This window comes from Streptomyces sp. NPDC021012 (genome assembly GCF_044333355.1).
Taxonomy (GTDB): domain Bacteria; phylum Actinomycetota; class Actinomycetes; order Streptomycetales; family Streptomycetaceae; genus Streptomyces.
Window position 1 is genome coordinate 1 of the sequence record NZ_JBIRQU010000010.1, and the last position, 57671, is coordinate 57671.

46 protein-coding genes (1 of these 46 running past the window's edge) are annotated in these 57671 nt (G+C 74.3%); 30 read left to right on the forward strand and 16 right to left on the reverse strand.

Annotation, left to right across the window (positions count from 1 at the left end):
* From ACH4TP_RS28680 to ACH4TP_RS28700, 5 genes are all read left to right on the forward strand, one after another.
* On the forward strand, positions 1-726 hold a 726-nt coding region (locus ACH4TP_RS28680; protein WP_398439494.1), incomplete at its 5' end, for a phosphopantetheine-binding protein.
* 88 nt (positions 727-814) lie between these two features.
* Complete coding sequence (locus ACH4TP_RS28685; RefSeq protein ID WP_398439495.1) at positions 815-1600, forward strand: thioesterase II family protein; 786 nt, start codon at positions 815-817, stop codon at positions 1598-1600.
* Positions 1601-1665: 65 nt separating this feature from the next.
* Positions 1666-2700 carry a TauD/TfdA family dioxygenase gene (locus ACH4TP_RS28690; protein WP_389235937.1) on the forward strand — a complete coding sequence of 345 codons (1035 nt, stop codon included), beginning with the start codon at positions 1666-1668 and terminating at the stop codon, positions 2698-2700.
* 8 nt (positions 2701-2708) lie between these two features.
* Positions 2709-4583 carry an amino acid adenylation domain-containing protein gene (locus ACH4TP_RS28695; RefSeq protein ID WP_398439496.1) on the forward strand — a complete coding sequence of 625 codons (1875 nt, stop codon included), beginning with the start codon at positions 2709-2711 and terminating at the stop codon, positions 4581-4583.
* A 59-nt stretch (positions 4584-4642) separates the two neighbouring features.
* Positions 4643-10123 (forward strand): condensation domain-containing protein, encoded by a 5481-nt coding sequence (locus ACH4TP_RS28700; RefSeq protein ID WP_398439497.1) that lies wholly within the window; start codon positions 4643-4645, stop codon positions 10121-10123.
* Positions 10124-10237: 114 nt separating this feature from the next.
* Here the strand turns inward: ACH4TP_RS28700 and ACH4TP_RS28705 are convergent, their stop codons facing one another.
* On the reverse strand, positions 10238-10531 hold the full coding sequence (locus ACH4TP_RS28705) for a hypothetical protein (protein ID WP_398439685.1): 294 nt from the start codon (positions 10529-10531) through the stop codon (positions 10238-10240).
* On the opposite strand from ACH4TP_RS28705, the gene ACH4TP_RS28710 reads away from it, so the two are divergent.
* The 11 genes from ACH4TP_RS28710 to ACH4TP_RS28760 all read left to right on the forward strand — a co-directional run bounded on the left by ACH4TP_RS28710 (position 10431) and on the right by ACH4TP_RS28760 (position 26729).
* Positions 10431-11501 (forward strand): MFS transporter, encoded by a 1071-nt coding sequence (locus ACH4TP_RS28710; protein WP_398439672.1) that lies wholly within the window; start codon positions 10431-10433, stop codon positions 11499-11501. The two genes, ACH4TP_RS28705 and ACH4TP_RS28710, sit on opposite strands and share 101 nt — an antisense overlap.
* 173 nt (positions 11502-11674) lie before the next feature.
* Positions 11675-18931 carry an amino acid adenylation domain-containing protein gene (locus ACH4TP_RS28715; RefSeq protein WP_398439498.1) on the forward strand — a complete coding sequence of 2419 codons (7257 nt, stop codon included), beginning with the start codon at positions 11675-11677 and terminating at the stop codon, positions 18929-18931.
* Positions 18928-19143 carry an MbtH family protein gene (locus ACH4TP_RS28720; RefSeq protein WP_398183518.1) on the forward strand — a complete coding sequence of 72 codons (216 nt, stop codon included), beginning with the start codon at positions 18928-18930 and terminating at the stop codon, positions 19141-19143. Before ACH4TP_RS28715 ends, ACH4TP_RS28720 begins: the two co-directional genes overlap by 4 nt.
* A 143-nt stretch (positions 19144-19286) precedes the next feature.
* Entirely contained in the window at positions 19287-19697 is a 411-nt protein-coding gene (locus tag ACH4TP_RS28725; RefSeq protein ID WP_389235016.1) for a cobalamin B12-binding domain-containing protein, read from the forward strand.
* A complete protein-coding gene (locus tag ACH4TP_RS28730) occupies positions 19694-21007 on the forward strand; it encodes a methylaspartate mutase (protein ID WP_398439499.1) in 1314 nt (437 codons plus the stop codon). The genes ACH4TP_RS28725 and ACH4TP_RS28730 overlap by 4 nt, the downstream gene beginning before the upstream one ends.
* A gap of 55 nt (positions 21008-21062) precedes the next feature.
* Positions 21063-22067: an asparagine synthetase A gene (locus ACH4TP_RS28735; RefSeq protein ID WP_389235022.1), complete on the forward strand. Its 1005-nt coding sequence runs from the start codon at positions 21063-21065 to the stop codon at positions 22065-22067.
* Positions 22064-23344 (forward strand): glutamate synthase-related protein, encoded by a 1281-nt coding sequence (locus ACH4TP_RS28740; RefSeq protein ID WP_398439500.1) that lies wholly within the window; start codon positions 22064-22066, stop codon positions 23342-23344. Before ACH4TP_RS28735 ends, ACH4TP_RS28740 begins: the two co-directional genes overlap by 4 nt.
* On the forward strand, positions 23341-23694 hold the full coding sequence (locus ACH4TP_RS28745) for a hypothetical protein (protein ID WP_389235028.1): 354 nt from the start codon (positions 23341-23343) through the stop codon (positions 23692-23694). Before ACH4TP_RS28740 ends, ACH4TP_RS28745 begins: the two co-directional genes overlap by 4 nt.
* Before the next feature lie 49 nt (positions 23695-23743).
* Positions 23744-25036 carry an MFS transporter gene (locus tag ACH4TP_RS28750; protein WP_398439501.1) on the forward strand — a complete coding sequence of 431 codons (1293 nt, stop codon included), beginning with the start codon at positions 23744-23746 and terminating at the stop codon, positions 25034-25036.
* 7 nt (positions 25037-25043) lie between these two features.
* Positions 25044-25787, forward strand: coding sequence for a 4'-phosphopantetheinyl transferase family protein (locus tag ACH4TP_RS28755; RefSeq protein WP_398439502.1), 744 nt, complete (start codon positions 25044-25046; stop codon positions 25785-25787).
* A gap of 150 nt (positions 25788-25937) precedes the next feature.
* Positions 25938-26729, forward strand: coding sequence for a DUF4239 domain-containing protein (locus ACH4TP_RS28760; RefSeq protein WP_389235037.1), 792 nt, complete (start codon positions 25938-25940; stop codon positions 26727-26729).
* Between the two features lie 11 nt (positions 26730-26740).
* Here the strand turns inward: ACH4TP_RS28760 and ACH4TP_RS28765 are convergent, their stop codons facing one another.
* Together ACH4TP_RS28765 and ACH4TP_RS28770 are read right to left on the reverse strand one after the other, a co-directional pair.
* Positions 26741-27751, reverse strand: a complete 1011-nt coding sequence (locus ACH4TP_RS28765; protein ID WP_398183505.1) for an NAD(P)-dependent alcohol dehydrogenase — start codon at positions 27749-27751, stop codon at positions 26741-26743.
* Between the two features lie 50 nt (positions 27752-27801).
* Positions 27802-28197, reverse strand: coding sequence for a nuclear transport factor 2 family protein (locus ACH4TP_RS28770; RefSeq protein ID WP_398439503.1), 396 nt, complete (start codon positions 28195-28197; stop codon positions 27802-27804).
* Positions 28198-28289: 92 nt separating this feature from the next.
* Here ACH4TP_RS28770 and ACH4TP_RS28775 point away from each other — a divergent pair, with 92 nt between their 5' ends.
* Positions 28290-28862, forward strand: a complete 573-nt coding sequence (locus ACH4TP_RS28775) for a TetR/AcrR family transcriptional regulator (RefSeq protein WP_398439504.1) — start codon at positions 28290-28292, stop codon at positions 28860-28862.
* A gap of 81 nt (positions 28863-28943) precedes the next feature.
* Positions 28944-29597 (forward strand): LysE family translocator, encoded by a 654-nt coding sequence (locus tag ACH4TP_RS28780; protein ID WP_398183496.1) that lies wholly within the window; start codon positions 28944-28946, stop codon positions 29595-29597.
* Positions 29598-29683: 86 nt separating this feature from the next.
* Here ACH4TP_RS28780 and ACH4TP_RS28785 read toward each other — a convergent pair whose 3' ends face one another.
* Positions 29684-30637 (reverse strand): terpene cyclase, encoded by a 954-nt coding sequence (locus ACH4TP_RS28785; RefSeq protein WP_389235052.1) that lies wholly within the window; start codon positions 30635-30637, stop codon positions 29684-29686.
* Positions 30638-31056: 419 nt separating this feature from the next.
* Between ACH4TP_RS28785 and ACH4TP_RS28790 the strand changes: the two genes are divergently transcribed.
* The 5 genes from ACH4TP_RS28790 (at position 31057) to ACH4TP_RS28810 (ending at position 37155) form a co-directional block, all read left to right on the forward strand.
* Entirely contained in the window at positions 31057-33012 is a 1956-nt protein-coding gene (locus tag ACH4TP_RS28790; protein WP_398439673.1) for an ATP-binding protein, read from the forward strand.
* Positions 33013-33143: 131 nt separating this feature from the next.
* Positions 33144-33551: a YciI family protein gene (locus ACH4TP_RS28795; protein ID WP_389235480.1), complete on the forward strand. Its 408-nt coding sequence runs from the start codon at positions 33144-33146 to the stop codon at positions 33549-33551.
* Between the two features lie 8 nt (positions 33552-33559).
* The gene (locus ACH4TP_RS28800; protein WP_398183574.1) at positions 33560-34744 is read left to right on the forward strand and encodes an RNA polymerase sigma factor; all 1185 of its coding nucleotides are present in this window, start codon (positions 33560-33562) and stop codon (positions 34742-34744) included.
* 156 nt (positions 34745-34900) lie between these two features.
* Positions 34901-36553, forward strand: a complete 1653-nt coding sequence (locus ACH4TP_RS28805; protein ID WP_398439505.1) for a serine/threonine-protein kinase — start codon at positions 34901-34903, stop codon at positions 36551-36553.
* On the forward strand, positions 36550-37155 hold the full coding sequence (locus tag ACH4TP_RS28810; protein ID WP_389235058.1) for a hypothetical protein: 606 nt from the start codon (positions 36550-36552) through the stop codon (positions 37153-37155). The genes ACH4TP_RS28805 and ACH4TP_RS28810 overlap by 4 nt, the downstream gene beginning before the upstream one ends.
* Before the next feature lie 80 nt (positions 37156-37235).
* On the opposite strand, the gene ACH4TP_RS28815 is transcribed toward ACH4TP_RS28810, so the two are convergent.
* From ACH4TP_RS28815 to ACH4TP_RS28830, 4 genes are all read right to left on the reverse strand, one after another.
* Positions 37236-37817, reverse strand: a complete 582-nt coding sequence (locus tag ACH4TP_RS28815) for a L,D-transpeptidase family protein (RefSeq protein WP_398439506.1) — start codon at positions 37815-37817, stop codon at positions 37236-37238.
* Positions 37818-38113: 296 nt separating this feature from the next.
* Entirely contained in the window at positions 38114-38800 is a 687-nt protein-coding gene (locus ACH4TP_RS28820; protein WP_398439507.1) for a hypothetical protein, read from the reverse strand.
* A 247-nt stretch (positions 38801-39047) separates the two neighbouring features.
* Complete coding sequence (locus tag ACH4TP_RS28825) at positions 39048-40523, reverse strand: hypothetical protein (protein ID WP_398439508.1); 1476 nt, start codon at positions 40521-40523, stop codon at positions 39048-39050.
* A 56-nt stretch (positions 40524-40579) separates the two neighbouring features.
* Complete coding sequence (locus ACH4TP_RS28830) at positions 40580-41848, reverse strand: MFS transporter (RefSeq protein ID WP_398183479.1); 1269 nt, start codon at positions 41846-41848, stop codon at positions 40580-40582.
* A 39-nt stretch (positions 41849-41887) separates the two neighbouring features.
* On the opposite strand from ACH4TP_RS28830, the gene ACH4TP_RS28835 reads away from it, so the two are divergent.
* A complete protein-coding gene (locus ACH4TP_RS28835; RefSeq protein ID WP_398439509.1) occupies positions 41888-42385 on the forward strand; it encodes a MarR family winged helix-turn-helix transcriptional regulator in 498 nt (165 codons plus the stop codon).
* On the opposite strand, the gene ACH4TP_RS28840 is transcribed toward ACH4TP_RS28835, so the two are convergent.
* On the reverse strand, positions 42382-43509 hold the full coding sequence (locus tag ACH4TP_RS28840) for an Lrp/AsnC family transcriptional regulator (protein WP_398439510.1): 1128 nt from the start codon (positions 43507-43509) through the stop codon (positions 42382-42384). The genes ACH4TP_RS28835 and ACH4TP_RS28840 overlap by 4 nt on opposite strands.
* 59 nt (positions 43510-43568) lie before the next feature.
* On the opposite strand from ACH4TP_RS28840, the gene ACH4TP_RS28845 reads away from it, so the two are divergent.
* Positions 43569-44822, forward strand: coding sequence for a M20 family metallopeptidase (locus ACH4TP_RS28845; RefSeq protein ID WP_398439511.1), 1254 nt, complete (start codon positions 43569-43571; stop codon positions 44820-44822).
* 2 nt (positions 44823-44824) lie between these two features.
* Positions 44825-46273 carry an MFS transporter gene (locus tag ACH4TP_RS28850; protein WP_398439512.1) on the forward strand — a complete coding sequence of 483 codons (1449 nt, stop codon included), beginning with the start codon at positions 44825-44827 and terminating at the stop codon, positions 46271-46273.
* Positions 46274-46313: 40 nt separating this feature from the next.
* Here the strand turns inward: ACH4TP_RS28850 and ACH4TP_RS28855 are convergent, their stop codons facing one another.
* Both ACH4TP_RS28855 and ACH4TP_RS28860 read right to left on the reverse strand, forming a co-directional pair.
* Positions 46314-46985 (reverse strand): response regulator transcription factor, encoded by a 672-nt coding sequence (locus ACH4TP_RS28855; protein ID WP_398439513.1) that lies wholly within the window; start codon positions 46983-46985, stop codon positions 46314-46316.
* Positions 46982-48172, reverse strand: a complete 1191-nt coding sequence (locus ACH4TP_RS28860; protein WP_398439514.1) for a sensor histidine kinase — start codon at positions 48170-48172, stop codon at positions 46982-46984. The genes ACH4TP_RS28855 and ACH4TP_RS28860 overlap by 4 nt, the downstream gene beginning before the upstream one ends.
* 112 nt (positions 48173-48284) lie before the next feature.
* Here ACH4TP_RS28860 and ACH4TP_RS28865 point away from each other — a divergent pair, with 112 nt between their 5' ends.
* Both ACH4TP_RS28865 and ACH4TP_RS28870 read left to right on the forward strand, forming a co-directional pair.
* Positions 48285-49829 carry a hypothetical protein gene (locus ACH4TP_RS28865; RefSeq protein ID WP_398439515.1) on the forward strand — a complete coding sequence of 515 codons (1545 nt, stop codon included), beginning with the start codon at positions 48285-48287 and terminating at the stop codon, positions 49827-49829.
* Between the two features lie 234 nt (positions 49830-50063).
* Entirely contained in the window at positions 50064-51674 is a 1611-nt protein-coding gene (locus ACH4TP_RS28870; RefSeq protein ID WP_398439516.1) for a TROVE domain-containing protein, read from the forward strand.
* A 2-nt stretch (positions 51675-51676) separates the two neighbouring features.
* Here the strand turns inward: ACH4TP_RS28870 and ACH4TP_RS28875 are convergent, their stop codons facing one another.
* Complete coding sequence (locus tag ACH4TP_RS28875) at positions 51677-53251, reverse strand: serine hydrolase (protein WP_398183458.1); 1575 nt, start codon at positions 53249-53251, stop codon at positions 51677-51679.
* Between the two features lie 116 nt (positions 53252-53367).
* Here ACH4TP_RS28875 and ACH4TP_RS28880 point away from each other — a divergent pair, with 116 nt between their 5' ends.
* Together ACH4TP_RS28880 and ACH4TP_RS28885 are read left to right on the forward strand one after the other, a co-directional pair.
* Positions 53368-54165 (forward strand): thymidylate synthase, encoded by a 798-nt coding sequence (locus ACH4TP_RS28880; RefSeq protein ID WP_389235099.1) that lies wholly within the window; start codon positions 53368-53370, stop codon positions 54163-54165.
* Between the two features lie 8 nt (positions 54166-54173).
* On the forward strand, positions 54174-54659 hold the full coding sequence (locus ACH4TP_RS28885) for a dihydrofolate reductase (protein WP_398439674.1): 486 nt from the start codon (positions 54174-54176) through the stop codon (positions 54657-54659).
* A gap of 237 nt (positions 54660-54896) precedes the next feature.
* Here the strand turns inward: ACH4TP_RS28885 and ACH4TP_RS28890 are convergent, their stop codons facing one another.
* The 4 genes from ACH4TP_RS28890 to ACH4TP_RS28905 form a co-directional block, all read right to left on the reverse strand.
* Positions 54897-55901 carry a HEAT repeat domain-containing protein gene (locus tag ACH4TP_RS28890; RefSeq protein ID WP_398439518.1) on the reverse strand — a complete coding sequence of 335 codons (1005 nt, stop codon included), beginning with the start codon at positions 55899-55901 and terminating at the stop codon, positions 54897-54899.
* Positions 55902-55907: 6 nt separating this feature from the next.
* Positions 55908-56576: a HEAT repeat domain-containing protein gene (locus tag ACH4TP_RS28895; RefSeq protein WP_398439519.1), complete on the reverse strand. Its 669-nt coding sequence runs from the start codon at positions 56574-56576 to the stop codon at positions 55908-55910.
* A gap of 76 nt (positions 56577-56652) precedes the next feature.
* Positions 56653-57180 (reverse strand): NUDIX hydrolase family protein, encoded by a 528-nt coding sequence (locus ACH4TP_RS28900; RefSeq protein ID WP_398183571.1) that lies wholly within the window; start codon positions 57178-57180, stop codon positions 56653-56655.
* Positions 57181-57317: 137 nt separating this feature from the next.
* Positions 57318-57671, reverse strand: partial view of a VOC family protein gene (locus ACH4TP_RS28905; protein WP_398183451.1) — the 3' portion only. Its footprint extends 30 nt past the window's final position; only the last 354 of its 384 coding nucleotides appear in the window; its start codon lies beyond the right edge, outside the window; the stop codon is at positions 57318-57320.

Sequence of the window (57671 nt, forward strand, 5' to 3'; positions counted from 1 at the left end):
CACGGCTATCTCGGCCGGTCGGACCTGACCTCCACCCGGTTCGTACCGAACCCCTTCGGTCCGGCGGTTGGTGGTCGGTTGTATCGGACGGGAGACCTGGCGCACTTCGACCGGAACGGTCGGCTGCACTACGACGGCCGGGCGGACGACCAGATCAAGATCCGTGGTTTCCGTGTCGAGCCCGGCGAGACCGAGGCCGCGCTGCTGACCCACCCCGCCGTCACCCAGGCCGTCGTCACCGTCCACCACGAGCAGCTCGCCGCGTACGTCGTCGCCGACGGGGACACGGACTCCGACGAGATCCGCCGGCACGTGGTCGACCGGCTCCCCGAGCACCTCGTCCCCACCCACCTCGTGGTCCTGGACCGGCTGCCGCTGACCCCCAACGGGAAGGTCGACAAGCGCGCCCTGCCCGAACCGGCGCCCGTCGCCTCCCTCGGTCGCGCCCCGCGCACGCCGCTGGAGGAGACCCTCGTCGGCCTGTTCGCCCGGACCCTGGACACCACCGCCGACCTCACCATCGACGACGACTTCTTCCACCACGGCGGCCACTCCCTCCTGGGAGCGCGTCTCACCAACCACATCGCCGCCGCTCTCGACGTCCGGCTCACCATCCGCGACGTCTTCCAGCACCCCACTCCCGCCCGGCTCGCCGAGCACATCGAGTCCCTGAAGGCCGCGCCGACGAGGAAGGCCCGTCCCGCCCTCCGCCGCCGCACCAGCTAGCCCACGAACACGAACACGAACACGAACACGCACACGACGCCACCGTCTCCATCGTCTCCACCACGACCGCGACAGAACGGATCAGCTCATGAACGCCTCTTCGACCCCCGCCCCCGAGGACGTCGTCTGGGACCTGCCCGGCGACCTGCCGCACCGCCTGTCGCTGCTCGTGCTGCCGCACGCCGGGGGCAACGCGCATGCGTACAGCGGCTGGCGCGAGCACCTGCCGGCCGATGTGCGGCTGCTCATCGGCCAGTACCCGGGTCGGGGTGCCCGCTTCAGCGAGGACCTGCCGGAGTCCGTCGACGATCTGGCGCTGCCCGTGGTGGACGCCCTTCCGGCGGACACCGGTGCCCTGGTGGTGCTCGGGCACAGCATGGGCTCCCTGGTGGCCTTCGAGGTGACCCGGGCCCTCCAGGCCGTCGGCCGCACGCCGCAGGGCCTGATCGCCTCCGCCTGCCGGGCGCCGGTGCTGCCCAACCAGTGCCCGGTGCACCCGGAGCGGCTGGACGACGACGAGCTGGTCGCGGCGATCAAGGAGCGCGGCGGCACGGACGACGGCATCCTCGACGACGAGGAGCTCCGCGAGATCGTGCTGCCGTCCATCCGCGCCGACTTCGCCATCGACGACGCCTACCGGTGCACCGCCCCGGCCGTACGGCTCGACTGCCCGGTCGCGGTGTTCGGCGGGGACGTCGACCCGATCGTCCCGGTCGACATGCTCGACGGCTGGTCCCTGGTGGCCGGGCACGAGGTCGTGCCCCAGGTGCTGACCGGTGACCACTTCTACTTCCAGCAGGACCTGCCCGGCTTCTTCGCCCGCCTGAACCCGGTCCTGGAGACCTTGTACGCCTCCGCCCCCAGCAACGCCTGAACAAAACCCCTGCCCCTGTCCCTGCCCCTTGCCCCCTGTCACCTGATCCGAGGAGAGCACCCGTCATGACCACGTACGCCCAGAGCCCGGTCGCCGCCGGCATCGACGTCGTCCGGGAGCCCGGCAAGCCGGCCCTCGTCCGGACGCCCGCCTTCGACACGATGGCGGAGGCCACCGCCTGGCTTTCCGCGCAGCTCCCCGCCATCCAGGCCGAACTGCACCGCTCCGGCGCCGTCATGCTCCGCGGTCTCCCGGTGACGGACACGGAGACGTTCGCCGAGGCGCGGGACGCGCTGATCGCCCAGCGCGCCGGGTACAAGGAGAAGGCCACCCCCCGCAGCGACTTCGGTGAAGGGGTCTTCTCCTCCACCGACCTCCCGGCCGCCCAGGCGATCCGCCTGCACAACGAGAACAGCTACACCCTCGACTTCCCCGGCGTGCTGCTCTTCGGCTGCCTCATCGCCCCCGAGACCGGCGGCGCGACCACCGTCGGCGACATGCGCAAGGCCCTCGCGATGCTCCCGCAGGACCTGGTCGACCGGTTCGCCGAGGCCGGCTGGCTCCTCGTGCGCAACTACTCCGACCTGGCGGGCATGCCCTGGCGCAAGGCCTTCTCGTCGGAGGAGCCCGCGGGCGCCGAGGAGTACTGCGACGCCCACGCGATCGGCTACGAGTGGCTCGACGAGGACACGCTGCGCACCCGCCAGCGCCGCTCCGCGATCATCACGCACCCGGTGACCGGCGAACGGTCCTGGTTCAACCACTTCGCGTTCTGGAACGCCCGCAGCCTCGACGAGGACGTCCGCGAGGTCCTCACCGAGACGTTCGGCGAGGACGGCCTGCCCTTCGACACCCGCGTGGGCGACGGCACCGCCCTCACCGACGCCGAGGTGGACGCCATCAACGAGGTCTACCAGGCGGTCACCCTGCGGGAGAGCTGGCGTACCGGCGACCTGATGCTCGTCGACAACATCCTCTGCGCGCACGGCCGGGAGTCGTACACCGGCGACCGGAAGATCGTCGTCGCCATGGGCGAGCCGGTACGGCTGTCCGACTGCTCCCCGACCACCGCCCCCTCCACCACCCTGTACGGAAGGTGAGCCCCGCCATGACCGCCGTCCTCCCCGAGCGCTCCACCACCGCCCCGGCCCCGGCCGCCTCCGCCACCGAGACCCACGCCGCCGCCGGTACCGGCGCGGCAGACCTCCTCGCCCGGCTCGCGACCGCCCCCGGCGGCCGCATCGCCGTCGTCGCGGGCGACGACCTCCTCACCTTCGACGAGCTGCGGGCCGGGGCCGGTGCGTTCGCCGCCCGGCTCGGCGCCCTCGGCGTCGGCCCGGAGAGCGTCGTGGCGCTCTGCCTGCCCCGGGGCGCCGCCCTGGTCACCGCGATCATCGGCACCCTCACCGCCGGCGCCGCCTACCTGCCGGTCGACCCGGCGCTGCCCGCCGACCGCCGCCGCTACCTCGTCGAGGACTCCGGAGCCGACCTGGTGGTCGTGGACGGCGCGGACGGTACGGAGGGCTCCCCGGCCCCCGGCGCCCACGCCGTGACCGTGACCGTCGCCGAGCTGACGGTCGCCCCGGGCGGCGACCCGGCCCCGGCCGCGTACACGCCGGTCCCGGTCACCGGGGACACGCTCGCGTACGTCATCTACACCTCCGGTTCCACCGGCCGGCCCAAGGGCGTGGAGATCGGCCGCGCCGCCGCCTCCCTGCTGCTGAAGGAGCTGGAGGAGGCGGGCGCCGCCACCGGCGAGGGCCGCCGGGTCGGCTGGAACGCCTCGCCGTCGTTCGACGCCTCCGTACAGCAGTGGACCCGGCTCTGCCGGGGCGACACCCTCGTCATGATCGACGAGGAGACCCGCCGCGACCCGTCGCTGCTCGCCGCCTTCGTCGACGAGCACGCCCTCACCGACCTGGACATCACCCCCTCGCACGCCGATCCGCTCCTCGACCTGCTCACCGAGGACGGCGGCCCGCGCCCGCTGACCCTCCTCGTCGGCGGCGAGGCGATCAGCCCGGCGCTGTGGGACCGGTTCGCGGCCGCCCGCCGGAGCGGCCTGCTGCGCGCGTTCAACGTGTACGGTCCGACCGAGTGCACCGTCGACGCCACCGCCGGCCGGATCGACGCGCCGGGGGAGCCGCACATCGGCGCCGTGCTGCCGGGGCTGCGGATGCGCCTGCTCGACGAGAAGCTCGCGCCGGTCGGGCCGGGCGAGTCCGGCGAGCTGTACCTCGCGGGCCCGCGCGTGGGCCGCGGCTACCGCCGCCGCCCCGGACTGACGGCGGAACGCTTCGTCGCCGACATCGCCGAGGACGACGGCGCCTCCGGCGGGCGCATGTACCGCACCGGCGACCGCTGCCGCCTCCTGCCCGACGGCCGGCTCGTCTACCTCGGCCGCGCCGACGGCCAGGTCAAGCTGCGCGGCCACCGCATCGAACTCCCGGAGGTCGAGGCCGCCCTCACCCGGGTGGACGGCGTCGCCGAGGCCGCCGTGGTCCTCGGCGAGGACGCGGGCGGCACCGCCTGCCTGATCGCCTACCACCGCGGCGGGGACGCCACCGCCCTGCGCGCCGCGCTGTCGGAGAGCCTGCCCGCCTACATGGTGCCGAGCGCGTACGTGGCGGTGGACCGGTTCGCCACGACGCCCAGCGGCAAGCTCGACCGGTCCGCGCTGCCCACCCGGCTCGAAACCCCGGCGGCGGACGCGGAGTCCCCGGAAGCCGGCACCGAGGGGCTGAACGGCCGCGCGGAGGAACTGATCGCCCGCGTGTGGACCCAGGTCCTCGGCGCCGCGTCGATCGGCCCGGACGACAACTTCTTCAAGCTCGGCGGCCACTCCCTGCTCGCCATCAAGCTCGTCTCCCGCGTGCGGGCCGAGCTGTCCGTGGCCCTCCCGGTCAAGGCCGTGTACGCCCACCCGCGCCTGCGCGACCTCGCCGCCCACATCGAGGAGCTGCTGGCCGCACGGGATGCCTGACCACGGTCCCCGTCGCCGCCCCACCCGCCCGCCCCCGCCACTCCCGAGGAGCAGCAACCGTGATCCCCCTGTCCTACGCCCAGCGCCGCCTGTGGTTCCTGAACCGGCTCGAGGGTCCCTCCTCGGCCTACAACGCGCCCGTGGTGCTCCGGCTGGGATCGATGCCCGACCCGGTGGCGCTGGAAGCGGCGGTACGGGACGTGGTGGAGCGCCACGAGGTGCTCCGTACCGTGTACCCGGCCCGGGACGAGGAGCCGTACCAGCGGATCCTCGACGACGCCGACGTGCGCTTCGAGGTGGAGGAGTGCGCGACGGGCGGGGACGTGGAGGCCCGGACGACGGACTTCGCCCGGCTCCCCGTGGACATCACGCGCGAACTCCCCCTCCAGGTCCGGTTGTTCGAGGTGGCGGACGGGACGGCCGTCCTGGTGCTCCTCGTGCACCACATCGCCACGGACGGCTGGTCGGTGGGCTGCCTGCTCGCCGACCTCGACACCGCCTACCGGGCCCGCGCCGAGGGCCGCGCCCCCGGCTGGGAGCCGCTTCCCGTCCAGTACGCGGACTACGCGCTGTGGCAGCGGGACATGCTCGGCGACCCCGAGGACCCCGACAGCACCGCGCACGAGCAGCTCGCCCACTGGCGCAAGGCCCTGGACGGGATCCCCGCCGAGACGCGGCTGCCCGCCGACCGGCCCCGGCCCACCGAGCCCGGCCACCGGGGCGCGGTGGTCACGGCGGAGCTCGACGCCGGAACCCACCGGGCCCTCGCCGCCGTCGCGCGCGCCCGGCGCGGCACGTTCTTCATGGTGGCCCGCGCCGCCCTGGCACTCGCCCTGCGGGCGGCCGGCGCGGGCGAGGACATCGTGATCGGCACACCGGTGGCGGGCCGGCCCGAGGAGGACCTGCACGACCTCGTCGGGTTCTTCGTGAACACCCTGGCCCTGCGCACCGACCTCGGCGGGGACCCCGGCCTCGGCGCGCTCGTGGACCGCGTCCGGGAGACGGACCTGGCCGCGTTCGCCCACGAGGACCTGCCCTTCGACCTCCTGGTCGAGGACCTCAACCCCGAACGCTCCCTCGGCCGCCACCCGTTCTTCCAGGTCATGCTGAGCGCGCAGACCCGGCAGCAGGACGAGACCGTCCGTCTCGGGACCCTCCCCGCCGTCCTCGACGAAGCCGACCTCGCCGCCGCCAAGTTCGACCTGAGCTTCCACTGCGCCGAGACCCACGACACCGGCGGCGAGCCCGGCGGGGTGCTCCTCGGGCTGCAGTACGCGACCGACCTGTACGACGAGGACACCGCACGGCTCCTCCTCGCCCTGTTCCGGCGGGCCCTGACCGCCCTCGCCGAACAACCGGACAGCACCCCTCTCAGCCGGATCCCGCTCCTCGCGGACGACGAGCGCGACGGCCTCGACCGCCGCCACCGGGCCCTCGCCGAGGCGGCCCGGACCCGCACCGCGCACCGGCGGGAGCGGACGCGGGAGCGGGCCGGTTCCCGCTCCGCCGTGGACCCCCGCGAGGAGATCCTGAGCGGCCTGTTCGCGGAGATCCTGGACCGGGACGGCGTACGCTCCGGCGACAACTTCTTCAAGCTCGGCGGGCACTCCCTGCTCGCCGGCAAGCTCACCAACCGCATCCGGGGCGCCCTCGGCCTCCAGGCCGCGATCCGCGACGTCTTCCTCGCCCCGACCCCCCGGCAGCTCCTCCGCCGCCTCGGCGGGCGGGGCGACGGCCCCCGCCGCCCGGCCCTCCGCCCGGTGCCGGACGAGCACCGCCCCGACCCCGTACCCCTCTCGTACGCCCAGCGCCGACTGTGGTTCCTGAACCGGCTCGAGGGCTCCTCCTCGGCCTACAACGCGCCCATGGTGCTCCAGCTCGACGCACGGCCCGACACGGCCCTCCTGGAGTCGGCCGTACGGGATGTGACGCTCCGTCACGAGGTGCTGCGGACGATGTATCCGGTACGGGACGGGGAGCCGTACCAGCGGGTCCTGGAGGCTCCGGAGCCGCGGGTCGAGGTCGAGGAGTGCGCCACGCGCGAGGAAGCGCGGGCACGGGCGACCGAGTTCGCCGGGATCCCGCTGGATGTGACGCGCGAACTACCCGTACGGGTAAGGCTGTTCACGGTCCCCGACGACGGTGCGGCGGTTCTCGTCCTGTCGGTGCACCACATCGCCACGGACGGCTGGTCGGTGGGCTCCCTGCTCGCCGACCTGGACACCGCCTACCGGGCCCGCGCCGAGGGCCGGGCGCCCGACTGGGAGCCGCTGCCCGTCCAGTACGCCGACTACGCCCTCTGGCAGCGCGAGCTTCTCGACGGCGAACACGGCATCCGCGAGGACCAGTTGGTCTACTGGCGCAAGGCCCTGGACGGCATCCCCGCCGAGACGCGGCTGCCCGCCGACCGGCCCCGGCCCACCGAGCCCAGACACCGGGGCGCGGTGGTCACGGCCGAGCTGGACGCCCTGGCCCACAAGGCACTCGCCGGCGTCGCCCGCCGCGGCCGGGCCACGTTCTTCATGGTCGTCCGGGCCGCGCTCTCCCTCGCCCTGCGGGCGGCGGGCGCGGGCGAGGACGTCGTCGTGGGCACGGCGGTCGCGGGCCGGCCCGAGGAGGACCTGCACGACCTCGCCGGGTTCTTCGTGAACACCCTGGCCCTGCGCACCGACCTGTCGGGCGACCCCACCCTCGCCGAACTGGTGCGGCGCGTACGGGACGGGGACCTGGCGGCCTTCGCCCACGAGGACCTGCCCTTCGACCTCCTGGTCGAGGACCTCAACCCCGAACGCTCCCTCGGCCGTCACCCCTTCTTCCAGGTGATGGTCAGCGCGCAGACCGCGCGGGACACGTCCGTCAGCCTCGGCGGCATCACCGGCACGGCGGACGGAGCCGACCTCGCCGGAGCCAAGTTCGACCTCGCCTTCCACTGCGCCGAGACCCACGACACCGGCGGCGAGCCCGGGGGAGTGCTGCTCGGGCTGCACTACGCGACCGACCTGTACGACGAGGACACCGCGCGGATCCTGCTCGCCCTGTTCCAGCGCGCCCTGACGGTCCTCGCCGAGCGGTCCGGCGACACGCCGCTGAGCGAGGTCGACCTGCTCACCGTCGAGGAGCGCCGGGGGCTCGACCGCCGGCACGACGCCCTCGCACGCGCCCTGGCCCAGGAGAAGCAGGCCACGTCCCGCGACGGCCGGGGGACGGGGACGTCCTCCGCGGCGGACCCCCGCGAGGAGATCCTGAACGGCCTGTTCGCGGAGATCCTGGACCGGGACGGCGTACGCTCCGGCGACAACTTCTTCAAGCTCGGCGGGCACTCCCTGCTCGCCGGCAAGCTCACCAACCGCATCCGGGGCGCCCTCGGCCTCCAGGCCGCGATCCGCGACGTCTTCCTCGCCCCGACCCCCCGGCAGCTCCTCCGCCGCCTCGACGAGCGGGGCGACGGCCCGGCCCGCCCCCCGCTGCGGCCCGTCCCCGACGCGCTGCGGCCCGCACGCGTCCCGCTGTCGGCCGCTCAGCTCCGCCTCTGGTTCCTGGGCCGGCTCGAAGGCCCCAGCGCCACCTACAACATTCCCGTGGTGACCCGGCTGCACCGCCCCGTCGACCCGGCCACGCTCGCCGCCGCCCTCGCGGACGTCGCCGACCGGCACGAGGTGCTGCGCACCGTCTACCGGACGGCGGACGGCGAGCCGTACCAGCAGGTGCTCGCCGACGAGACGCCCGTGCTCCAGGAGATCGGGGCCGACGGCCCGGACGCACTGCGCGCGGCCGTCGACGCGGCCGCCGGACACGTCTTCGACCTGGCCGCCGAGATCCCCTTCCGGGCCTCGCTCGTGACGGACGGCGACGGCGGCCAGATCCTGGTGCTCCTCGTCCACCACATCGCGGGCGACGGCTGGTCGACGAACTGCCTGCTCGCCGACCTGGACACCGCCTACCGGGCCCGCGCGGAGGGCCGGGCGCCCGACTGGGAGCCGCTTCCCGTCCAGTACACCGACTACACCCTCTGGCAGCACGAGCTCCTCGACGGCGAACACGGCGTCGCGGGCGAGCAGCTGGCCCACTGGCGCGAGGCCCTCGACGGGCTGCCGCCGCTCCTTGCCCTGCCCACCGACAGGCCGCGCCCCGCCGAGACCGACGGCGCCGGCGCCCTCACCGCCTTCGAGGTGAGCGCCGCCACCCACCGGGCCCTGCTGCGCGTCGCCCGGAGCAACGGCGCCACCCTCTTCATGGTCGTGCAGGCCGCCCTCGCGGCCCTCCTCACCCGGCACGGCGCGGGCACCGACCTCGCGATCGGCACCACCGTCGCCGGCCGCGCGGACGACGCCCTCCACTCGCTCGTCGGCTTCTTCGTCAACACGCTGGTCCTGCGCACCGACACCTCCGGCGACCCCGACTTCACCGAACTGGTGCGCCGGGTCCGCGAGTCCGGCCTCGCCGCCTACAGTTACCAGGACCTCCCCTTCGACCGGCTCGTCGAACACCTCAGCCCGCACCGCTCCGCCGCCCACGCCCCGCTCGTCCAGGTGATGCTCCAGGTCCACGCGGCGACCACCGGCACCGGGACCCCGTCCGTCCTCGACGGCGAACCGGTCGCCTTCAGCGCGGTCGGCGCCAAGTCCGACCTCACCTTCGCCCTCACCGAACTCGTCGACGCGGACGGCGGTCCGGCCGGCCTGCGCGGCGCCCTGGAGTACGCGACCGCGCTCTACGACGCGGAGACCGCCGCGCTCCTGGCCCGGCGCCTGACCGAGACGCTGGACGCCCTGGCCGCCGACCCCGGCACCGCGCTCTCCGCGACGCCGTACGGCCCGGCGGCCCCCGCCGGCCCGGACGCCGTCCTGGACGAGCGGGGACGCCCCGCCCCGGTACGGGTGCCCGGCGAGGTCCACGAACGGACCCCGGGCGGCGGCCTGCGCTCCACCGGCCGGCGGGCGTTCGCCGACGCCGACGGACGGCTGCGGCCGGTGGCCACGCTCACCGTGGCCGGCTACCCGGTGGAGCCCGGTCACATCGAGGACGTGCTCACCCGTCACCCGGCCGTGACGGGAGCGGCCGTGGCCGTCCGCGACGACCGGCTGTACGCGTACGTCACCGGCGACACCGACGAGCCGACCCTCCGCGGCTGGGCCGCCGAACGACTCCCCGAGTACCTGACCCCCGCCCGCGTCGTCATCGTGCCCGCACTCCCCGCCCCCGGCACCCGCGCCGACGCCGCCCCCGAGCGGAAGACCCCGCCCCCGGACGCCCGAGAGGCCCGGCTCCTCGCCGTCTTCCGGGACGTCCTCGGCGGCCGCCCCATCAGCCGCGACGACAACTTCTTCAAGTCCGGCGGCCATTCCCTCCTCGCGGTCAGGCTACTCAACCGCATCCGCACCGAGTTCGGCCAGGACCTCACGCTGCGGGACGTCTTCCGCAACCCGACGGCGGCGGCCCTCGCCCGCCGCCTGTCCGAGGCGGGTGCGCCCGCGCCCGCGTCGGCCGCGACTCCGACCCTGCGCCGCCGCACGGCAGCGGGAGCCCGCCGCCCCCGCTGAGGCCCGGGGGACACCGGCCGGCGCGGCTCCGCAGCCCGCGGTCACCCGCGCCGGTCGGGGAGCCGGTCGTCGGTGTCGGGAACCTGCCAGACGACGGAGTCCGTCCCTGCTGGACTAGAGGCCCCACTCCGCATGTGACGGCCGATTCAGGACGGGACTCATGTCCACAGCAACCACCACTTCCGTCCGAGCTTCCGCACCGCCGGATCGCCCGGCCTTCGTCTCCTGGTCGGCCGTGATCTCGGTGATGCTGGGGATCTTCTCGATCGTCACGACCGAGATTCTTCCGATCGGCCTGCTGACATCGATCGGATCGAGTTTCACCGTCTCGGACGGAATGGCCGGTCTCATGATGACCATGCCCGGATTCCTGGCCGCCGTTTCGGCACCCTTGGTCACGGTGGCCACGGGACGTATCGACCGGCGGGTCATGCTGGGCGTGTTCATCCTCCTGCTGGCGCTGGCCAATTTCCTGGCGGCCGTCTCGCCGAGCTATTGGCTGGTCCTGGTCTCCCGCGTCATGGTGGGGGTCACCATCGGCGGCTTCTGGTCCATCGGAGCCGGGCTCGCCGGCCGGCTGGTGCCCGCGAGATCCGTGGGCCGGGCGACCTCGGTGATCTTCTCGGCGGTGCCGCTCGGCTCCGTACTCGGGGTACCGCTGGGCACGTTCATCGGCGACATCGCCGGCTGGCGGACGGCGTTCCTGGTCATGGGCGGCTTCACGCTGGCCGTCCTCGCCCTGCTGGTCCTGGTCGTCCCGCCGCTCCCCTCCGACCGGGCGACGCGCCTCGACGTCCTCGGCGGCATGCTCCGGAGCGCCAATACCCGCTTCGCCCTGGCGGTGACCTTCCTCGTCGTGCTCGCTCACTTCGGTACGTACACGTACGTCACCCCCTTCCTGGAGCAGGTGACCCATGCGGGTCCGGGGCTCGTCACGGTCTGTCTGCTGGTCTACGGAGCAGCCGGAATCGCCGGCAACTTTCTCGGTGGATCAGCTGTGGGGCGCTATCCGCGGGCCACTTTCGCCGCGGCCGCCGCGATGATCGGCGGCGCGACCCTGCTCCTTCCGGTCCTCGGGCGGTGGAACCCGGGGGCAATGGCACTGCTGATCGTCTGGGGCGTCGCCTACGGAGCCGTGCCGGCCTGTTCGCAGACCTGGTTCGCCAAGGCCTCGCCCGACGCCCCCGAGGCGTCCTCCGTCCTCTTCACCGCCTCCTTCCAGGCCACCATCTCCCTCGGGGCCCTGGTCGGAGGGGCCGTCCTCGACCACTCCTCTCCCTCGACGGTCATGGTGCTGGGCGGCGTGGCGGCCGTCCTGACGGTGCCGGTCGTCCGGGCCCACCGGGCGGGAAGGTTCCGGTGGCCCCAGGCCTCGTAGCCGACCGGGGGAAACCGGCCCGCCACCGGCAGCTCCGGGCAGGCGGCTTCTGCCGATCCGAGCTGCCGGGCCGACTGCCCAGCGGGCGGCCGTCGCGCGCCTAGCGTGAAGGGCACGGAGGCGAGAGGAACCGTTCGCCCCGGTCTCTCGGCCCTTTACCGGAGGAACTCAGGATGCCCCCCAGCAGAACGGAAGACCTGCTCGACGGCGGACCCTCTCCCGCCCCCGCGCCGCCCGTGCTCGACCTGATCGCCCATCAGACGCGTACCCGCCCCGACGCCCCGGCCCTGGTCCACGCGGACGCCCGCCTGACCTACGCGGAGCTCGCCGCCGCCGTACGGGACCGGGCCCGGGAGCTGACCGCCCAGGGCGCGGGCCCCGGCCGGCTCGTCGCGCTCCACCGGCCCCGCGGCATCGACGCCATCGTCGGCCTGCTCGCCGTCCTCACCACCGGCGCCGCCTACCTGCCCCTCGACGTCCAGGCCCCCGACGCCCGCAACGAGGCGATCCTGAAGGACGCCTGCGGAGACCTGGCGCCGACCCCCGCCGAGGTCGCCCGGCACGGCGAGCTCGTGCTCGGCGGTCCCGGCGCCGGAGAGGACGCGGCCTACGTCATCTACACCTCCGGCTCCACCGGCACCCCCAACGGCGTGGTCGTCGCCCACGACTCCCTGGCCCACTTCATCGCCGGTGCGACCCCGGCCTACGGCATCGGGCCCGACGACGCCGTCCTCCAGTTCAGCCCGCTGCACTTCGACGCCAGCATCCAGGAGATCTTCACGACCCTGGGCGCCGGCGGCACCCTCGTCCTGCGCACCGACGACATGCTCGACGTGTCCGAACTGCTCGCGGGCTGTGCCCGGCACGGCGTCACCTACCTCGACCTGCCCGCCGCCTACTGGCACGAGCTCGTCTACGTCCTCACCACCGGATCCGTGCGCCTCCCCGACGGCCTGCGCACCGTCATGATCTACGGCGAGGCCGCCCTGCCCGAGCGCGTCGCCCAGTGGCGGTCCCTCGTGGGGGACCGGATCCGTCTCCTCAACGGCTACGGGCCGACCGAGACCACCGTCGTCGCCACCATGGCCGACCTCAGCCGCCACGACGCCGGACCCATCCCCATCGGCCGGCCGCTGCCCGGCGTCCGCGCCGCCGTCGTCGACGGCGAACTGTGGCTGCTCGGCGGCGGCCTGACCCGCGGCTACCTCCACCGGCCCGAACTGAACGCCCGCCGCTTCACCGAGCTCGACGGCGAACGCGCCTACCGCACCGGCGACCTCGTCACCATCGGCGAGGACCGGCAGATCCTGTACCACGGCCGCCTCGACGACGAGGTGAAGATCGGCGGCCAGCGCATCGACCCCGCCGCCGTCGACTCCGTCCTCGCCGGCCACCCGAAGGTCCGGGAGGCCGTCGTCGTCGCCCAGCAGGACGGCGACGGAGTCAAGCGCCTCGTCGCCTTCGTGGTCACCGAGGGCGGCACGGGCGCGGAGGAGCTGCGCGACTGGGTACGCGCGCGCATGCCCGCCGCCGCCGTGCCCGCCGTCTCGATCGTCGTCGCCCTGCCCCGCACCAGCTCCGGCAAGATCAACCGCAAGGCGCTGCGCACGGCCGACCCGCTCCTGCCCGTCGTCGACGAGGAGCCCCTGCCCGCCGAGGACCGGGTCCCGCTCTCCCACGCCCAGCGCCGGCTGTGGCTGGTCGGCCAGCTCGACGGACCGTCCGCCGCCTACAACATGCCGATCGTCCTCGACCTGGCGGCGGTCCCCGACCGGGCCGTGCTCGCCGCCGCGGTGGCCGACGTCGCCGAACGGCACGAGGTGCTGCGCACCGTGTTCCTCGCCCCCGAGGACGAGCCGTACCAGCACGTCCTCGCCCCCGGAGCCGTACGGCTGCGCACCGTCGAGTGCCCGGCGGAGGAACGCGCCGAGCGGGTCGCCCGGTTCACCGCCGAGACCTTCGACCTGTCCCGCGAACTGCCGCTGCGCGTCGCCCTGTTCCTGCCGGAGGGCGGATCCGGCGCGCCCGGTGCTGAAGAAGGGTCCGGTGCCGAAGAAGGACCCGGTGCCGTCGACGGCCCCGCCGCCACCCTCGCCGTCCTGCTCCACCACGTCGCGGGTGACGGCTGGTCCCTCGCACCGCTGATGAACGACCTCGCCCACGCCTACGCCTCCCGCGCCGAGGGCCGTGCCCCCGGCTGGGAGCCGCTGCCCGTCCAGTACGCCGACTACACCCTCTGGCAGAACGACCTCCTCGGCGACGCCGACGACCCCGGCTCCGTCACCGCCGAGGGCCTCGCGCACTGGCGCGCCGCCCTGGAGGGACTGCCGGCCGCGACCGACCTGCCCCTCGACCGGCCCCGGCCCGCCGTCCGCGCCCATGACGGCGGCCTGGTGACCGCCGCCGTCGAACCCGCCGTCCACGCACGGCTCGCCCGCCTCGCCGAGGAGCACGACGCCAGCCTGCTCATGGTGGTGCAGGCCGCGCTCGCGCTCGCCCTGCGGGCGGCCGGAGCCGGTGAGCGCACCGTCCTCGGCACCCCCGTCGCCGGACGCGACGACGAGGCCCTCGACGAGCTCGTCGGCTTCTTCGTCAACACCCTGGTGCTGCCCACCGACACCTCGGGCGACCCCGCCTTCACCGACCTGCTGCACCGGGTCCGGGACACCGACCTCGCCGCCTTCGCCCACCAGCGGCTCCCCTTCGACCTCCTCGTGGAGCACCTCAACCCGCCCCGCACGCCCGGTGTCCACCCGCTCTTCCAGGTGATGCTGACCCTGCGGACCACGGGCCCCGACGGCGGCCCCTTCCACCTCGGCGCCATCGAGGGCCGCTTCGCCGGCGAAGGACCGGCCACCACCAAGTTCGACCTCACCGCCGCCTTCGAGGAGCTCCGGGACGGAGCCGACGCACCCGCCGGACTCCGCGTCGGCCTGGAGTACGCGCGCGACGTACTCGACGAGGACACCGCCCGCGTCCTGCTCACCGCCCTGGAGCGCGCCCTGCGCACTGCCGCCGAGCAGCCCGGGGCCCGGATCCGGGACACCGCCCTCGTCGACCCCGCGACCCGCCACGCCCTGGACGAACGACGGACCCGCGCCGCCGCCCGCGCCGCCGAGACGCCCGTGCCTCCCGGCACGGAGCCGCCCGCCCCGCACACCGACACCCTGCGGGAACTGTTCGCCGAGGTCCTCGGCCTCGACCAGGTCGGCCCCCACGAGGGCTTCTTCACCATCGGCGGCCACTCCATGAGCGGGGTGCGCCTCGCCAACCGGATCCGCGCCCGCCTCGGCGTCGACGTCCAGGTCCGCGACCTGCTCCTCGCCCCCACCCCCGACGCCCTCGCCCGCCGCATCGCCGCGCACGCCACCACCCGGGAGACACCGGAGCCGAGCCGCCCCCGCCCCGTCCCGCGCGCTGACCGGGCCGCACGCGTCCCCCTCTCGTACGCCCAGCGCAGGCTGTGGTTCATCGACACCCTCGAAGGCCCCAGCGCCTCCTACAACATCCCCCTCGTCCTGCGCCCGGTGGAGCCCCTCGACGCGGACGCGCTCGCCGAGGCCCTCACCGACCTCTCCGACCGGCACGAGGTGCTCCGCACCCGCTACCGCACCGTCGACGGCGAGCCCCACCAGGACGTCCTGCCCGCCGTCCGGCCCCCGCTCGACGTGCGGTCCGTGCCCGCCGAGCGGCTCCGGGACGCCGTCGCCGAGGCCGCCGGACACGTCTTCGACCTGGCCGAGGAGACGCCCCTGCGGGCCGCCCTCGTCACCCCCGACGACGGCGGCGGACAGGTCCTCGTCCTGCTCGTCCACCACATCGCCGCCGACGGCTGGTCCACCGGACCCCTCCTCGCCGACCTCGGCACCGCCTACGCCTCCCGCGCCGAGGGCCGTGCCCCCGGCTGGGAGCCGCTGCCCGTCCAGTACGCCGACTACACCCTCTGGCAGCGCGACCTGATCGACGGCCCGGCCGCCGAAGCCCACCTGGAGTTCTGGGAGAAGAACCTCGCGGGCGCCCCCGCCGTGCTCGAACTGCCCTCCGCCCGCCCCCGCCCCGCCGAGGCCACCCACCGCGGCGGACGCGCCCCCGTCACCGTCGACGCCGCCACCCACCAGACCCTCGAAACCCTGGCCCGGCGCAGTGGCGCCACCCTGTTCATGGTCCTCCAGGCGGCCCTGGCCGCCGTCCTCACCCGGCACGGCGCGGGCACCGACCTCCCCCTCGCCACCATGACCGCGGGACGCGACGACGAGACGCTCGGCGACCTGGTCGGCTTCTTCGTCAACACCCTGGTGCTGCGCACCGACACCTCCGGCGACCCCACCTTCGCCGAACTCCTCGACCGGGTCCGCCGCACCGACCTCGCCGCGTACGGGCACCAGGAACTCCCCTTCGACCGGGTCGTCGAGCACCTCAACCCCGTCCGCACCACCGCCCACCACCCGCTGGCCCAGATCGTCGTCCAGCTCCACCACGACTACACGGGCGGCGCGCCCGCCGCCGCAGCGAAGAGCCTCTTCCGTGCGGCGGGCGAACCCCTCCTCGACACCGTCTCCACCAAGTTCGACCTGACCTTCGCCCTGGACGAGCGACGGGACGAGGACGGCCGGCCCGCCGGACTGGCCGGCGGCCTGGAGTACGCCACGGACCTGTTCGACGCGCCCACCGCCGCGCTGCTCGCCGCGCACCTGGAGCAGACCCTGCGGGCGGCGGCGGCCGACCCCGGCGTACGGATCGGGGACGTCGACCTGTTCACCGCCGCCGACCGGTTCCGACTGGTCGACGAGTACAACGACACCGCCACCGCGGCCCCCGACGGCCCGGAGACGATCCACGCGCTGATCGCCCGCCGGGCCGCCCTCGCCCCCGGCGCGCCCGCGCTGATCACCGACGAGGAGACCGTCGGATACGGGGCGCTCGACGCCCGCGCCGACGCGCTGGCCGCCCGCCTCCGGGCCGCCGGCGTGCGCCGCGGCGACACCGTCGGCGTCCTCCTCGAACGCGGTGTGCCCCTGGTGGTGACGGCCCTCGCGGTCCTCAAGCGCGGCGCCGCCTACCTGCCGCTGGACCCGCGGCTCCCCGAGGCGAGGATCCGGCTGATGCTGGAGGACGCAGGGGTCCGGCTGGTGGCGACGGACGAGGACCACGCCTCCGCCGCGGCCGCCCCGACGCTCCTGCTCGTGGACGCGTCCGACGCCGGGGAGCCCCTCGCCGAGGACGCGTCCGACGCCGGGGAGCCCCTCGCCGAGGACGCGTCCGACGCCGGGAAGTCCCTCGCCGAGGACGCGTCCGACGCCCGGGATCCCCTCACCGAGGACGCACCCGCCGCCGGGGACGACCTGATGTACGTGATGTTCACCTCCGGGTCGACGGGCCGGCCGAAGGGCGTCGGCGTCACCCACCGCAACGTCGCGGAGCTCGCCGGGGACCGCGACCTCCGCACCGGGGGACCGCGCCGGATGCTGGTCCACTCCGCCACCGGGTTCGACGCCTCCGTCTTCGAGATCTGGGTGCCGCTCCTGAACGGCGGCAGCCTCGTCCTCATGCACGGCGACGGCACGGACCTGGCGGAGACCGCCCGCGCCGTCCGCGAACACGGCGTCACCACCGCCTACTTCACCGTCGGCCTCTTCCACGTCATGGCCGACGAGGGCCTGGACACCCTGCGGTCGCTGCGCGAGGTGTGGACCGGCGGAGACGTCGCCAACCCGGCCGCCGTCCAGCGGGTCCTCAGCCACTGCCCGGACACCGTCCTGGTCCACTCGTACGGCCCCACCGAGACCACCTTCGCCTCCCACAACCAGTGGTTCGGCACCGGCGAACGCACTCTGCGCGGCACCGGACTCCACCTCGGCCGGCCCATGGACAACACCCGCAGCCACGTCCTCGACGACGCCCTGCGGCCCGTCCCGCCGGGCGTCCCCGGCGAGCTGTACATCGCCGGCGCGCACGTGGCCCGCGGCTACGTCGGCCGGGCCGGACTGACCGCCGAGCGCTTCGTCCCCGACCCGTTCGAGGGCGACGGCAGCCGCATGTACCGCACGGGCGACCGCGTGCTGTGGACCCCCGCCGGCGAACTCCGCTTCCTGGGCAGGGCGGACGGCCAGATCAAGCTGCGCGGCGTACGGATCGAACCCGGCGAGGTCGAACGCGCCCTCGCCGCACACCCCTCGGTCGGCCAGGCGCTCGTCGTGGTCCGCGAGGACCGGCCCGGGGAGAAGAGCCTCGTCGGCTACGTCGTCCCCCGCGCGGAGGCGGCGGTCACCGAGGCCGAACTGCTCGCCGGGGCGCGCGCCGCGCTCCCCGAGCACCTCGTGCCCTCCGCCGTCGTCGTCCTCGACGCCCTGCCGCTCACCGTCAACGGCAAACCCGACCGCGCGGCGCTCCCCGCCCCGCACCGTCCCGCTTCCGCCGAGGGCGGGCGGCAGCCCCGCAACGCCCGCGAGGAAGTGCTGTGCGCGCTGTTCGCGGAGATCCTCGACGTGCCCCGGGTCGGCATCGACGACAACTTCTTCGCCCTGGGCGGCCACTCGCTGCTCGGCGTCCGCCTGGTCAACCGCGTCCGCGGCGTCCTCGGCATCGAACGCACCGTCCGCGACCTGTTCCGCCTGCCCACCCCCGCCGGACTGCTCGGCTCGCCGGAGGACGACGGCACGGCCGCCGCCCTGGGCGTCCTGCTCCCGCTCAGCACCCGCGGCACCCGCCGCCCGCTGTTCTGCGTCCACCCCGGCACCGGCGTCGGCTGGTCCTACGCCGGCCTCGCCCGCCACCTGGGCGACGACCAGCCGCTGTACGCGCTCCAGGCCCGCGCGCTGAGCGAACCCGGCCATCGGCCGCGCAGCGTCGAGGCGATGGCCGACGACTACCTGGAGCAGGTCCGGCGGATCCAGCCCTGGGGTCCCTACCGGCTGCTCGGCTGGTCGTACGGCGGCATCGTCGCCCACACCATGGCGGTACGGCTCCGCGAGGCCGGCGAGCGGGTCGAACTGCTCGCGCTGATGGACGTCCACCAGACCGGGCCCGGAAGCGTCTCCGTGCTCCCGCCCGAGGCGAGGGCCGGGAAGGCGCGGGACCTCGCCGCCGCGATGGCGGAGATCCGCCGCGAGGACCCCGTCCTCGCCGGGTTCTCCGACGCGGAGCTCCAGGCCGTGCTCCGCGCCTCCGAGACCCACGCCGCCCTCATGGCGCGGCACGTGCCGGGCGTCGCCGACACCGACACGGTGTTCTTCACCGCCCGCCGGCCGGGGGAGCGGGAAGGTGCTCTCGCCGCCACCTGGATTCCCTTCACCGAAGGTGTCATCGACAATCACACGGTCGAATGCGGCCACCTCCAGATGACCGAACCGGAACCTCTCGAAACAATCGGAAGAATTGTCGCGGAGAAACTCTCCGCGCTCCAGAAGGAAGAAACGAGGAGCCAGTCATGAGCGAGTCCGTCAACCCGTTCGACAACGCCGAGGGCACCTTCCACGTCGTCGTGAACGACGAGGGCCAGCACTCCCTGTGGCCCGCCTTCGCGGACGTCCCGGCCGGCTGGACCAGCGTCTGGGGTGCCGGAAACCGCGAGGAAGCCCTGGAGTACATCACCGCCAACTGGACCGACATCCGCCCGCGCAGCCTCGTCGCCCAGTACGCCTGACCCGCCCGGCCCGCCGGCGCCGTGCCCCGCGTTCCATGCGGGGCACGGCGCTTTTTCGTGTATTGATTCCGGAGCGAAAGTGCCGGTCCTTGCTGCCGGTCGTACTTCCCCTTCCGGAATCCCTGGAAATCTATCCTCGACCCATGAAGATACTTCTGAGCGGAACCGCATCGGATTCCCACACCTGGAATCTCGTGTACCTCCGTCTCTTCCTTGAGGAACAGGGCCACCAGGTCGTCGGGCTCGGGCCCTGCGCCCCCGCCGAGCTGCTGGTCGCCGGCTGTCTGCGGCATGCGCCCGACGCGGTGGTGCTCAGCAGTGTCAACGGGCACGGCTACCGCGACGGACTCGCGGCCGTCCGCCGGCTGCGCGCGGAACCCGACCTGGCCGGCCTCCCCGTGGTGCTCGGAGGCAAGCTCGGCGTCGCCGGGCACCGCCAGGAGGCGGACGTGGCGCGGCTGACCGAGGCCGGCTGCGACGCCGTTCTCGGCGAGGACCTGGACGCCCTGCGCGCGTTCCTCACCGCGCGCGCCCGCAGGGAGGTGCCGGCTTGACCGCCCCGGCCCCCGACTTCGGCGGCTTCGTCGCGGCGTCCACGGCCGCCGGCCGGCTCGTCGTCCAGCCCCGCATGGGCTTCGGCGACCCCGGCCGCATGCGGGACGGCCTCGCCCGCACCAGGGCCGCCACCGCCCACACGGCGGGCACGCTGACCGTCGACAGCTATACCCGCGTCGGCGACCTCGCCGCCGCCCGCGCCGCCGTGGCCGAGGGAAGCCGCCTCAACGGCTACCCGATCGCCGCGCACTCCCGGGCCACCACCCGGGCCGTCCTCGACGGACTGTTCGACGCCGACTTCCCCGTACAGGTCCGGCACGGCTCCGCCCGCCCCCTGCCCATCGTCCGGGCGCTCACCGCGGCCGGCCTCGACGCCACCGAAGGCGGCCCCGTCTCCTACTGCCTGCCCTACGGCCGCACCCCGCTGCGGGAGTCCGTCACCGCCTGGGCCCGCGCCTGCGAACTCCTCGCCACCGGCACGCGCCCCGGAGCCGTACCGCACCTGGAGAGCTTCGGCGGCTGCCTCCTCGGCCAGCTCTGCCCGCCCGGGCTCCTGGTGGCCGTGAGCGTCCTGGAATGCCTCTTCTTCGTCCAGTACGGGCTGCGCAGCGTCTCGCTCAGCTACGCCCAGCAGACCGACCCGGACCAGGACGAGGAGGCCCTGCGCGCCCTGCGCCGCCTCGCCGCCGAGCTCCTGCCCGGGGACGTCGACCACCACGTCGTCCTCTACACCTACATGGGCGTCTACCCGCGCACCGAACAGGGCGCCACCCGCCTCCTGGAGGCCTCCGCCCGGCTCGCCGTGCGCTCCGGCGCCGGCCGCCTCATCGTCAAGACCACGGCGGAGGCCCACCGCATCCCGACCGTCGAGGAGAACGTCCGCGCCCTGGAGACCGCCGCCGCGGCCGCCGCGCTCGCCGGACCCCCGGCCCCGGACCGTACCGCCGAGGAGGGCGGCGAGGTGTACGAGGAGGCCCGCACCCTCGTCGAGACCGTCCTCGGCCTCCACCCCGACCTGTCCCGGGCCCTGCCGGCCGCCTTCGAACGAGGGCTGCTCGACGTGCCCTTCTGCCTCCACCCCGACAACGCCGGCCGCTCCCTCGGCCGCGTCGACCCCGGGGGCCGCCTCCGCTGGGCCCGGACCGGCGCCATGCCGATCCGCCCGGACACGGCGGCGGACGCCGCACCCCTCACCTCGGCCGGCCTGCTCGCCGCCCTCCACCACGTCGCCGACCGCTACGACAGCCCCCGGCACCACGACAGCGGCGACGACCACGACCGGCCGCAGGCCACCCCGGTCACCGTCTGAACCGCCCCACCCCCTCAGCAGAGCACTCCCGACCGTCCCGAACAGGAGTCCCGCCATGGAGAATCCCGACCCCACCGGCACCCCGGCCGGCCCGCCCCCGCTCGGCGAACACCTCCGCTCGCCCCGGCTGCGCGCCGCCATGCTCGTCCAGCAGGAGGCCCTCCACGCCGCCCGCGCGTTCCTGCGCGGCGAGGGCTTCACCGAGCTGCTGCCCCCGCTCGTCGGACCCGTCACCGACCCCGGCGGCCGCGGCGCCAAGGCCCTCGACGTCGACTACTACGGCCACCCGTACAAGCTGATGACCAGCGCCATCCTCTACAAGCAGGCCTCCCTGCGGGGCTTCCCCCGGCTCTTCTACATCGCCCCCAACGTGCGCGTCGAACCCGAGGAGACCGCCGGCACCGGCCGTCACCTCGTCGAGTTCCACCAGATCGACGTGGAGATCGCCGACGGGAGCCGCGAGGACGCCCAGGAGATCGCCGCAGGCCTGCTGACGCACGTCACCGAGCACGTGTGGACCGCCGTCCCCGAGATCCTGACCGGACTCGGCCGCGTCGAAGGCGACTTCGCCGACATCCGCGCCGGCAAGTACGACGTCCGCACCCACGACGACGCCGTCGCCCGGCTCCTCGCCGCCGGCCACCCGCAGAACCCCGACGGCGAGATCGACTGGGCAGGGGAGCGCCTCCTCTCCCTGGAGAGCGACCGCCCCTTCTTCGTCAACGACTACCCCAAGGGCTCCCGCGGCTTCTACGACCGGGAGGACCCCGAACGCCCCGGCGTCCTGCGCAACTTCGACCTGATCGCCCCGCACGGATACGGCGAGCTGGTCTCCGGCAGCGAGCGCGAGGCCGACTACGCCACCATCGTCACCCGCATGCGGGAGAGCGGCGAGAACCCCGCCAAGTACGCCTGGTACCTCCAGGAGGCCCGCGACGGCATGCCGTCCAGCGCCGGATTCGGCATGGGCCTCCAGCGCCTCGTCCGCTTCCTCACCGGCCTCGACGCCCTCTGGCAGGTCAGCGCCTACCCCAAGCTCCCCGGGGTGGTGGCCCCGTGACCGCCCTCGGCGCCCCCGGCTTCCCCGAGCGGGCGATCCGCGCCCGCGCCCGCAACGGCACCGCCGAGGTCTTCCCCGACCCCGCCACGTACGGCACACAGCTGTACGGACCGGGTACGGCGACCCCCGCCGACGAGCTCGACCGGGCCCGCATCGTCCCGCCCGTCTTCATGCCCCAGCGCCTGGAGAAGCTCATCGACCTCGCCCGCGAGCCGGAGTTCACCGACGTCGACCTCTCCACCCGCGTCGGCGGCTTCACCGCCCGGCTGCCCCTCTACCTGTCCGCCTTCGGCTCCACCCGTGCCGGCAGCGGCGACCTCGCCGTCCACGCGAGCCGGCAGGCCGCCCGCCTCGGCATCCCCATGGTCATCGGGGAGAACATGATCCCCGTGCACGGCTACCGCCGCGCCGGTGACGCCACCCGCTCCGCGCTCCTCGCCCGCGTCGAGGCCTACCTCGACGCCGCGCCCGACGGAACCGGCGGCATCGTCGTCCAGCAGTCCACCGAGGACGCCGACTCCGAGGTCTGGAACCTCCTCTACAGCGACCCCGCCTTCCGCCCCCTCCTGGAGACCGGCCGGCTCGCCTTCGAGCTGAAGACCGGTCAGGGCGCGAAACCCGGCCTCGGCGGCATGACGGTCGTCGACCGGGCCGAGGCCGAGCAGCTCGCCCGCCGCTTCACCGTCAGCCCGGTCCTCGGCGCGGACGGCGAGCGCCGACTGCGCTGCGCCACCCCCGGGACCTTCACCGACGAGATCCTCCGCCAGCAGCTGCGCTTCATGCGGAACAACTTCCCCAAGGCCCGCACCTGGGTGAAGTTCCACCCGGGCCGCGACATCGCCCACGCCGCCCGCACCGCCTGGTCCGCCGGAGCGGACGCCGTCACCGTCGACGGCGCCGAAGGCGGCACCGGCTGGGCCCCGGGCGTCTTCCTCGACCACGTCGGCCTGCCGCTCGCCGCCTGCCTGCGCCGCATCGGCCGCCCCGACGGCTGCCTCCTCGCCTCCGGCGGCATGTGGGAGGGCGGCCGCGCCGTACGCGCCCTCGCCCTCGGCGCCACCGCCGTCGGCCTGGGCCGGGCCGCGCTCGTGGCCGTCGACGAGGACCCCGAACACGGCCTGGAGCGCCTCGCCGACGGCATCGCCCTCGAACTGCGGCTGCTGATCAGCGCGCTGGGCAAGTACACCGTCGCCGCCCTGGACCCCGAGGACCTCTGGTGGCCCGAAGGACACGCGCCGCTCCCGGCCGCCACCGACCCGGTGGGGGCGACGCCGTGACCGCGCACCGGCGGCGCGGCCGCGACCGCGCCGTCCACGCCTGCTTCTCCGTCCGGGAGGCCCCGGGCATCACCGTCACGGTCTCCCACGCCGGGACCGGCCTCGCCGCCACCGCCAGGCACACCGCGCAGCGGGCCCTCGCCGAGGCGGGCCGCGGCTACCTCGGCGGCCGCGTCGAACTGCGGGCGCCCCGGCCGCCCGCGCAGGCCGCCACCCGGCCCGGCGACGTCGGCCCGCGCCGGCGACGCGCCGTACGCCGGGCCGCCGACCGCGCCGTGGCCCTGGCCGTCGCCGCCACCCTCAGGGGCGACGCCGCCGGCATCCGGGTCCACGTCCGCCCACCCCTCTGACCACCACCCACCGCCCCCCGCCCTCCCTCGACCACAGAAAGCCGACCTCATGGGAACGACCCCCGCGACCAGCGCACCGGCGGGCGCACAGCCCGCCGTCGACTGGCGCCGCGTCAGCAGCCTCGTCATCGGCCAGGCCGCCGTGCAGGCGGGCAGCTTCGCCCTCCTGATCGCCATGAGCTGGACGGCGGTCCAGCTCGGCGGCCGCGAAGCCGTCACGTACGTCACGCTCTCCGCCACCCTGCCGCGCGCCCTGCTCCTCCTCTTCGGCGGAGCGCTCGCCGACGCCCTCGGCCCCCGCGCCGTCCTGCTCCGCGCGACGAGCGTCCGCGTCCTCGTCCTCGCGGCCGGAGTGGCGGTGACCGCCACCACCGAGTCCCTGTGGCCGCTGATCGCCGTCGCCCTCGTCGACGGCGTCCTGCTCGGCCTCACCGGCCCCGCCTCCGGGGTCCTGCTGCCCCGGCTCGCCCCCCAGGACCAGCTCGGCCGCGCCAACTCCCTGTTCTCCATGGTGCTGCGCCTCGCCCCCATCGCCGGATCCCCCCTCGGCGCCTGGCTGGTCGTCGTCGGAGGCCTGCCCGTGGCCATGACGGCCGCGGCCGTCGGCTGCGCGCTCTGGCTGGCCTGCGCCGCCCACGTCACCCACGGCATGACCCGGCCCGAACGCACCCCGCAGGGACCCTCCCTGCTGCGCCGCTCCGGCGACGGCTTCCGGCTCCTCGCCGCGCACCCGCGCCTGCGGTGGATGTTCGTCGCCTGCTTCTGCATGGACCTGGCGTTCCTGTGGCCGGCCGAGGTCGCCCTGCCCCTGCGGGCCGCCGACCAGGGCTGGGGCGTCGGCGCCGTCGCCATGGTCCTGTCCGTCTTCGGCGCCGGAGCGCTGGCGTCCGCCGCCCTGGGCGCGGCGCTCGCCCACCGCATCCCGGCGCACACGAAACTCGTGGTGACCGGCGTCGGCCTCGCCGCCGGCATGGCCGCCATGGCGCTCGTCCCCTCGGCCGTCGTCCTGGCCGCCACCGCCGGCGCCGTCGGCCTGCTCTCCGGCCTGAACGGGCCCGCCCTGGTCACCGCCTACCAGCAGGCCGTCCCCGAGGGCCGGATGGGGGCCGCGATGTCCACCTTCGCGCTCTCCGGCATCGGCGCGGCACCGCTGTCCCTGGCCGTCTTCAGCCCCGTCTCGCTCTACCTCGGGGTGACCGGGACCTGGCTGCTGTGCGCGGGCCTCGCCCTCCTCTCCCCGGTCGCCGCGGCCGTCGCCCTGCGCGGTGGGGCGGCCACCGTCGCACCGCGCGCCGAGGCCCGTACCCGTACCGCACCGGAGCCCACCGCCACTTCCGTGTGAGGCAGACATGATCCCGCTGGTTTCCCCGCCGTCGCCGGCGGCCCCTCCGGCCGGCCCCCTGATCCCTTCGACGCTCCCGCCCCTGACGACGGCCCTGACCCGGCTGCCCGGACTGCGTCCCGTCCGGCCGCAGCTGTGGCTGGTGGCCACCGAGGCCCATCAGGACGCCGTCACCCGGTACGCGCCCCTCGTCCTGGCCACCGAGGAACTGGCCCGCGCCGAGGAGTTCCGCCGCTCGGGCGACCGCGCCACCTACCTGTGCGCGCACGTCGGGCTGCGCCGCCTGCTCGGCGCCCACCTGGGCGTCGCGCCCCGCACCGTGTCGGTGGCGCGGGCGCCGTGCCCCTGCTGCGGCGAGCCGCACGGACGGCCCGTACTGCCCGACGGGCGGCTGCACTTCTCGCTCTCGCACTGCGAGGGGCTGAGTCTCATCGCCGTCGCCTCCACCCCCGTCGGCGTGGACATCGAGCGGGTGCCGGCGCCCCACACGGTCACGGAGGCCGCGGAGGTCCTCCACCCGGCCGAGGCGGCGGAACTCGCCGCCCTCGCCCCGGCCCTCCGCCCCGCCGCGTTCGCCCGCGCCTGGACGCGAAAGGAGGCCTACCTCAAGGGAATCGGCACAGGCCTGGGCGCCGACCCGTCCGCCGAGTACGTGGGCGCCGGCCCCCTGCCCTCCGCACCGCCCGGCTGGTTCCTGGCGGACGTCACCGTCCCCGACGGCCACCACGCCGCCGTCGCGCTCCGCCGGTGAGCAACACCGGCCCCGGGAAAGGCCCCCGGGGCCGGCGGCCGCACCGCGTGGCGACCGTGTGTTCCATCGCCGACACGAGCGAGTGATCATTCGCCGTGATCGCCGCCGAGGGGCGGGAACGGCCGCACGACGCACCTAGACTCCCCGCACATGTCGCTCTGGCTCCTCAATCACTTCAGCACCTTCACCCTGGCCGTGGTCACCGTCGGCGGGACCGTCCTCCTCGCGGTGGCCGGCAGCGTGCTCCTCCGCCGCAGGTACCCGTCGCTGGCCAGGGGGGAGCACAACGACATGGTCGGGGTGACCCTGGGGATGTTCGGCGCGATCTACGGGATCATCCTCGCCTTCGTCATCGTCACCCTCTGGACCCAGCTGGACAGCACGCAGACGATCGTCGCCAGCGAGGCCACCGACGCCGCGCTCATCGCCCGCGACGCCGCCGCCTTCCCGCCCGCGGTCCACGCCGACCTCGACACGGCGCTCAGCGGCTACGTCCACGCGGTCGTCGAGGACCAGTGGCCCCGCATGCGCGCCGGGCAGCCGAGCTACGGGGCCACGGAGGGGCACCTGCGGGCCGCCTTCACCGTCCTCCAGGCGTACGACCCGAAGTCCTCGCGCGAAGAGGTCTTCTACGAGGAGGCCGTCACCCACCTCAACGACGTCGCCGCCCAGCGCCGTGCCCGCCTGAACATGGCCCAGCAGGAACTCCCGCCGCTCCTCCAGGTCCTGGCGTTCGGCGGCGCCGTCGTCCTCGTGCCCCTCACCTTCCTCTACGGAATGCGCAAGCTCAGGATCCAGCTCCTCTTCGTCGCCTCGGTCGCCGCCCTCATCGGTTTCAGCCTGCTCCTGGTCTTCGTCCTCGACCGCCCCTTCGCCGGCGAACTGAGCGTGAGCCCGGCCCCGTACCGGGAGGGAGCGCTCGCCCAGTACTGGGAGCAGTGAGCGACGCCGGGTCAGGAGTGGTCGACGACCACCTTGCCGAAGGAGGTTCCGCCGGCGTAGTGGCGGTAGGCGTCGACGGCCTCGTCGAAGGGGAAGACGCGGTCGACGACGGGCCGGAGCCCGTGCTTCTCGATGAAGGCGTTCATGGCGGTGAACTGGGCCCGGCTGCCGACCGCCACGCTGCGGACGGTGGCGCCGGAGGCGAAGAGGGCCTGGGGGTCGAGCGGCGGGGCGGTCCTGCCCGTGAAGCCGACGCAGGCGATGGTGCCGGCCAGGGCGACGGCGCGGACGGACTCGTGGAGCAGCCCGGCGACGTCGACGACGCGGTCGGCGCCCCGGCCGCCGGTGAGGGCGCGGACCTCGCCGGCCCAGTCGGGGGTGGCCCTGTAGTCGACGACGGCGTCGGCGCCCAGCTCGCGCAGGCGCGCGGCCTTGGCGGGGCCTCCGGTCGTGGCGATCACGCGCGCGCCGAGCGCCGCGGCGAACTGGAGGGCGAAGAGGGAGACGCCGCCCGAGCCCTGCACGACGACGGTGTCGCCGGGGCGGACCCCGGCCCCGTCGCCGGTCAGCGCGTTCCACGCCGTAACGGCCACACAGGGGAGGGTGGCGGCCTCCGCGTACGTCAGGTGCGCGGGAACGGTCACGAGCGAGTCCGCGTCGACGAGAGCGAACTCGGTGAGCATGCCGTCCAGCGAGCCGCCGCGCTGCGCGAGGTGCTCGACGGCGAACGGGCCGTCCTGCCAGGACGGGAAGAGCGTGGCGGCGACGCGGTCCCCGACCCGTACCGCGTCGACGCCCGGTCCGACCCCGACCACCTCTCCGGCCCCGTCCGAGACGGGGACGACGTCCGGCTTCACCGGGAGGACGTAGGTCCCGTCGAGCACCATGAGCTCACGGAAGCTCAGGGACGTCGCGCGCACGGCCACCAGGGCCTGGCCGGGACCGGGCGTGGGGACGTCGTGCTCGCGGACGGTGAGACCGGACAGTCCGGCCCCGCTGTGCGACAGGTGGTAGCTCCGCATCGGTCGTGCCCTTCGTAAGAGGTGGGTGGGGCGGGTCGTTTCGCCGGGCATCACGCGTCGGCGGACTGGGCGGCCAGCGGGACCTCCCCCGCGGTCTTGCTGAAGCCGAGCGCCTCGACGATCCGGCCGTCCGTCACCCGCATGACGTTGACGCCCTGCACCCACTGGTCGGGGCCGTCCCCGAAGCGGTAGGTCCACACGATCGTCGCGCGGTCGCCCGCCACGATCACCTCCTGCGGGGTGAACCGCGCGGTGCGGTCGTCGACGAGGGCCGACCACCACTCCGTACACGCCTCGCCCCCGAGGACCCGCTCCCCGCGCGGCGCGGGCTGGACGCTCTCCATGACGCAGTCCTCGGCGATCAGGTCGGTCAGGAGGCCGGCCTCGCGGTCGGTGAACGCGCGGTTGAAACGGTCGATGACTTCGGCGGTGGTGCGTACGGACATGGACGCCTCCTCAGAAGAGATAGACCAGTCGGTCTACGAGGTAAAGAGATAGACCGGTTGATCTACCGTGTCAAGTGCTGCAGAATCGAGGCATGAGTACTTCCGTGAAGCCCGGACCCCGCGAGCGACTCCTGCTCGCCGCACAGGAGTTGACCTACAGTCAGGGAGTCGGTATCGGCGTGGACGCCCTGCTGAAGGAGGCCGGCGTCGCCCGCCGCTCGCTGTACGAGCACTTCGGCGGCAAGGACGGGCTCATCGCCGAAGTGCTGCGCCGCAGCACCGCCGAGGACGTGGAGCGGTACCGCTCCACCATGGACGCCGCGGGGGACGACCCCCGGGACCGGATCCTCGCCGTCGTCGATCGGCTCGGCGTCATCGCCGCCGACCCCGGCTTCCACGGGTGCCGGTACCTCGCCGCCGACCTCGCGCTCACGGACCCGGACCATCCCGGCCACGAGGTCACCAGGGAGTACCGGCGCACCCTCCACGGCCTGTTCGCCGAGGAGTTCACCGCCCTCGGGCATGCGCGGCCCGGCTTCGCGGCCGACCAGCTGCTCCTCCTCGTCGACGGCCTCCTCGCCACCGGTGCGACCCGCCCCGGCACCGGGCACGCCGCCGCGGCCCGCGACCTCGCCGAGCACCTCGTCGGCGCCGGCCGCGCGTGACGAGGCGGTATCAGTTCCGCTGATGGGAGGTGAAGCGGACCGCGTTGGACGTGATCGCGGCCGCGGCTCCAGGATGGCCGCATGACCGTCACCTCTGCCATCGCCTCCTTCGCCGTAGTGGCGGGGATGCTGACCATCATGCCGGGCCTCGACACCGCTCTGGTGCTGCGCTCCGCCATCACCCTGGGCCGGAGCCGGGCCTTCGCGACGGCCCTGGGGATCCTCTGCGGTGTGCTCGTGTGGGGTGTGGCCGCCGCGGTCGGCGCCTCGGCGGTGCTCACGGCGTCCCGACTGCTGTACGACGCGCTGCGCCTGGCCGGTGCCGGGTACCTGGCGTGGCTGGGGATCGGCATGATCCGCCGGGTGCTCAAGGAGCGCGGCCGGACCGGGGCGGGGGACGCGGCGGACGGGGCGGAAGCCACGGCCGCGGAGGCGACGTGGGTGCGGTGCTGGGCGCGCGGGGTGGGCACCAGCCTGCTGAACCCGAAGAACGGCGTCTTCTACATGGCGATGCTGCCCCAGTTCATCCCCGCTGACGCCCCGCACCTGCTGATGGGCGTCGTCCTGGCGACCGTGCACGACCTGGAGGGGCTGGTCTGGTTCAGCGCCCTGATCTTCGGCACCCAGCTCGTCCGCCGCTGGCTGAACCGCGCCTCGGTGCGGCGGGGCATCGACGCGATCACCGGCACGGTGCTCGTCGGCTTCGGCATCAAGCTGGCGCTCGGAGACACCTGAGCGCGGCCCGGCCCCGGGGCCCTCTCCGTCGGGGAGGCCCCGGGGCCGGAGCGGCGCGCGTCCATGAGCCCGTCGGGTGTCGCGGCTCAGCGGTCGTAGCGGCCGGTGTCGATCTCCCAGCGGTGGTAGCCGGAGATCCAGGCGGCGAGGCCGTCGACGTACCGGTCGGCGGCCTCGCGGGCGGCCGGGGCGAGGCCGAGGAGCTCGCAGATCTCGGGGACCTCGGACGACAGCTCCACGAAGCGGTCGACCATCGCCTGGGCCTCGCGCATCACCTGGGCCGCCGCGTCCTCGGGGGTGCCGCCGCGCTCCTCGCGGACGATCATCACCAGGTTGGCGACGTCGCCACGGGCGAGCTCCTGGGCGTACGAGTGCACGTCGTTGGTGAACGACGGTATGTCGGCGGCCAGTTGGCGCATCCGGCGGAAGGACGGATGGTGCAGGACCTCCTGCGGGAGCTCGAACCGGTTGAGCCGCTCGACCATGTCGAAGAGGGTCTCCATGGCGGCCGTGCCCCGGCGGAGCGCCAGATAGCCCTCCCGGTCCGGGAGCCGTCCGGAGAGCCGGCCGGCGGCCTCGGCAGGGTGGCATGCGAAGTACCACTCCCAGTTGTAGGCGGACCGGGCCCGCCAGCGGGCCGACATGCCGCGCGCGCTGCGTTCCCAGAGGTCGACGAAGGCCTGCTCGACGGGGGTACGGGCGTCGGGCGCGGGGCCGTCCCCGTACAGAAGGCCCGTCAGGCGGCGGCATATCTCCGCCACTTGCGCGGGCGACCGGCCGAGCTCCGAGTCGAACCCGTCGTCGAAGAGGAAGTAGAAGCCGAGGAGGTCCGCGGCGAGGGCGAGCTCCTCGGCGGGGGAGTCCGGGCTGGTGAACGCGGCGAGCCGGGGCACGTCCCACTTGTCGTACGCGGGCAGGGTGATGGCGGCGGTGAGTCCCTCGTTGCGGAGGAGCCAGTGCCGGTGGAGCTGCGCGACGGCTGCCTGGTTCGGATTGCCGCGAGGCGGAAACGGCAGGTCGAGCATGATCGCGTTGGACATTGGCCCCCCAGGTTCTGAGCCCGGGTGATCCCGTGACGCCCCGGGCGCGATCGAAGAGTACTTGAATTGATCATCAACTGCCGGGTAGGTCAAGAGGATTGCTTTCCAGCCATGGAACAAGTGCATCCGGATCGGCCGGAGTCGGGGAGGCTTCGGGCGGGTTTGGGCGCGACTGTCTGATATCCGCCGGCCGGGTCGACGCGGCCGCTCCCTCGTGTCGGTCACGCGTTCCATCGTTCGTTGCGGAGGGTGGTTCGGCCCCCGTCCGCGCCACCCGTGGACGGGGGAGCGCGTTGGGGTTGCCGTGACGCCTGGTGCAGTGACGGTTCTGCACCCGGGACCTGCGGGTTCTGTACCGACTCGCGATCTTGGCGGGTCGGTGGCGAGAGCGAAGATCTGGAGGATGCCCGGTGCCGGAGATGTGGAATCGGGGCGAGGGGCACGACGCCCGGTTCGTGGACCGCTTCCGGGGCGGTCACGCCCTGGTCGGACGTGACGGGGAGCTCGCCGCGCTCCGGTCCGCCGTCGCCGGGCACCGGCTCGTCACCGTGACCGGGGCGGCCGGGACGGGGAAGAGCCGCCTGGCCCTGGCCGCCGTCACGGCCCCCGCCGACGGCCCCTCGCACACGGTGGTCCGGGTGCGGTGGCACGACGCGATCCCCGTGGGCCGCCGGGCGCTGACGGCACGGGTCGCCCGGGCACTCGACGCCGCCGACCCGCCCCGGGACCCGGCAGGCACGGACCCCACCGGCGAGGTGCTGCTCTTCCTGGACGACGTCGACCCCGTGCACACGGAATGCATCGGCCTGGTCCAGACCCTCCTGATCGCCCGGCCGACCGTACGGGTCCTGGTGACCGCGCGGCGGCCGCTCGGGCTCGGCGACGAGAAGGCGATCCGACTGGGACCCCTGCCCGTGGAGGCGCCACCCGGTCAGACCGGTCCGTCCCCCGCGGCGGAGCTCCTGGTCTCCCGCGCACGGGAACGCGGATGGAGCGAGGAGGCCGACCCGGCGGCCGTGGCCCGGGTGTGCCGGCTCCTGGAAGGCGTACCCCTGGCCCTCGAACTGGCCGCGGGCCGACTGGGGGAGTGGACGATGACGGAGCTGGCCGCCCACCTCGAATCCGGCCAGTGCCGGCTCGCCGACCCGGCCCCGCTCCTGCTGCGGCACCGCACGCTGCGCACCTCCATCGGGGCCGTGCACGCCCTGTGCGAACCGGCGCAGCGCAGGGTCTGGCGCCGGCTCAGCGTCTTCACCGGGCCCTTCACGGAGGCGGCGGCGGTGTTCGTGTGCGCGGGCTCCGACCTCGCGCCCCACGAGGTGCCCCCCGCCCTGGCGACGCTGAGCGCCACGGGCGTGCTCCACGTGTCCGGGGACGCGGGCGCGGTGCGCCCGCCGCGCTACCGCATGGCCCGGGCCGCCCGCGACTTCGGTACGGAACGGCTCGCGGCGGCGGGCGAACTTCCCGTCACGAGGGACCGGCACGCCGCCCACTTCCGCGGCGCGGCGGCCGTCGCCGAGACCCTGTGGAGCAGCGGCCTCCAGCGACAGGCGCTCCAGACCGTCCAGGACGAGCACGACGACCTGATGGCGCTCGTGCACCGCGCCGGGGACGGGACCGGCCATGCCGAGACGGCCCTGGAGACCGTGCTGCACCTCTGGTTCTGGTGGGCGGTGCGCGACCACGCCCGGGAAGGCAGCGACCACCTCCGCGCACTGCTGCCCCGGCTGCCCGCCGACAGCCCGCTCGTGGCACAAGGCCGATGGCTCGCGGCCTGGCTCAGCGCGGGATGGGACCCCGGCACGGCACACCACCTGCTGTCCCTCGCCTGGCCGGCGGCCGTACTCGCCGGCGACGACGCCCTCATCGGCCGCATCGCCCATGTCCACGGCACCCTGGCGTGGCAGCGACGGGACCCCGGAGCGGCCGCCGCGTACTACCGACAGGCGGCGGACACCACGCCCGACGGCGCCCCCGGAGGCCCGTCGCCCGCGGTCAGCCTCGCCGCCCTGGCCGTGGTCCAGGCCCACCACACCCCCGCCGCGGCGGCCCGCACTGCCCGCCGGGCCCTCGCGCAGCCGGACTGCGCGAACGACGCCTGGGCCACGGCGCTGGCCCACTACGCCCGCGCCTTCGCCGACCACCGCGCCGGACGCACCGGCCGCGCCCGGCACCGGGCCCACCACGCCCTGGCCGACCTCGAAGCCCGGCTCGACGCACCCCAGGCCCACCGGGCCCTGCGCCTCCTCCTCGCGGCCCTGGACCTCGCCGCGACGACGGCCGGCGCCCCCGTGCCCCACCACCGTCCGCACGTCCCCGTGCCCCGCGACGGGGCGCAGACCCCGCCGACGCCGGCGAGCCTGGCCCAGCGCTGACCGCCCGGGCCGAAGGACAGCCGAAAGAAAGCCGAAAGAAATCCGGACGGCGATGTCGAGAAGCGGTGTCCGGCTCCGTCCCCGGTGTGAGAGCGGCCAGAATGAGCCGCACCGGCACCGAGGAGAACATCATGGCCAAGTACCTGCTGCTGAAGCACTACCGCGGCGCCCCGTGCCCGGACGGCTTCGTGCCCATGGACCAGTGGACCCCGGAGGAGATCTCGGCCCACGTGCGGTACATGCACGACTTCGCCGCCGAGCTGGAGAAGACCGGAGAGTTCGTCGACGCCCAGGGACTCGCCCCCGAGGGGGTCTGGGTCCGCTACGACGGCGAGGGCCGCCCGCCGGTCACCGACGGCCCCTTCGCCGAGACCAAGGACCTCATCGCCGGCTGGATGGTGATCGACGTCGACACCTACGAGCGCGCCCTCGAACTCGCCGGGCAACTCTCGGCCGCCCCCGGGGCCGGCGGGAAGCCGATCCACGAGTGGCTCGAACTGCGCCCGCTCATGGCCGCGCCGCCCACCATCACGGAGTGACCGATCCCATGGACGAGGCCCTGCTCCGCAGCCTCACGCCGAGCGTCCTCGCCGTCCTCGTCCGCCGCGGAGCCGACTTCGCGGCGGCCGAGGACGCCGTGCAGGACGCCCTGCTGGAGGCCGTCCGCGTCTGGCCCGCCGATCCTCCCCGGGACCCGAAGGGCTGGCTGGTCACCGCGGCCTGGCGCAAGTTCCTGGACGCGACCCGCTCCGACACCGCCCGGCGCCGGCGCGAGGACCTCTTCGAGGAGGAGCCCGCGCCCGGCCCCGCGCCCTCCGCGGACGACACGCTCCAGCTGTACTTCCTCTGCGCCCACCCCTCGCTGACGCCGTCGTCGGCGGTCGCGCTCACCCTGCGCGCCGTCGGCGGCCTCACCACCCGCCAGATCGCCCAGGCCTACCTGGTGCCCGAGGCGACCATGGCGCAGCGCATCAGCCGGGCCAAGCGCACCCTCTCCGGCAATGGGGTCTCCCCTGCTCGAGCGAAGCCGAGAGCTCGGGGAAGGCTCGACCGCCCGGGCGACGTCGCCACCGTGCTCCGCGTCCTCTACCTGGTCTTCAACGAGGGCTACTCGGGCGACGTCGACCTGGCCGCCGAGGCCATCCGGCTCACCCGGCAGCTCGCGGCCGCCATCGACCACCCGGAGGTCGCGGGGCTCCTCGCCCTCATGCTGCTCCACCACGCCCGGCGCGCCGCCCGGATCGCGCCCGACGGCAGCCTGGTGCCGCTCGCCGAGCAGGACCGCGGCCGCTGGGACACCCGGGCGATCGCCGAGGGCGTCGAGATCCTCCAGACGGCCCTCGCCCGCGACCGCCTCGGCGAGTTCCAGGCCCAGGCCGCCATCGCCGCGCTCCACGCCGACGCCCCCAGGGCCGAGGAGACCGACTGGGTGCAGATCGTCGAGTGGTACGACGAGCTCGCGCGCCTGACCGACAGTCCGGTCGTCCGCCTCAACCGCGCGGTCGCCGTCGGCGAGGCCGACGGACCGCACGCCGGCCTGGCGGAGCTCGCGCGACTGGACGCCTCCCTGCCCCGGTACACGGCGGTGGCGGCGTACCTCCACGAACGCGCCGGCGATCCGGCGACGGCGGCGCGGCTGTACGCCGAGGCGGCGAAGAAGGCCACCGACGCCCTCGAACGCGACCACCTGACCCGCCAGGCCGCCCGCCTCAACACCCGCCTGCGTCACTGACTCCCCACCGGTCCCGGAGGACGTCGAGCACGACCGGAACGCGCCGTACAAAGCGTCGGAAACCATCGGCTTCCCCCTGTCGCCGGGAACCGGCCGTGGCGAGAATCTGTCCCTGTGGAGGAAGGCCGCCACGGCCGGTTCCGAGGGGGGACGGGGATGAGCGCATGGGTGGTCCCGGGCTACACGGAGTCCCGGGAGCTGGGCGCGGGCGGCAGCGGACGCGTGGCGCTGGCAGTCCACGACGCGACCGGAGCGCCGGTGGCCGTGAAGTACCTGAGCGAGCGGCTCCGCGCGGACGAGTCCTTCGTCCGCGGATTCCGCTCCGAGGCCCGGCTCCTCGGCGCCCTCGACAGCCCGCACGTCGTGGCGCTCCACGAGTACGTCGAGGCGCCCCGGGGAGCTGCCATCGTCATGGAGCTCGTGGACGGCGTCGCCCTGCGCGCCCTCCTCGCCCGGGAGGGCGCGACCGGACCCGAGGCCGCCCTCACGGTCCTCAAGGGCTCGCTCCTCGGCCTCGCCGCCGCTCACCGGGCGGGCGTCGTCCACCGCGACTACAAGCCCGAGAACGTCCTCGTCGCCGCCGACGGATCCTCCAAACTCGTCGACTTCGGGATCGCGGCCGGACGCGACAGCCGCCCCGGCATCGCCGGGACGCCCGCCTACATGGCGCCCGAGCAGTGGAACGGCGCCCCCGCCTCGCCCGCGGCCGACGTCTACGCGGCGACCGCCACGTTCTTCGAGTGCCTCACCGGACGCAAACCCTTCACGGGGGACAACGTCGCCGAACTCGCCCTCCAGCACCTGGAGGCACCCGTCCCCGACGGACAGGCACCGGAGCCGCTGCGCCCGCTCATCCGCCGAGGCCTCGCCAAGGCCCCGCACGAACGACCGGAGAACGCCGACGCGTTCGTCGGCGAACTGGAGTCGGTCGCCACGGCCGCGTACGGACCGGACTGGGAGGAGCGGGGCCGAGGCCGCCTCGCGGCCCTCGCCGCACTCCTGCCGCTCCTCTTCCCCTCCTCCGGCGGTACGGCCACGGGCACGACCGCGCTCGCCACGACGACCCTGACCGGACCACCATCAAGCCCCTGGCGGAGACTCCTCCGCGGCCTCCCGGCGGGCGCCGCCGCGCTCGCCCTGGCCCTGCTGCTCGCCCTCGCCGCCCAGGCCGGGGCAGAGAGGACGGACGGCGACGAGACCGCCCAGGCCTTCGCGACGACGAACACCTCACCGAGCGGGAGCCCACCGCCCCCGAGCCCGCCCCCGACGCGCACACCGACACCGACTCCGCCCCCGACGCCCCCGGAACCCTCCGCCTCCCCGGACACCCCGGAACCCCCACCGGCGACCGACCCGACGACCACACCCACGACGACACCCACGCCCACCACCACGACCGGACAGACACCCCCGCCCACGGCTCCCCCCACCACCCCGCCCCCCACCACCACTCCACCGACCACACCCCCGACGACGCCGCCGCCCGTCACGGTCACGGACGTCTCCGTCACCAGCCTGCGCCAGACCGGGCCGACGGACGCCGAGGCCACCGTCGAGATCACGACGGACGGAACAGGCCCGCTGACACTCCTCGTCGAGTGGTTCACCAGCGACGAGAAGGGCTCGCCGGGCACACCCGACGGCTCCGAGACCCTGAGGCGCGAAGGAGCGGGCCACTACACCCTCACGCTCCCGCACGCGGTCCGGGGCGCCGGCTGCTACTGGGGAGTGCGCGCGACCACGGACCCGGCCGCCGCGAACGGCGGTTCCCTGCAACAGACCTTCATCCGACGGTGTGTGATCACGTGAACGACGACGCCTACAGCGCCACCGAACTGGGCAGCCACTGGTTCGAGGGCCCGAGCCCCGACCCGACGCCCGACCGCGTGGAGGGCGAAGTGCTGCGCTTCGGGCCGGGGGTGACCGCGGCCGCCGCACGACGCGCCGCGAACACCCCCACGGCGGCCCAGATCTGGCACGGCACCCTGCCCGGCGCCCCACCACCCCGCGGCCCCCGCCCCCGACGGCCGCTCCGGTACGCGCCCGCGGCCGTGATCCTGCTCGCCGTCCTGGCCCTCCTCGCCTGGCGCGCGTACGGCCCCCGGGTCTCCGTCCGGGACGTCGCGGTCACCGCACCCGAAGCGCCGCTCGGCTGCGACGGCACGGCGAACGTGACGGGCGTCGTCCGCACCGACGGCCGCCCCGGCTCCCTCACGTACCACTGGGAACGCAGCGACGGCACCCGCTCCGCACCCCTCCGTGAAACCCTGACCCGCGGTCAGGAGGAGGCCCGGCTCCACCTCCTGTGGACCTTCCAGGGCCCCGGCACCCACCACGCCGTGGCGCGCCTCGTGATCACGTCCCCCACCCCCCACACGGCCGAGGGCACGTTCACGTACCGCTGCGAGTGAGGCCGGTACAAGGACCGCGCCGGAGCCGAGAGGGCTCCGGCGCGGCTTCCGTCAGGGCCCGGGCCCCGGGGTGCCGATGGTCAGGACACGACGCGCAGGTGGGTGGGCCAGCCGAAGTCGGGGCGGTCGAAGAGCCGGAACATCTTCTTGATGTCGTCGGGGCTCAGCTTCACGCAGCCGTTGGACTTGTAGTCGCGGACGCCGTCCCAGCGGCGGGCCTCGGTGCGGCCCTGGGTGCCGTCGCGGTTCATCTCCGAGTGGATGAGCATCTCCGTCCGGGTCACCGTGCCCTTGGAGCACTTCATGTCCTGGAGGTAGGCGGCGTAGCCCTTGACGAGGTCGCCGTTGTACGTGCGGGACTTGAGCTTGATCTTCCAGGTGCCGTTCGGCAGCCAGCCCCTGGCGCGCGCACAGTCGTCCTTGACGCCGATGCCCGATCCGGCACGGTAGACGGCCCACAGCTTGTGCTCCTTGCCCTTGTAGACCAGGAGCCGCGAGTCGGTGGGGTCCTTCGGGTTCTTGTCGAAGACCAGGGTCGTCGGTCCGGCCGGCGCCGCCGCGGGGGCGGTCCCCTGGGCGACGGAGGCCGGCGCCAGGGCCAGGGCGGTCGCCAGGACCCCGGCGATCACGGTGCCGCGGAGGTGCTGTCCGTTGCTGCTCATGCGTCTCCCTCGTGCTTTCCGCACGGCTCGGTGCCTCCGGGCCGTGCATGGATGGGCGGCGGGCCGGAACGAGCACCCGGAGGGGGCGCCTCACCGAGGGGGCGGGCTGTCCGGGAGCGTCGGCCGCCGAACCAGAATCACCGGGCCGGCAGGGTGCGGGAAGACGATCCGGGCCGCTTGCCGAGGCGCATCTATGCAGCCTGTATGACGGGGCTCTGACCTCCGGTTATGTCCGGGGCATGTCTCGGTGCATGAGGGCGGAGCGCATGGCGGCGGTGGTGGGGGCGCCGCCCTCCTCACACGGAGGCGGAGGGCAGCGGGCTCGGGTTCCGCTGGTAGGGCGGTGCCTTGACGGGCGGGAGCTGCTCCACCAGCAGGGCCAGCCAGGTGTCGACCGGCGCCTTGCCCGCGGGGACGGCACCGGCCGCACCCCCGGCCGTGGCCCTGTGCTCCCGGGCGGAGAGCCGTCCGTCGACGGCCATCCCCGCGGTGAACGCCAGCACCATGGCCGCCGTGAGCAGGACGGGCCGGAGCCACCGGGACCGCTGCCGCCGGCCGGGACCATCGACACCGTCCGCAACCGACCGCTCGTCCCGGTCGGCATCGGGCGCGGAAGACCCGTGCCCCCCACCATCCGCCTGTACGGGGTTCTCCTCGGGGCCCTCCACCGTCCGCTGACGCCCGCTCTCCCGCAGCGCGGCCCGGCACAACGCCCGCGCCCGGTCGAGTTCCGCCGCAGGCGCGCGCAACTGGGCGTGCAGCGTCTCCACCACCCTCAAGGGCGCGGTCGACAGGTGCTTCGGGTTCAGATAGCGCGACAACGTGGTCTGATCGATGCCCAGCCGCGTGGCCAGCGCCTGCTGCGTCGGCCGCGTACCCCCCGTCGAACCGCCGGCCTCCTCCCACCACCGGCGCAACACCCGCGCCAACTCCTCCGCCGCACCCTGCTGCCGGTCCCGGCCTCCGTTCTGTCCCTGCTCCATATACCTGTCCCTCCTTGCCGACATGCGGAACAGCCGGCCTCCGCAGCGCCTGCGTGGCGGCATAACAGCAGGTCAGGTCTGTACATGACGACAGGCGCCGCCGTATCGGCCTCAGCGGCGCCGATCGTAACGACGGGGTCCCGCCCTCCGGGAAGGGCAGAGTCGGGTTCACTCGTACGAGTGTGTGGTCCGTGCGTTGCCGGGGCGTCGGCTCACCCGCAGGAGGGGTGGGGCGCACACCGAGGTCTCAGCGCAGAGCCCGCGTGACGATCCGTTCCATCAGCGCCTCCGGCAGAGCCGGGTTCTCCGCGGCGGCGCGGGCGAGTTCGCCTTCGGGGTCGTCGAGCATCGACTCCAGGACCGGAACCGGGAGAGCCGGGTGGGCCGCCGCGTAGTGCCGTACGTCCGGGTCCTCGGCCGCCAGGCAGAGCAGCAGCGTCTCGGGGCGGGAGGCAGGGTGGCGGGCGATGTCCCGCAGCACGCGACGGCCGGTGGCCGCCTCGGCCGCCATGCGGTGCAACAGGGCGGCGGGGCAGTCCGGGTGGCGGGCGAGGGCGCTGAAGACGGGCGGCCCGTGCCGTTCCACCAGTGCGGTGAGCGTGTCGGGGTCCAGTTCCGGGCGGGCCGCGATCCGCCGGGCCACCCCGGGGTCCGGGTCGGCGGCGAGCCGTGCGAGGAGGTCGCCCGGCAGCCGGGAGCGGTCGGCGACGAGCGCTCTGACCTGCGCCACTCGACTGGCGGCGAGAGTGCGGAGTTCGGCCTCTGTGGCGGATTCGATGCGGGGCGCCGGCTCGTCGGGCAGCCGTTCGTGTGCGACGACGGCGATGAGCAGATCGAGCGGGACGGCCGGGTTCTCGGCGAGGGCCCGGCGGACCTCCGGATCGGCGTCAGCGGCGAGCGTACGCAGCAGGGCTTCGGGGGCAGCGGGGTTGGCGGCGACCACGGCGCGGACGTCGGCGGTGGGATGTCCGGCGAGCCGGTCGAGGAAAGCGGTCGGCAGATCGGTGCGGGCGGCGAACGTCGTGACCGTCCCGACCTCGGGAGCGTCCAGGAACGCGGCGAGTCCCGAGGGCGGCACGGCCGGGTGGCGGGCTGCCGCCAGCCGGATGCGCCGGACGCCGGGCGTGTGGTCGGGGCAGGCCGTCTCGCGCGGGTGGCAGGCGCCGCAGCGGGTCGGGGCCGGGTGACCGCCGTCGGCGAGGAGGGCGGAGAGCAGCTCGGCGGGCGCGTCCTCGTTCTCGGCGACGGCCTCGCGTACGACGGTGCTGGGGTGGCGGGCGAGACCGTGGAGCAGCTCGGGCGGGAGCCGTGGGTTTCCGGCGGCGCCCACCACGACCTTCGGGTCCGCGTCGTGGGCGAGTGCGGCGACGATCCCGGTGGGCGCGTCGAGCTCGTAGGCGACCTCCTGCCGCACCCCCGGGTCGGGATCGGTGGCGGCCTCCCACCAGACGGCGGGCGGGGCGACTCCGCCGATCACCGCGTCCAGTGCCCGTCCGGGATGGTCTTCGGGCACGTCGGGCCAGGGCACCAGCCCGCTTCGTACCAGATACCTGGTGAGCGGCGGGTCGCCGACGGCGAGCAGTGCTCCCGCCTGAGAGGTGGTCAGGCGCTCGCGCCCGGCCAGTGCGTACAGGACGTCCTCGTCGTCGCTCGCCACGAGCCGGGCGAACAGGTCGTCCGTGAGAGCCGGGTTGTCGGCCAGCCCCAGCAGTGCGTCGCGCACACGATCCTCCCCGTGGTCCACCCGATGGAACAGTAAGGGCGGCCGGTGGGTCCACCTCATATCGCCGGCGTGCGGGCCCCGGGGACGTTCGTGTGGGCCGGGAGCGAGCGTTCGGCGCACAGGAGGATCGCCGCGCCGGTCAGGACCAGGAGGGCGAGGACGGTCCACAGGTGCAGCGGGCCGGTGTCGAGGAGGAAGCCCAGGAGCATGGGGGCGATGGTGCGGCAGATCGACCAGGAGAGCTGGTGGACCGACAGGTAGCGGCCTCGGAGGTGGTCGGGGGCGGCCTGGACGGAGAGGCTCTGGGCGGGGGCGGAGTGGATGAGTTCGCCGGCGGTGTAGAGCGCGGCGACCGCGAGGACGGCGATGAGGGCGTCCGGGCCGTGGACCAGCCGGGGGAGGAAGGCGAACGCGGCGAAGGAGAGGGCGAAGGTGACGGCGCCGAGTGCGGCCGTACGGGTGCGTCTGCCGCGGGCGGTCAGGCGGGCGGCGGGGACGCCGAGGGTGGCGACCAGGACGGTGTTGACCGCGAAGACGGCCCCGGCCAGGGCGTCGGGGAGGCCGACGTCGCGGGTGAGGAAGACCGGGAGGGCCATGGCCTGGGTGGTGTAGCCGAAGGCGATGAGGAAGTTGGCGGTCGTGAGGAGGAGGTAGGGGCGGTCGGCGAGCACCTGGCGGTATCCGCCGCGCGTGTCCGGCCGCTTGGTGACGCCGCGGACCCGGGGGATCCGGGCGACCAGTACGGCGGCGACGGCGAAGACGGCGGCCAGGGCCTCGGCGGCGACGATGAAGCCGGTGGTCCCGTTCCACGCGAGCATGCCCGCGGCGGCCAGGCTGCCTGCTCCCATTCCGGCGTTGCGCAGGCTGCGGTCCCAGGCCAGGAGCCGGTCCCGCTCGGCGCCCTGGGCGAGGTCGCCGATGAGGGACTGCTGGCTCGGCGAGGAGGCCCACATTCCCACGGCCACGATCAGGGCGATCGTCAGGAAGGCGGGGTAGGAGTCGGCGAACGGGTAGGCGGCGAAGCCGATCGCGCGCAGGACGAGCACGGCGATGAGGACGCGGCGGCCGCCGAAGCGGTCGATGAGGATGCCCGCGGCGGGCATGAAGGCCAGCGCGCTGAGGCCGGCGATGGTGAGTCCCGTGCCGATCGAGGTGAGGGACAGGCCGGTGAGTCCATGGATGAACAGCATGGTCAGCGGCACGTAGATGCCGTCGCCTATCGAGGTGGCCAGGCTGGAGGCGATGAGGCGGCGGCGTGCGGGGGAGGGGGTCTCGGAGGGGTGGTCCGTGTGTGCGGCGGCCTTGCGGACGCTGGTATCTTCCACGGAAGATAATTTATCATCCGTGGAAGATATAGTGAAGGGATGGAGCCCGATGCCATCGTGACCATCGTCGACCAGTGGAACCGAGAGCGCCCCGACCTGGACGCGTCGCCGATGCTCGTCATCGGCCGGCTCTTCCGGCTCACCCACACGCTCGACCAGCGACTGCGCCCGCCCTTCGCCGCGGCGGGCCTGGGCAGCGGAGACTTCGACCTGCTCGCCGCGCTGAGACGGGCCGGCGAGCCCTACGCCCTGTCGGCGGGCGAACTCAGCCGCACCGTCCTCGTCACCACCGGCGCCATCACCAAGCGCGTCGACCGCCTCGAAGCCCGGGGCCTGGTCTCCCGCACCGTCGACGAGACCGACTCGCGCGGCCGCCTCATCGCCCTCACCACCGAAGGCGTCGCCCTCACCGACGAGCTCATCGCCGTCCACCTGGACAACCAGCGCCGCCTCCTCTCCGGGCTCGGCGAGGACGAACAGGCGCACCTCGCGGACCTGCTGGAGCGGCTCGCCGTCACGCTGACGGCGAGCGACTAGCCGGTCGCCGCCGGCTTCGGGCGGGGCGTGGCGAGGCGACGGACGAGGTCCGCCTCCGAGCGTTCGGCGGCCGGATCGTGCCAGAAGGCCACCGGAACGCCCCGGATGCGGCGGCCCCGCGGATCGAGGATCTGGCCGGCCAGCTTGAGGGGCCAGAGCGTCACGGCCCGGTCGGTGACCGTGAGCTCGGGGAAGCGGGCGTACAGACGGCTCTCGAAGGAGGGCATGTCCTCCACGGAGCGCAGCCAGACGGTCAGCAGGAGGTTGTACGGGCCGGAGAGGGAGGCGCAGAGACGCGTCTCGCGCTGGGCGATGAGCTGCGAGGTGATCCGGGCCGTCGCGTCGGGCGGCGCGACGCCCCAGAAGGTGACCGCGACCGGCCAGCCGGAGAGGTACCGCGCCACCTCGCAGCGGTAGACGAGGGCGTCCGCGCGGTGGAAGCGGTCGAGCCGCCGCCGCACGGTGCTCGCGCTCGCCCCGCTGCTCCGGGCGAGGACGGCGACCGACTGCCGGCAGTCCTGCGCGAGCAGGGCGAGCAGCCGGTGGTCGAGGTCGTCGGCGGAGGACAGGCCCCGGCCGATGCCGGTCCCGCCGCCGGACGGGTCCCGCGCCAGGTCCTCCCTGCTTCCCGGGGCGAGCCGGTCGAGGCGCCAGCGGCTGCCGACGGCATGCACGGTGGAGGCGATCTGCGACCGCGTCGCGGCCACCCCGGGAAGGGCCTCCAGGCGCAGGCCCACGTAGCGGGCGAGCGCCGCCTGGTCGGGGAACGCCGCCGTGAGGACCAGGTCCCGGGAGCCGGTGACGTGGTCGATGGTGATCAGGTGCGGGTCGTCGACGATGGCGGCGGCCACCTCGTGCAGGTTCCCGGAGACGCAGTCGACCTCGATGACGGCGACGGTCGGCGGAGTGGGGCCGATGCCGGCCGGGTGACAGCTCATCCAGGCGTGACCGGCCTCGGTCAGCCGCTTCCAGCGGCGCGCCGCCGTCGAGGCGTCCACGCCGACGGCCGCGCCGATCCGCTCCCACCGGGCCCTCGGCGAGGTCTGCAGCGCGGTGATCAGCAGGTGGTCGAGCTCGTCGAGAACGCCGGACGCGGCGGCCGGTTCCAGCAGCGGAATGCTCATGAACGGTGGTTTCCTGCGGATGATCTCTGTCGTTGGCGCGGATGGCCACGATACCCCCCATGGATCTGCTGCACGACGCACACGCCCTCGCCCCCGTCCTGACCGCCCTGCGCCACTCCCTGCACCGGGAACCGGAGTTGGGCCTGGACCTCCCCCTCACCCAGTCGAAAGTGATCGCCGCCCTCGACGGGCTCGGCCTGGAGATCACCCGGGGCCGGGCCCTCAGCTCGGTGACGGCCGTCCTGCGCGGCGGACGGCCCGGGCCCGCGGTCCTGCTGAGGGGCGACATGGACGCCCTCCCCGTCCAGGAGGACACCGGCGTCCCGTACGCCTCCGTCCTCGACGGCCGGATGCACGCCTGCGGGCACGACCTGCACACCGCCGGGCTCGTCGGAGCCGCGCACCTCCTCGCGGCCCGCCGCGAGGAGCTCGCCGGCGACGTCGTCCTGATGTTCCAGCCGGGCGAGGAGGGCCAGGGCGGCGCGAAGATCATGATCGACGAGGGAGTGCTCGACGCGGCCGGAGAACGGGTCGTCGCCGCGTACGCGCTCCACGTCGTCTCCCGGGGCGCCCCGACCGGATTCGCCGCCACCCGGCCGGGCCCCATGCTCGCCGCCTCCGACACCGTCCACGTCACCGTGCGCGGCGAGGGCGGCCACGGCTCCTCCCCGCATGCCGCCGTCGACCCGGTGCCCGCGCTGTGCGCGATGGTCACCGCCCTGCAGACCCTGGTCACGCGCGAGATCGACATCTTCGACCCGGCCGTCGTCACGGTCGGCCGCCTGGAGGCCGGCACCGCGGCCAACGTCATCCCGGAGTCGGGCCGCTTCTCCGCCACCGTCCGCACCTTCTCCGAGGCCTCGCGCGCCGCCGTCCGCGCGGCGTTCGAGCGGACCGTGCACGGTATCGCCGCCGCCCACGGCGTCGGCGCGGACATCGACTACGTCCACCAGTACCCGCCGACCGTCAACCACGACGGCGAGGCCGCGTTCGCCCTCGACGCCGCCCGGGACGTCCTCGGCGCGGACCGGGTCTTCCCCGCGCCCACGCCGCTGGCCGGCTCCGAGGACTTCTCCTTCGTGCTGCGCGAGGTGCCCGGGGCCTTCCTCGGCCTCGGCGCCTGCCCGGCCGGCACCGACCCCGCGACCGCCCCGATGAACCACTCCCCGCAGGCCGTCTACGACGACGGCGCGCTGCCCCACGCCGCCGCCCTCCTCGCGGGCCTCGCCCTCCGGCGACTCGCCCACGCCGCCGCCGATTCCTCCCCGGCCGCCGTCCCCTCTTCCCCGACCGCTCTCACCCCGCAGGAGTGACCATGACCGACACCACCAGACCGAGAGGTCCGGTCACGCGGAACCCCGAACCCGCCGTCACCGCTGTCGTCGGCCTGCTCGTCCTCTTCGAACTCACCAGCGGCGTCGTCCAGACCGGCATCGCCCCGCTCCTACCCGCCCTCGCCGCGCACCTGGGCGTGGACGCCGTCGACACCAACTGGATCGTCTCCGTCCAGCTCCTCGCCGCCGCCGTGTGCGTACCGCTGTTCGGGCGCCTCGGCGACCTCCACGGCCACCGGCGCATGCTCCGGATCGCCCTCGCCCTCACCGCGGCGGGCACCCTGATCGTGGCACTCGCGGACACCTACCCCCTGGTGCTCGCCGGAAGGCTCCTCCAGGGGCCCCTCGCCGCGCTGCTGCCCCTGGAGATCGCCCTCGTACGGGACCGGCTCCCAGTGGCCGGAGCGCGCGGGGCCATCGCCCTCCTCGTCGGTGCGCTCGCCCTCGGCTCCCTCGCGGGCGGAGTGGCGATGGGCCTGCTCCACTCCGCCGTGGGCGACCTGCGCCTCGTCCTCCTCGTACCGGCGGCGCTCGCCCTGATCTGCGTACCCGTCTCCTACGTCGCCGTACCCGAATCCACCCGCCGGGCCGGCGGCCGGGTCGACTGGCCCGGAGTGGCGCTGCTCAGCACGGCCGTGCTCGCCCTGCTGAGCGGCGTCGGCGCCGCGAAGAACGGAGCCTGGAGCAGCCTCGCCGCCCTCGGCCCGCTCCTCCTCGGCGCCGTCCTGCTGACCGCCTGGATCCTCGTGGAACTGCGGGCCGCGGAGCCGCTGGTGGACATCAGGGCCCTCGCCGGCCGCGAGGCGGCCCCCTTCTACCTGGGGGCGTTCCTCTTCGGCGTCTTCTACTTCGGCAGCCAGGCCCCCAACGCCACCTTCTTCGCCGCCGATCCGGCGACCGCCGGATACGGATTCGCCATGTCCGCCCTCGCGATCTCGCTCGTCTCCCTGCCCGGCTACGTCGCCGCCGTCCTCGGCTCCTTCGCCACCGCGGCCGTCGCACGGCGCATCGGCTACCGCCCCACCCTGGTCGCGGCCTTCGCGCTGGTGGCGGCGGCGTTCCTCCAGTACGCCGTCCTCCACGACGAGGTGTGGCACATGGCGGCGGGGTCCTTCTTCCTCGGCCTCGGCACCGGCCTGGCGCTCGGCGCCATGCCCACCGTGATCGTCGAGGCCTCGGACCTGTCCCGCACCGGCATCGCCGCCGCCCTCTACAACAACGTCAAGACCCTCGGCGGCGCGGTCGCCGGCGGCGTCTTCGCCTCTCTCCTGGGCGCGTTCACCTCCCCGGCGACCGGCCAGCCCGGCGAGGACGGCTACCGAGCGGTCTGGCTCGCCGGCGCGCTCTGCGCGCTGCTCGCCGCCGGACTCAGCGCGGTGGCCCGCCGCCACGAGAGCACGCCCGGGACGGCGGCCGAGCCGGCGGGCTGACGAGCCCGGAGCCCCGTCGGCCGGTCGGAGCCGCGCTCCGTCAGCCGGTCGGGGCGTCGGCGATGCGATAATCCACCCCGGTCGTCGTCGTGATGACCGGCGGGCCGCCCAGCTTGCGGCGCAAGCGGCCGATCGTGACCGTCACGGTGTTGGTGAACGGATCGGCGTTCTCGTCCCACACCTGCTCCAGGAGGTCCTCGGCGCTCAGGAACCCCGGACTGGCGCGCAGGAGCGCCTCCAGGACGGCGAACTCCTTGACGGACAGGGCGAGCGGCCGCCCGTCCCGGAGGGCCGTGTGGCGTACCGGGTCGAGTTCGAGACCGGCGGCGCGCAGCGTACGGGCCCGGGCCGACGGCCTGCGGCGGGCCAGGCCCCGGATGCGCAGGACGAGTTCGGGGAAGTGGAAGGGTTTGGCCAGGTAGTCGTCGGCTCCGAGGGTGAGCCCGCTGACCCGGTCGCCGGGCGCCCCGGCCGCGGTCAGCATCAGGACCATCGGACGGTCGTCCCGCCCGGTGATCATCTGGCAGAGCACGTCTCCGTGGACGCCGGGCAGATCCCGGTCGAGGACCACCACGTCGTACGCGTTCACGTCGAGCTTCGCGGCGGCCTCCAGGCCGTCGTGCGCGAGGTCGACGGCCATCCCCTGATCCCGCAGTCCCTCGGCGACGACCTCGGCGAGCGACCGCGCGTCCTCCACGACCAGGATCCTCATCCCCGTACCCCCGTCCGCAGCGCCTCGGCTTCCGGGACCGCCGCCGGCAGCGTCACCGCGACACGCAGACCACCCTCCGGACGGGCTCGGAGGACGAGTCGGCCGCCGTGCGCGGCGACGATCGCCGCGACAATCGACAGGCCCAGGCCCGAACTTCCCTCCGGTCCCGTACGGGCGACGCCGAGGCGTTCGAACGGCTGCCCGAGCCGGTCCACCTGGTCCTGGTCCAGGACGGGCCCGCCGGTCTCGACGACCAGACGCGCCTCGGATCCGTCGCCGTCGGCGGCGACCCGGATCCAGCCGTTCTCCCGGTTGTGCGCGATCGCGTTGTCGACGACGTTCCGCACCATCCGGGACAGCAGCACCGCGCTGCCCCGCGTCCAGGACACCGGACCCACCTCGGTGTCGAGGGCCAGGGACTTCGCGGCGAGGTCGGGGGCCCGGTCGCCCAGCGCCTCCCGGGCCAGCTCGCCCAGCGACACGAGGGCCCGGTCGGAGAGGTCACCGTGCTGCGCGCGGGCGAGGACGAGGAAACCGTCGAGCAGGTGGTCCACGCGGTCCAGTTCGGTCCGCACCCGGGCGGTGAGCGCGAGGGCCTGCGCCGAGGGCTCCGGTTTGGCGACGGCCACGTCCAGGGATGCCCGTATCGTCGCCAGCGGCGTACGCAGCTCGTGCGAGGCGTTGCCGACGAAGCGGCGCTGCGCGACGAAGGAGGCCTCGAGTCGTTCGAGGAGGCCGTCGACGGTGTCGGCGAGCTCCTTGACCTCGTCGGCGGGGCCGCTCACGGCGAGCCGCTCGTGCAGGTTCTCCGCGGAGATCCGCCGCGTCGCCGCGGTGATGAGCCGCAGCGGACGCAGGACCCGGCGGGCCAGGAGGCGGCCGAGGAGGAGCGAGAGACCCGCCGTCACCACCAGCGCGATGAGCGAGGCGAGAGCGAGTCGGTGCTCCTGCTGCCCGTGCACGTCCGAGAGTTGCCCCTGCAGATCCCGGATCTGCTGCTGAGCGACGGCGAGTTCGGACGAGCCGCCGGGGGCGGGCACGGGGGTGATTCCGGGCGCGGGTGCGGACAGCCGGGCACCGGACACCAGGTAGGTCAGGGCGAGCAGCACGATCCCGGAGCCGAGGAACCCCGCGGCGTACAGGATCGTGAAGCGCCGTCCGACAGTTCCGCCCCGCAGCATGCCCATGCTTCCCCTCCCGCGCGTGTCCGGCCGGACCCAGCATGCCCCGCCGCACCTAACAGCGAAGTGACAGGCGCGGTTCGGACCACGTCACGGTGTCCTGCGTACAACCGTGGTCATGTCTTCGACCCACGCAGTACTCCACGCGGTCCGCCGGGAGTGGACCGGCTTCCGCCGTCCGGGCCGGCTGATCGCCATGGCGGCGGCGATGCTGGCCGTCGTCGCCCTCGGCCTGCTCTACGCGACGGGCAACCACGCGTCCTGCGACGGCCCGTGCCCCGCCGATCCGACCGGGCCGGACGGCTCCCTCGTCAACGACCAGTTCTCCTACCTGCACCAGGAGCTGGGCGAGAACGGCAGCATCACCGCCCGGATGACGTCCATGTCGGGCACGATCACCTACCCGCCGCCCCACCACGACCGGATCGTCCCCGGCCTCGCGCCCTGGGCGAAGGCCGGGATCATCATCAAGGACGGCGTCCGTCAGGGCTCCTCGTACGCGGCGCTGATGGTCACCGGCGGCCACGGCGTACGCATGCAGTACGACTACCTCCACGACATCGCCGGAAGCGGCGGCAACGGCGGCGCGGTCTCGGCCCGGGCCCCGCGCTGGCTGCGGCTCACCCGGTCGGGCGACACCGTCACCGGCCACGAGTCCGCCGACGGCGCGCGGTGGACGGAGGTCGGCACGGCACGCCTGACGGGGCTGACCGGCACCGTGCAGGTCGGCCTCTTCGCCACCTCTCCCGGCGACCTGACCCTGCGGCGCGTCGGCCTCGGCGGCGCCACGGAACAGGTGCGCTGGACCCAGGCCGCCGGCGTCTTCGACCACGTCGGCCTCAAGGGCACGGTCGTCGGCGCGGGCTGGCGGAGCGACACCGTCGGCGAGGCGAACAGGACCGACTGGGAGAAGCAGGTCCGGGCATCCGGCGCGGTGGAGAAGAACGGCACGATCACCGTCACCGGATCCGGCGACATCGGTCCGGCGGGCGCCGAGGACGGCGCCCGGCCCGTGGAGCGCACCCTCGGCGGCCTGGCCCTCGCGCTGCTCGTCGTGCTCGTGGTCGCGGTACGGCTCGCCACCACCGCGTACCGCCGCGAAGCCACGGGCGGCGCGCCGGTCACCCGCGCGGAACTCGCGGCGAAGGCGATCGTCGTCGGGGCCGTCACGTTCGTGACCGGTCTCCTCGCCCTCGGCATCGTGATACCCGTCGGCGTGACGATCCTGAAGGGGAACGGCATCCCCGTCCTCGGGGCGTCCCCGCTCACCGGGACGCGGATCGTCGTCGGCACGGCCGCCGCGCTCGCCCTCGCCGCCGTGCTCGCCCTCGCGCTCGGCGCCCTGCTGCGCCGCGCCCGGGCCGCGCTCCCCGTCGCCGTCCTGGCGATCGTCGTCCCGTACGTGGTGACCTCCTTCCCGCTGCTCGCCGACGGCCCTTCGCAGTGGCTCCTGCGGGTCACCCCGGCCGCCGGCTTCGCCACGCAGCAGTCCCTCGTCGCCCATCCACAGGTGCTCGCCCACTACGCGCCCTCCACCGGCTACTTCCCCCTTCCCTGGTGGGCCGGAGTCGGCGTACTGGGCGCGTACGCGGTGCTTCTGCTGGGCCTCGCACTGCGCCGGCTGCCGGAGGCGAGCGGCCGACGGAGCCGGGACCCGCGTTAATCGCTGGTGTGCGGCGCGGCGGATCTTGTAGGTTGGCGGAGCGACCGCGCCTCCGATGCGCTCGGCTGCGGCTACTTCCTTCCGAAAACACAAGTGACGCCGCCGCCTTCTCCGATCTCGGCAGGCGCGGGCGTCTTCGCCCCGCCGGACATCGTGCCCGGGGCCCGAACCCTTTGAATCCGGGGGGATTCACTGCCTCGTCACACCCCGCGCGTCTCCAAGATGTGGTCCGACATGCTCGTGGCCCCGCACATCCTGGCGACCGCCCGCTCCACGCCTCCGTCACCACCGCGGCCCCACCACAGGCTCTACGGGCCGGGCCCCCGCACCCACGCGGGCGGCCCGGCCTTCGTCCGGGAGCCCCGCGACGAGCTCTTCCTCCTCGCGGTCGGCAACCTCGTCTCGCAGCAGACCTTCTACGAGAGCGGCGAGGAGCGCGACGCGCGGTACACCCGTCTCGTCGGCGAACTCGCCCTCCAGGACCCGGAGTGGACGGCCGGCCTGCTGCGCTGGCTGCGCGGTGAGGGCAACATGCGCACGGCGTCCCTGGTGGGAGCCGCCGCGTACGTGCGGGCCCGGCTCAAGGCCGGGGCGACCGGGGGCCCGTCCAACCGGTCCGTGATCGACTCGGTGCTCCAGCGCGCCGACGAGCCCGGCGAACTGCTCGCCCACTGGATCTCGGCGTACGGGCGGAACGTGCCGCAGCCCGTGAAGCGGGGCGTCGCCGACGGCGTGCGCCGCCTGTACACGTCCCGGTCCCTGCTCAAGTACGACACCGCGTCCAAGGCCTTCCGCTTCGGCGACGTGCTCAACCTCGTGCATGCCACCCCCGACCCGGACAAGCCCTGGCAGGGCGCGCTCTTCCGGTACGCCCTGGACCGCCGCCACCACCCGGAGCAGGCGGTTCCGCCGGCCTCCGACCACCTGCTGACCGCCCACCGGGCGCTGATGGAGTCGGCGCCGGACGAGCGGCGGGCCCTGGTGACCGGGCCGGGCGGCTCCGAACGCCTCGCGGCGGCGGGCATGACGTGGGAGGCCCTGGCGGGCTGGCTCCACGGACCGATGGACGCCGCCGTCTGGGAGGCCGTGATCCCCGCGATGGGGCCGATGGCGCTCCTGAGGAACCTGCGGAACTTCGACGAGGCGGGCATCTCGGACGAGGTCGCGGCCCGGGTCGCCGCCCGGCTCTCGGACGCCTCCGAGGTCGCCAGGGCCCGGCAGTTCCCCTTCCGCTACCTGGCCGCCCACCAGCACGCGCCGTCACCGCGCTGGGCGGCCCCGCTGGAACGGGCCCTGGGCCACTCCCTGGCCAACGTGCCCGCCCTGCCCGGCCGGACCCTGATCCTGGTGGACCGGTCCGACTCCATGTTCTGGGACACCGTCTCCGAGCGGTCCAAGCTGACGCGGGCGGACGCGGCGGCCGTGTTCGGCACCGCGCTGGCCATGCGAGCCGAGCGGGCGGACCTGGTGGAGTTCGGCTGGGGCAGCGCGGCGGTGCCGTTCGCCCCGGGCGAGCCGGTGCTCGACGTGCTGAAACGCTTCCGCAGCATGGGAGGCACGTACACCGCGAAGGCGGTGCGCAAGCACTACCAGAACCACGACCGGGTCCTGATCGTCACCGACGAGCAGACCGTCCCCTACGAACCCGTCGGACCGACCGACGCGGTCCCGGCCGCCACCCCGGTCTACACCTGGAACCTGGCGGGCTACCGGCCCGCCCACGGCCCCACGGGCCCCCACCGGCACACCTTCGGCGGCCTCACGGACGCCGCGTTCCGGATGGTCGGCCTCATCGAGGCCGGCCGCGAGGCCGCCTGGCCGTGGACGCCGCCCGCGCACACGTAGCCCTACGAGCCGCCGCCGGTACGGGTGAACGTGCCCAGCCCCTCCGTGTTCAGGTACTCGACGGTGAAGGACTTCCCGTCCGGGGCGAAGGTGACCCCGGTGCGCCCCACGGCGTTCTCCCCGGCGGTCGCGAAGCTGAACGTGTCGCCGTCGTAGTGCGTCAGCCGGTAGGACTGGGGCTTCGGCCCCAGACGGAGCGTCAGGACGCCGTCCGTACCGGCGACGACCTCCGCCCGCCCGTAGTAGTCGCTGTCGTACGTGCCCGCGTACGTGTCGGCCGCCTTCGCGGGCGCGGCACCGGACGGCGGGTGGGCGTAGTCGGTCTTCGACACGCCCGCGTTCGCCTCCTGCTCGTACAGCGCGTTCACCAGCGGGATCCAGTCGCGGCTGATCTTCCCGGTCTGCGCGATGTCGAAGAAGTCGAGGGCGACCGCGTCGGCGACGCCGACCGGCGAGGTGTTCGTGAGGACGACGATGCCGAGCTGCTCGCCGGGCAGCATCGTCACGTTGGTGTGCGCGCCCTCGGCGAACGCTCCCGTGTGCGAGAGCCGGAGCCGGCCCTCGTCGTCGTAACTCACGTTCCAGCCCAGGCCGTAGAAACCGGTCCGGCCGGCCGGGGCGTGCGGCGGGTTGGCGACCGCCTCGGGCCAGTGGGTGCGCTCCAGGGCGTCGGCGCCGATGACCTGCCGGCCGTCGAGCTTGCCGTCGCCGAGCTGGAGCCGCAGCCAGGTCGCCATGTCACGGGCGGAGGAGCTGACGCCGCCGGCGGGGGACTGGGCGTCCGGGTCCCGTACGAACTCCGCCTTCCAGGCGCCGCCGACCTTGACGTGGCCCCAGGCCCGGTCGGAGGCCTTCGCGAAGTCCTCGAAGCGCGAGCTGGTGGAGTTCATGCCGGCCGGCTTGTAGAGCGTGTCGGCGGCGAGCTTCTCCCAGGGCACGCCCTTCTCGTCGGCGACCGCCTGGGCGGCGGCCGTGAGGCCGAAGTTGGTGTAGGCGTAGCTGGCGCGGAAGGGCGCGAGGGGCTCGTAGCGCAGGTGGGACAGGATGTACGAGCGGTCGTAGCCGAGGTCTTCGAGCAGGTCCCCGGCGTGGTCGGGCAGGCCGCTGCGGTGCGAGAACAGGTCGGCGACCGTCACGTGGGAGGTGACCCACGGGTCCTTGAGTGCGAAGCCCGGCACGTTCGGGGCGACGGGCGCGGTCCAGCCCTCGGTGCCCACGGCGCCGGAGACCACGGTGGAGGCGATCGGCTTCGAGACGGAGGCCAGCTGGAAGACGGTGTCGGCGTCCACGGGCGCGCTCTCGCCGGCCTTCCGCACGCCGTACCCCTTCAGATGGATCACCTTGCCGTCGTGGACGACGGCGACGGCCACGCCCGGCACGCCGGTGCGTTTCATGGCGTCCTCGACGACTCCGTCGAGCCGGTCGACGGCGCGCCGCACGTCCGCGTCGTCGAGCTGGGGCGGGGGCTGGGCCGGAGGCGGCGTGGGCCCGGGGGTCGAGCTGCCCCACGGCCCGGGGCCCGCTGCGCCCAGCAGCGCGGTGAGTCCTGCCGCGGCAAGCCATCGAACGGTGCTCACGTCTCCATTCAACGGCCTGCGCCGGCGTCTGTCGCGCGCTGCCGGAACCCGACCGGTCACCGCGCGGAGACCCGCAGGTCGAGGCGGCGCCGCGTCCGGCGGTAGACTCGGCGACCGTGGCGGATACCCAGTACGAAGACTTGTTGAAGATGGTGCTCACCTCGGGAACGGCCAAGGCCGACCGGACGGGCACAGGCACCCGGAGCGTCTTCGGGCACCAGCTCCGCTACGACCTCTCGCAGGGCTTCCCGCTGGTCACCACAAAGAAGGTGCACCTCAAGTCCATCGTGTACGAGCTGCTGTGGTTCCTGCGCGGCGACTCGAACGTCGGCTGGCTCCAGGAGAACGGCGTCTCCATCTGGGACGAGTGGGCCGATGAGAAGGGCGAGCTCGGCCCCGTCTACGGCGTGCAGTGGCGCTCCTGGCCCACGCCCGACGGCCGGCACGTCGACCAGATCAGCCAGGTCCTCGACACGCTGCGCCGCGACCCGGACTCCCGCCGGATGATCGTCTCCGCCTGGAACGTCGCCGACCTCGACCGCATGGCGCTCGCCCCGTGCCACGCCTTCTTCCAGTTCTACGTCGCCGACGGCAAGCTCTCCTGCCAGCTGTACCAGCGCAGCGCGGACCTGTTCCTCGGCGTCCCGTTCAACATCGCCAGCTACGCCCTGCTCACCCACATGGTGGCGCAGCAGGTCGGCCTGGAGCCGGGCGACTTCATCTGGACCGGCGGCGACTGCCACATCTACGACAACCACGTGGACCAGGTGACCGAGCAGCTCGGCCGCACCCCGTACGAGTTCCCCGAGCTGAAGCTGCACAAGGCCGAGTCGCTGTTCGACTACGCCTACTCCGACGTGGAGATCGTGGGCTACCGGCACCACCCGGGCATCAAGGCTCCGGTCGCGGTATGAGTACGGGTGTGAACATCGGGCTCATCTGGGCGCAGACCCCCGACGGCGTCATCGGCGCCGACAACACGATCCCGTGGCGGCTCCCCGAGGACATGGCGCACTTCAAGGCGACCACCCTCGGCCACCCCGTGATCATGGGCCGCAAGACCTGGGACTCGCTGCCCGCCCGCTTCCGTCCCCTGGCGGGCCGCCGCAACATCGTGGTGACCCGTGACGCGGGCTGGACGGCCGAGGGCGCGGAGCGCGCCGGATCCGTCGAAGAAGCGCTGGAGCTGGCCGCCGGCGCCGTGACCTGGGTCATGGGCGGTGGCGAGATCTACCGCGCCACCCTGCCCCACGCCCGGACGCTCTCGGTGACGGAGGTCGACACCGCGATCGACGGCGACACGTACGCCCCGTCCATCGACGCCGACTGGCAGGTCGCGGAGGACACCGACTGGCGGGACTCCACGACCGGCCTGCGCTACCGCATCCGCCGGTACACGCGCCCGTAGCAGGCCGGGGCCACGCCCGTGGCCGGTCGGCCAGGCCCGTAGTCGGCGGCCAAGCCGTAGCAGGCCGGGCCACGCCCGTGGGCGGTCGGCCAGGCCCGCAGCCAGCCGGCCAGGCCCGTAGTCGGTCGGCCAGGCCCGTGGCTGGTCGGCCAGACCCGCAGTCGGTCGGCCAAGCCCGCAGTCGGCGGCCAGGCCCGCAGTCGGTCGGCCAAGCCCGTAGTCGGCCTGCGCCGTCCGTCAGCGTGCTTCCCGCATCCCGAGGATGTACGTGGCGGTCAGCGCGACGGCCCGGTCCTCGTCCCGGGACAGCTCCGCGAGCGCCCGTGACGCCGCGCTTCCCGGGATGTCCGCGAGGGCCTGGGCGAGGCGCCGGCGGGCGGGCGCCCGTGCCGTGCCGTGGGCGAGGCGGTCGACGAGCAGGCCGGTGATCCGGTCCGCGAGCCCGGGACCGTGCGCCAGCGCGCTCAGCGTCTCGGCCGCGTCGACGTCGTTCACGCCGTCGACGACCATGTCGACGAGCGTGGGGACCGCGTCGGCCACGCCCCGCGCCCCCAGCTCCGCGGCGGCGCACCTTCGCACCGCGAGGTCGGGGTCCGCGAGGGCCCGGCCCAGCAGGCCGGTCGCCTCGCCGCCCGGGATCTCGGCGACGGACCGGACGGCGCGCCTGCGGACCTCGGCCACCGGTGAGCCGAGGCCGCGCGCGAGCAGCGGCAGCCCGCTGTCGCCCGAGCGGGCCAGCGCCCAGCGGAGGGCGCCCGCGACGATCGGGTCCGACTCGCCGAGTACCGCCTCGACCAGTGCTTCCACCGGTACGGAGGCCTCCTCGGCCGAGGACAGGGCCGCGCGCTGGCGCGTCTCGGGGCTCTTCGAGCCCAGGGCCTGGAGGAGGGCGACGATCTGGAGGACGTCCTGCCACTCGGCGGGCTCCGCGGAACCGATCCGGCGCAGCCGGGTGAGCAGCTCCGTCTCGGCGGCGATGCGCTCGCGCGTCTGGTGGATGAGGTCGTCGACGAGCTCCGCGGGTGCGAAGCCGGGCTCGTCGAGCGCGCGCCCGACCTCGCGCAGCGAGAGCCCCAGGGACCGCAGGCTCTCGATGTGGAAGACGCGCCGGATGTCCTCGTCCGAGTACTCCCGGTAGCCGCCGCCGGTCCGGCCGCTCGGCCGCACCAGACCGAGCGATTCGTAATGCCTGAGCATGCGGGCGCTGACCCCGGAGTGCCGCGCCACGTCACCGATCAACACGGACTGTCATTCCTCCTGGCCGTTCGTGCCGAGGGCCACGATCCGCTTCGCCTCCTCGATCGCGAAGTCGAATCCGGCGCTCGGGTCGCGCGACAGCCTCTCCGTGGCGATCGCGTGCTGTCGTACCGGGGGGCGGGGATCCGACATCGCGGCCCGCAGGACCGGCGTCGTCGCCTCGCCGAGCGCGATCAGCGCCCGGCTGAGGCTCAGCTGCGTCTCGCGGCCGCCCCGCCCGAGCTGGGTCGCCAGCGCCGCGGCCAGCCCGTGCTCCTCGCCCTCGGGGACGAGGACGACCGCCGCCCGCCAGGCGCTGCGGGCCACCTCGTCGTCGGCGTCGGTCATGAGCTCCCGCGTGATCGCCGGCCAGGCACTCCCGTCCCCGATCTTGGACAGGGTGTGGAGGGCCTGGCTCCGCGCCTGGGCCCGCTCCGAGCGGAGCTCGCCGAGGAGCCGGGGGAGTATCAGCTCCGGCGCGTGGCGGGTGAGCGCCCAGGTGAGCATCTCGCGCACCTGGAAGTCCGGCTCGACCGCGCAGCGGCCGACGAGCTCGTCGACGCACCGGGGGTCCGGTGCGGTGCCGACCGCCAGCGCCGCCCGCAGTCGCGTCGACGAGCTGTCGCTCGCGAGCCCCCGCAGTGCCCGCGTCATCTCCGTGTCCTCGTCCGCCATGGTCATCGGGACCACCTCCTCGGCCACAGTGAAGACCTTGTCACCGTGTCAAGGTCAACCGGGGCCGAGGGGGACGCGGGGTTCAGTAGGCGTGCCCGACGTGGGCGAGGGCCTGCCTGAGGAGCGTTCCCTGGCCGCCGGGCATCTCGTTCTGCACGGTCGGGGAGGCGGCTTCCTGCGGGCTGAACCAGACCAGGTCGAGCGCGTCCTGCCGCGGTCGGCAGTCGCCGGTGACCGGGACCACGTACGCGAGGGACACGGCGTGCTGGCGCGGGTCGTGGAAGGGGGTGATGCCGGCCGTGGGGAAGTACTCGGCGACGGTGAAGGGCTGCAGGGAGGCGGGGACCCGGGGCAGGGCCACCGGTCCGAGGTCCTTCTCCAGGTGGCGCAGGAGGGCGTCACGGACGCGCTCGTGGTGCATGACCCGGCCGGACACCAGGGTGCGGCTGATCGTTCCTTCGGCGCCGATCCGCAGGAGCAGTCCGATGCTGGTGACTTCGCCGCTGTCGTCCACGCGCACGGGGACGGCCTCGACGTAGAGGATCGGCATCCGGGCCCTGGCCGTGTCCAGTTCGTCCGTGGACAGCCAGCCGGGCGTGGTCTCAGTCATGTCAGACATCGCTTGATCATACTTTCCGGGCTGTGACTCGGCCCCGGCCGCGTGTCCGCCGGCCGGGTGGGAGTTTCGGTCGGGGCGCCGCGGGCCGGTCCGTGCCCGCGGGTGTGTCCAGGGGTGCCGCGTCGCGGTCAGAGGGGCTTGAGGCGCCGGCGCAGGAGGCAGAACTCGTTGCCCTCGGGATCGGCCAGGACGTGCCAGTCCTCGGCGCCGCTCTGGCCGACGTCGACGGGGCTGGCGCCGAGCGCGAGCAGTCGCTCCAGCTCGGCGTCCTGGTCGCGGTCGGTGGCGTTGACGTCGATGTGCAGACGGAGCTTCCCGGTCCGCGGCTCGCCGCTCGGGCTCAGGACCAGAGTGGGCTGCGCGCCGCCGAACCCGACGCCGGGCGGCCCGATCTCGATGCTTCCGTCCTCCTCCCGGCCGACCTCGACATAGCCGAGGACCTCGCCCCAGAACGCGGCGAGCCGCTCGGGGTCGGCGCAGTC

Bases quoted from the DNA above. Each gene is read 5' to 3' on its own strand.
- ACH4TP_RS28685 (WP_398439495.1), top strand. From the start codon at position 815: ATGAACGCCTCTTCGACCCCCGCCCCCGAGGACGTCGTCTGGGACCTG.
- ACH4TP_RS28690 (WP_389235937.1), top strand. From the start codon at position 1,666: ATGACCACGTACGCCCAGAGCCCGGTCGCCGCCGGCATCGACGTCGTC.
- ACH4TP_RS28695 (WP_398439496.1), top strand. From the start codon at position 2,709: ATGACCGCCGTCCTCCCCGAGCGCTCCACCACCGCCCCGGCCCCGGCC.
- ACH4TP_RS28715 (WP_398439498.1), top strand. From the start codon at position 11,675: ATGCCCCCCAGCAGAACGGAAGACCTGCTCGACGGCGGACCCTCTCCC.
- ACH4TP_RS28720 (WP_398183518.1), top strand. From the start codon at position 18,928: ATGAGCGAGTCCGTCAACCCGTTCGACAACGCCGAGGGCACCTTCCAC.
- ACH4TP_RS28725 (WP_389235016.1), top strand. From the start codon at position 19,287: ATGAAGATACTTCTGAGCGGAACCGCATCGGATTCCCACACCTGGAAT.
- ACH4TP_RS28735 (WP_389235022.1), top strand. From the start codon at position 21,063: ATGGAGAATCCCGACCCCACCGGCACCCCGGCCGGCCCGCCCCCGCTC.
- ACH4TP_RS28750 (WP_398439501.1), top strand. From the start codon at position 23,744: ATGGGAACGACCCCCGCGACCAGCGCACCGGCGGGCGCACAGCCCGCC.
- ACH4TP_RS28755 (WP_398439502.1), top strand. From the start codon at position 25,044: ATGATCCCGCTGGTTTCCCCGCCGTCGCCGGCGGCCCCTCCGGCCGGC.
- ACH4TP_RS28760 (WP_389235037.1), top strand. From the start codon at position 25,938: ATGTCGCTCTGGCTCCTCAATCACTTCAGCACCTTCACCCTGGCCGTG.
- ACH4TP_RS28765 (WP_398183505.1), bottom strand. From the start codon at position 27,751: ATGCGGAGCTACCACCTGTCGCACAGCGGGGCCGGACTGTCCGGTCTC.
- ACH4TP_RS28770 (WP_398439503.1), bottom strand. From the start codon at position 28,197: ATGTCCGTACGCACCACCGCCGAAGTCATCGACCGTTTCAACCGCGCG.
- ACH4TP_RS28775 (WP_398439504.1), top strand. From the start codon at position 28,290: ATGAGTACTTCCGTGAAGCCCGGACCCCGCGAGCGACTCCTGCTCGCC.
- ACH4TP_RS28780 (WP_398183496.1), top strand. From the start codon at position 28,944: ATGACCGTCACCTCTGCCATCGCCTCCTTCGCCGTAGTGGCGGGGATG.
- ACH4TP_RS28785 (WP_389235052.1), bottom strand. From the start codon at position 30,637: ATGTCCAACGCGATCATGCTCGACCTGCCGTTTCCGCCTCGCGGCAAT.
- ACH4TP_RS28790 (WP_398439673.1), top strand. From the start codon at position 31,057: ATGTGGAATCGGGGCGAGGGGCACGACGCCCGGTTCGTGGACCGCTTC.
- ACH4TP_RS28795 (WP_389235480.1), top strand. From the start codon at position 33,144: ATGGCCAAGTACCTGCTGCTGAAGCACTACCGCGGCGCCCCGTGCCCG.
- ACH4TP_RS28800 (WP_398183574.1), top strand. From the start codon at position 33,560: ATGGACGAGGCCCTGCTCCGCAGCCTCACGCCGAGCGTCCTCGCCGTC.
- ACH4TP_RS28805 (WP_398439505.1), top strand. From the start codon at position 34,901: ATGAGCGCATGGGTGGTCCCGGGCTACACGGAGTCCCGGGAGCTGGGC.
- ACH4TP_RS28815 (WP_398439506.1), bottom strand. From the start codon at position 37,817: ATGAGCAGCAACGGACAGCACCTCCGCGGCACCGTGATCGCCGGGGTC.
- ACH4TP_RS28820 (WP_398439507.1), bottom strand. From the start codon at position 38,800: ATGGAGCAGGGACAGAACGGAGGCCGGGACCGGCAGCAGGGTGCGGCG.
- ACH4TP_RS28835 (WP_398439509.1), top strand. From the start codon at position 41,888: ATGGAGCCCGATGCCATCGTGACCATCGTCGACCAGTGGAACCGAGAG.
- ACH4TP_RS28840 (WP_398439510.1), bottom strand. From the start codon at position 43,509: ATGAGCATTCCGCTGCTGGAACCGGCCGCCGCGTCCGGCGTTCTCGAC.
- ACH4TP_RS28845 (WP_398439511.1), top strand. From the start codon at position 43,569: ATGGATCTGCTGCACGACGCACACGCCCTCGCCCCCGTCCTGACCGCC.
- ACH4TP_RS28850 (WP_398439512.1), top strand. From the start codon at position 44,825: ATGACCGACACCACCAGACCGAGAGGTCCGGTCACGCGGAACCCCGAA.
- ACH4TP_RS28855 (WP_398439513.1), bottom strand. From the start codon at position 46,985: ATGAGGATCCTGGTCGTGGAGGACGCGCGGTCGCTCGCCGAGGTCGTC.
- ACH4TP_RS28860 (WP_398439514.1), bottom strand. From the start codon at position 48,172: ATGGGCATGCTGCGGGGCGGAACTGTCGGACGGCGCTTCACGATCCTG.
- ACH4TP_RS28865 (WP_398439515.1), top strand. From the start codon at position 48,285: ATGTCTTCGACCCACGCAGTACTCCACGCGGTCCGCCGGGAGTGGACC.
- ACH4TP_RS28870 (WP_398439516.1), top strand. From the start codon at position 50,064: ATGCTCGTGGCCCCGCACATCCTGGCGACCGCCCGCTCCACGCCTCCG.
- ACH4TP_RS28895 (WP_398439519.1), bottom strand. From the start codon at position 56,576: ATGACCATGGCGGACGAGGACACGGAGATGACGCGGGCACTGCGGGGG.
- ACH4TP_RS28900 (WP_398183571.1), bottom strand. From the start codon at position 57,180: ATGACTGAGACCACGCCCGGCTGGCTGTCCACGGACGAACTGGACACG.